This is a genomic window from Acidisoma sp. L85 (assembly GCF_009765865.1).
Lineage (GTDB): Bacteria > Pseudomonadota > Alphaproteobacteria > Acetobacterales > Acetobacteraceae > Acidisoma.
The window spans coordinates 328,752-373,711 of record NZ_LMUQ01000061.1; the positions used below are offsets into that span (position 1 = coordinate 328,752).

At 61.3% G+C, this 44,960-nt stretch carries 46 protein-coding genes, 1 tRNA gene and 2 pseudogenes; 15 read left to right on the top strand and 34 right to left on the bottom strand.

All coding sequences use genetic code 11. The features are described 5' to 3' along the window. Positions 1-161: 161 nt before the first annotated feature. Positions 162-812: a class I SAM-dependent methyltransferase gene (locus GSQ83_RS19930; protein ID WP_158804618.1), complete on the top strand. Its 651-nt coding sequence runs from the start codon at positions 162-164 to the stop codon at positions 810-812. 13 nt (positions 813-825) lie between these two features. On the opposite strand, the gene GSQ83_RS30650 is transcribed toward GSQ83_RS19930, so the two are convergent. From GSQ83_RS30650 to GSQ83_RS19960, 9 genes and pseudogenes are all read right to left on the bottom strand, one after another. Next, positions 826-1,443, bottom strand: coding sequence for a 3'-5' exonuclease (locus GSQ83_RS30650; protein WP_254065798.1), 618 nt, complete (start codon positions 1,441-1,443; stop codon positions 826-828). A 12-nt stretch (positions 1,444-1,455) separates the two neighbouring features. Further along, complete coding sequence (locus GSQ83_RS31435; RefSeq protein WP_371418044.1) at positions 1,456-1,587, bottom strand: hypothetical protein; 132 nt, start codon at positions 1,585-1,587, stop codon at positions 1,456-1,458. Positions 1,588-1,658: 71 nt separating this feature from the next. Beyond that, a pseudogene (locus GSQ83_RS30660) lies at positions 1,659-2,117 on the bottom strand (hypothetical protein); the annotation flags it as partial. Beyond that, positions 2,066-2,899 (bottom strand): hypothetical protein, encoded by an 834-nt coding sequence (locus GSQ83_RS30665; protein WP_254065799.1) that lies wholly within the window; start codon positions 2,897-2,899, stop codon positions 2,066-2,068. The pseudogene GSQ83_RS30660 and the gene GSQ83_RS30665, both read right to left, overlap by 52 nt. Positions 2,900-3,025: 126 nt before the next feature. Next, positions 3,026-3,388 (bottom strand): hypothetical protein, encoded by a 363-nt coding sequence (locus GSQ83_RS19940; protein ID WP_254065800.1) that lies wholly within the window; start codon positions 3,386-3,388, stop codon positions 3,026-3,028. An 82-nt stretch (positions 3,389-3,470) separates the two neighbouring features. Further along, positions 3,471-3,794: pseudogene (locus tag GSQ83_RS31440) on the bottom strand (AAA domain-containing protein); the annotation flags it as partial. A gap of 167 nt (positions 3,795-3,961) precedes the next feature. Beyond that, positions 3,962-4,714 carry a hypothetical protein gene (locus GSQ83_RS19950; protein ID WP_158804619.1) on the bottom strand — a complete coding sequence of 251 codons (753 nt, stop codon included), beginning with the start codon at positions 4,712-4,714 and terminating at the stop codon, positions 3,962-3,964. A gap of 606 nt (positions 4,715-5,320) precedes the next feature. Beyond that, a complete protein-coding gene (locus tag GSQ83_RS19955; RefSeq protein WP_158804620.1) occupies positions 5,321-5,629 on the bottom strand; it encodes a hypothetical protein in 309 nt (102 codons plus the stop codon). Positions 5,630-5,671: 42 nt separating this feature from the next. Further along, positions 5,672-5,745: transfer RNA gene (locus GSQ83_RS19960), tRNA-Gly, on the bottom strand. Positions 5,746-5,972: 227 nt separating this feature from the next. Between GSQ83_RS19960 and GSQ83_RS19965 the strand changes: the two genes are divergently transcribed. Then, on the top strand, positions 5,973-6,512 hold the full coding sequence (locus GSQ83_RS19965) for a gamma carbonic anhydrase family protein (protein ID WP_158804621.1): 540 nt from the start codon (positions 5,973-5,975) through the stop codon (positions 6,510-6,512). Positions 6,513-6,541: 29 nt separating this feature from the next. Here the strand turns inward: GSQ83_RS19965 and GSQ83_RS19970 are convergent, their stop codons facing one another. The 9 genes from GSQ83_RS19970 to GSQ83_RS20010 all read right to left on the bottom strand — a co-directional run bounded on the left by GSQ83_RS19970 (position 6,542) and on the right by GSQ83_RS20010 (position 16,854). Continuing rightward, positions 6,542-7,525, bottom strand: coding sequence for an aldo/keto reductase (locus GSQ83_RS19970; protein WP_158804622.1), 984 nt, complete (start codon positions 7,523-7,525; stop codon positions 6,542-6,544). A 103-nt stretch (positions 7,526-7,628) separates the two neighbouring features. Then, positions 7,629-8,714, bottom strand: a complete 1,086-nt coding sequence (locus GSQ83_RS19975) for an N-acetylglucosamine-6-phosphate deacetylase (RefSeq protein ID WP_216850369.1) — start codon at positions 8,712-8,714, stop codon at positions 7,629-7,631. Positions 8,715-8,800: 86 nt separating this feature from the next. Further along, positions 8,801-9,895 carry a Gfo/Idh/MocA family protein gene (locus GSQ83_RS19980; protein ID WP_158804624.1) on the bottom strand — a complete coding sequence of 365 codons (1,095 nt, stop codon included), beginning with the start codon at positions 9,893-9,895 and terminating at the stop codon, positions 8,801-8,803. Between the two features lie 61 nt (positions 9,896-9,956). Then, positions 9,957-10,886 carry an ABC transporter permease gene (locus GSQ83_RS19985; RefSeq protein ID WP_216850371.1) on the bottom strand — a complete coding sequence of 310 codons (930 nt, stop codon included), beginning with the start codon at positions 10,884-10,886 and terminating at the stop codon, positions 9,957-9,959. A 65-nt stretch (positions 10,887-10,951) separates the two neighbouring features. Further along, positions 10,952-11,974, bottom strand: coding sequence for an ABC transporter permease (locus tag GSQ83_RS19990; protein WP_158804626.1), 1,023 nt, complete (start codon positions 11,972-11,974; stop codon positions 10,952-10,954). Further along, positions 11,974-13,476, bottom strand: a complete 1,503-nt coding sequence (locus GSQ83_RS19995; RefSeq protein WP_158804627.1) for a sugar ABC transporter ATP-binding protein — start codon at positions 13,474-13,476, stop codon at positions 11,974-11,976. Before GSQ83_RS19995 ends, GSQ83_RS19990 begins: the two co-directional genes overlap by 1 nt. A gap of 27 nt (positions 13,477-13,503) precedes the next feature. Next, positions 13,504-14,544 (bottom strand): ABC transporter substrate-binding protein, encoded by a 1,041-nt coding sequence (locus GSQ83_RS20000; RefSeq protein ID WP_158804628.1) that lies wholly within the window; start codon positions 14,542-14,544, stop codon positions 13,504-13,506. Between the two features lie 51 nt (positions 14,545-14,595). Next, positions 14,596-15,789 (bottom strand): Gfo/Idh/MocA family protein, encoded by a 1,194-nt coding sequence (locus GSQ83_RS20005; protein WP_158804629.1) that lies wholly within the window; start codon positions 15,787-15,789, stop codon positions 14,596-14,598. Positions 15,790-15,795: 6 nt separating this feature from the next. Further along, the gene (locus GSQ83_RS20010; protein WP_158804630.1) at positions 15,796-16,854 is read right to left on the bottom strand and encodes a sugar phosphate isomerase/epimerase; all 1,059 of its coding nucleotides are present in this window, start codon (positions 16,852-16,854) and stop codon (positions 15,796-15,798) included. 120 nt (positions 16,855-16,974) lie between these two features. Between GSQ83_RS20010 and GSQ83_RS20015 the strand changes: the two genes are divergently transcribed. After that, positions 16,975-17,877: a MurR/RpiR family transcriptional regulator gene (locus GSQ83_RS20015; protein WP_158804631.1), complete on the top strand. Its 903-nt coding sequence runs from the start codon at positions 16,975-16,977 to the stop codon at positions 17,875-17,877. 11 nt (positions 17,878-17,888) lie between these two features. Here the strand turns inward: GSQ83_RS20015 and GSQ83_RS20020 are convergent, their stop codons facing one another. From GSQ83_RS20020 to GSQ83_RS20030, 3 genes are all read right to left on the bottom strand, one after another. Beyond that, the gene (locus GSQ83_RS20020; RefSeq protein WP_158804632.1) at positions 17,889-19,139 is read right to left on the bottom strand and encodes a YbiU family protein; all 1,251 of its coding nucleotides are present in this window, start codon (positions 19,137-19,139) and stop codon (positions 17,889-17,891) included. Positions 19,140-19,268: 129 nt separating this feature from the next. Continuing rightward, complete coding sequence (locus GSQ83_RS20025; protein ID WP_158804633.1) at positions 19,269-20,198, bottom strand: prohibitin family protein; 930 nt, start codon at positions 20,196-20,198, stop codon at positions 19,269-19,271. A 152-nt stretch (positions 20,199-20,350) separates the two neighbouring features. Continuing rightward, positions 20,351-21,739, bottom strand: a complete 1,389-nt coding sequence (locus GSQ83_RS20030; RefSeq protein ID WP_158804634.1) for a DHA2 family efflux MFS transporter permease subunit — start codon at positions 21,737-21,739, stop codon at positions 20,351-20,353. Between the two features lie 324 nt (positions 21,740-22,063). Between GSQ83_RS20030 and GSQ83_RS20035 the strand changes: the two genes are divergently transcribed. Both GSQ83_RS20035 and GSQ83_RS20040 read left to right on the top strand, forming a co-directional pair. Next, positions 22,064-22,441, top strand: coding sequence for a hypothetical protein (locus tag GSQ83_RS20035; protein ID WP_158804635.1), 378 nt, complete (start codon positions 22,064-22,066; stop codon positions 22,439-22,441). 98 nt (positions 22,442-22,539) lie between these two features. After that, on the top strand, positions 22,540-23,250 hold the full coding sequence (locus GSQ83_RS20040; RefSeq protein WP_216850373.1) for a DUF4239 domain-containing protein: 711 nt from the start codon (positions 22,540-22,542) through the stop codon (positions 23,248-23,250). Here GSQ83_RS20040 and GSQ83_RS20045 read toward each other — a convergent pair. Beyond that, on the bottom strand, positions 23,180-24,520 hold the full coding sequence (locus GSQ83_RS20045) for a DUF763 domain-containing protein (protein ID WP_158804637.1): 1,341 nt from the start codon (positions 24,518-24,520) through the stop codon (positions 23,180-23,182). The genes GSQ83_RS20040 and GSQ83_RS20045 overlap by 71 nt on opposite strands. A gap of 207 nt (positions 24,521-24,727) precedes the next feature. Here GSQ83_RS20045 and GSQ83_RS20050 point away from each other — a divergent pair, with 207 nt between their 5' ends. Both GSQ83_RS20050 and GSQ83_RS20055 read left to right on the top strand, forming a co-directional pair. Then, positions 24,728-25,021, top strand: a complete 294-nt coding sequence (locus GSQ83_RS20050; protein WP_158804638.1) for a hypothetical protein — start codon at positions 24,728-24,730, stop codon at positions 25,019-25,021. A 102-nt stretch (positions 25,022-25,123) separates the two neighbouring features. Continuing rightward, positions 25,124-25,408 (top strand): hypothetical protein, encoded by a 285-nt coding sequence (locus tag GSQ83_RS20055; protein WP_158804639.1) that lies wholly within the window; start codon positions 25,124-25,126, stop codon positions 25,406-25,408. Positions 25,409-25,434: 26 nt separating this feature from the next. Here the strand turns inward: GSQ83_RS20055 and GSQ83_RS20060 are convergent, their stop codons facing one another. From GSQ83_RS20060 to GSQ83_RS20070, 3 genes are read right to left on the bottom strand one after another with little or no spacing between them, the layout of a single operon-like run. Next, a complete protein-coding gene (locus GSQ83_RS20060) occupies positions 25,435-27,873 on the bottom strand; it encodes a two-component system VirA-like sensor kinase (protein ID WP_158804640.1) in 2,439 nt (812 codons plus the stop codon). Then, positions 27,870-28,883, bottom strand: a complete 1,014-nt coding sequence (locus tag GSQ83_RS20065) for a cytochrome-c peroxidase (RefSeq protein WP_216850375.1) — start codon at positions 28,881-28,883, stop codon at positions 27,870-27,872. Before GSQ83_RS20065 ends, GSQ83_RS20060 begins: the two co-directional genes overlap by 4 nt. Positions 28,884-28,921: 38 nt before the next feature. Further along, positions 28,922-29,674, bottom strand: a complete 753-nt coding sequence (locus GSQ83_RS20070; protein WP_158804641.1) for a response regulator — start codon at positions 29,672-29,674, stop codon at positions 28,922-28,924. Between the two features lie 604 nt (positions 29,675-30,278). Here GSQ83_RS20070 and GSQ83_RS20075 point away from each other — a divergent pair. Next, positions 30,279-31,670, top strand: coding sequence for a glycosyltransferase (locus GSQ83_RS20075; protein WP_158804642.1), 1,392 nt, complete (start codon positions 30,279-30,281; stop codon positions 31,668-31,670). Positions 31,671-31,774: 104 nt separating this feature from the next. Here GSQ83_RS20075 and GSQ83_RS20080 read toward each other — a convergent pair whose 3' ends face one another. Together GSQ83_RS20080 and GSQ83_RS20085 are read right to left on the bottom strand one after the other, a co-directional pair. After that, a complete protein-coding gene (locus tag GSQ83_RS20080; protein WP_158804643.1) occupies positions 31,775-32,071 on the bottom strand; it encodes a chorismate mutase in 297 nt (98 codons plus the stop codon). Between the two features lie 133 nt (positions 32,072-32,204). Next, positions 32,205-33,194: a cytochrome-c peroxidase gene (locus GSQ83_RS20085; protein WP_216850377.1), complete on the bottom strand. Its 990-nt coding sequence runs from the start codon at positions 33,192-33,194 to the stop codon at positions 32,205-32,207. A gap of 478 nt (positions 33,195-33,672) precedes the next feature. Between GSQ83_RS20085 and GSQ83_RS31445 the strand changes: the two genes are divergently transcribed. Continuing rightward, on the top strand, positions 33,673-33,792 hold the full coding sequence (locus tag GSQ83_RS31445; RefSeq protein WP_216850379.1) for a DUF1127 domain-containing protein: 120 nt from the start codon (positions 33,673-33,675) through the stop codon (positions 33,790-33,792). A gap of 374 nt (positions 33,793-34,166) precedes the next feature. Here GSQ83_RS31445 and GSQ83_RS20095 read toward each other — a convergent pair whose 3' ends face one another. Beyond that, a complete protein-coding gene (locus tag GSQ83_RS20095) occupies positions 34,167-34,379 on the bottom strand; it encodes a hypothetical protein (protein ID WP_158804644.1) in 213 nt (70 codons plus the stop codon). A gap of 170 nt (positions 34,380-34,549) precedes the next feature. Between GSQ83_RS20095 and GSQ83_RS20100 the strand changes: the two genes are divergently transcribed. The 4 genes from GSQ83_RS20100 to GSQ83_RS20115 all read left to right on the top strand — a co-directional run bounded on the left by GSQ83_RS20100 (position 34,550) and on the right by GSQ83_RS20115 (position 38,700). Then, positions 34,550-35,035 (top strand): GNAT family N-acetyltransferase, encoded by a 486-nt coding sequence (locus tag GSQ83_RS20100; RefSeq protein ID WP_158804645.1) that lies wholly within the window; start codon positions 34,550-34,552, stop codon positions 35,033-35,035. 681 nt (positions 35,036-35,716) lie between these two features. Continuing rightward, positions 35,717-36,064, top strand: coding sequence for a hypothetical protein (locus tag GSQ83_RS20105; protein ID WP_158804646.1), 348 nt, complete (start codon positions 35,717-35,719; stop codon positions 36,062-36,064). A 161-nt stretch (positions 36,065-36,225) separates the two neighbouring features. Beyond that, on the top strand, positions 36,226-37,032 hold the full coding sequence (locus tag GSQ83_RS20110; RefSeq protein WP_158804647.1) for a hypothetical protein: 807 nt from the start codon (positions 36,226-36,228) through the stop codon (positions 37,030-37,032). A 123-nt stretch (positions 37,033-37,155) separates the two neighbouring features. After that, positions 37,156-38,700, top strand: a complete 1,545-nt coding sequence (locus tag GSQ83_RS20115) for an MDR family MFS transporter (protein ID WP_158804648.1) — start codon at positions 37,156-37,158, stop codon at positions 38,698-38,700. Positions 38,701-38,705: 5 nt separating this feature from the next. On the opposite strand, the gene GSQ83_RS20120 is transcribed toward GSQ83_RS20115, so the two are convergent. Next, positions 38,706-39,074, bottom strand: a complete 369-nt coding sequence (locus tag GSQ83_RS20120) for a VOC family protein (protein ID WP_158804649.1) — start codon at positions 39,072-39,074, stop codon at positions 38,706-38,708. Between the two features lie 102 nt (positions 39,075-39,176). Between GSQ83_RS20120 and GSQ83_RS20125 the strand changes: the two genes are divergently transcribed. Then, positions 39,177-39,923: a dienelactone hydrolase family protein gene (locus tag GSQ83_RS20125; protein WP_158804650.1), complete on the top strand. Its 747-nt coding sequence runs from the start codon at positions 39,177-39,179 to the stop codon at positions 39,921-39,923. A 7-nt stretch (positions 39,924-39,930) separates the two neighbouring features. Here the strand turns inward: GSQ83_RS20125 and GSQ83_RS20130 are convergent, their stop codons facing one another. The 4 genes from GSQ83_RS20130 to GSQ83_RS20145 form a co-directional block, all read right to left on the bottom strand. Next, entirely contained in the window at positions 39,931-40,773 is an 843-nt protein-coding gene (locus GSQ83_RS20130; protein WP_158804651.1) for a class I SAM-dependent methyltransferase, read from the bottom strand. After that, the gene (locus GSQ83_RS20135; protein ID WP_158804652.1) at positions 40,770-41,492 is read right to left on the bottom strand and encodes a methyltransferase domain-containing protein; all 723 of its coding nucleotides are present in this window, start codon (positions 41,490-41,492) and stop codon (positions 40,770-40,772) included. Before GSQ83_RS20135 ends, GSQ83_RS20130 begins: the two co-directional genes overlap by 4 nt. A gap of 86 nt (positions 41,493-41,578) precedes the next feature. Next, positions 41,579-42,373 carry an ABC transporter permease gene (locus GSQ83_RS20140; RefSeq protein ID WP_158804653.1) on the bottom strand — a complete coding sequence of 265 codons (795 nt, stop codon included), beginning with the start codon at positions 42,371-42,373 and terminating at the stop codon, positions 41,579-41,581. After that, positions 42,370-42,915 carry an ATP-binding cassette domain-containing protein gene (locus GSQ83_RS20145; protein WP_254065803.1) on the bottom strand — a complete coding sequence of 182 codons (546 nt, stop codon included), beginning with the start codon at positions 42,913-42,915 and terminating at the stop codon, positions 42,370-42,372. Before GSQ83_RS20145 ends, GSQ83_RS20140 begins: the two co-directional genes overlap by 4 nt. A 533-nt stretch (positions 42,916-43,448) precedes the next feature. On the opposite strand from GSQ83_RS20145, the gene GSQ83_RS20150 reads away from it, so the two are divergent. Further along, positions 43,449-44,612, top strand: a complete 1,164-nt coding sequence (locus tag GSQ83_RS20150) for a hypothetical protein (protein ID WP_158804655.1) — start codon at positions 43,449-43,451, stop codon at positions 44,610-44,612. A 44-nt stretch (positions 44,613-44,656) separates the two neighbouring features. Here GSQ83_RS20150 and GSQ83_RS20155 read toward each other — a convergent pair. Further along, a partial coding sequence (locus GSQ83_RS20155; protein ID WP_371418045.1) for an ABC transporter permease occupies positions 44,657-44,960 on the bottom strand: 304 nt, incomplete at its 5' end.

A 44,960-nucleotide genomic window follows, 5' to 3' on the forward strand; every position in this document is an offset into this window, starting at 1 on the left:
GTCCTGCAGTGTCCATTTGGCCACTCGCGCACCAGAGCCTCTTAAGACATAAGTGACCACCTTCGGCCGAAAAGGTGGCCGACGAGTTGAGTCGTGTCGCCGGTCATCGCCATTTCGCAGCGATGAAGGGCTAGCTCCGTCAGAACGAAGGCGGGGGCTTCATGAGCGAGCACTACGGGATCCTCCACAAGTCCCGTCTCGCTGACCGGGAGTTTCGCATCCTCAATGCGAGAAAATGCCTCCAGGCGATCAAGCGGCACGTTCCATTCGACTCCGTTGTGGATTTCGGATGCGGCATCGGCGGCTGGCTACACGCCGCCAAGATGCTCGGAGCGAGCAGGGTTCTGGGGATCGAGGGAGACTGGATCAAGCAGAGCGAAATGCTGATCGAAGAGTCCGAATTGCGGATCGCGGATCTCGGCAACGAACGTTTCGAGTTTTACCGGTCGTTCGATCTCGCGCTCTCGGTCGAGGTAGGGGAGCATCTTCCCGCAACTTCCTCCGACAGCTTGTGCGACAGCATGGTGAATGCGGCCAACGTGTTGGTGTTCTCGGCGGCTATTCCGGGTCAGGGTGGAGTCGATCACGTCAATGAGCAGAAACCGAGGTATTGGGTCGATAAATTCTGGCAGCGAAATTTTGTCCCGCTGGAGATCATTCGGCCAGCCATCGCCAACGAGCCGAAAATGTACCCGTGGCTACAACAGAATCTAATGATGTTTCTGAACTACGACTTGCTTTCGGCGCAACCCCAACTAGCGCGGTTCGCATTGCCACGTCGACACTTCTACGCGAAGTATTGGCCGATGTGACATTGCGGAACCGTCAGTTTGCCGCGAGATCGCCGAAGAATTCAGATACCGGGCCGACGCCACAGGTGAAGAGGCGATCCCGCGCCCACGTGCAGGCAACATAGAACAAATGCCGCTCTGTCTCGTAAACTTCATCCAATTCGACCTCGTCGGTCACCCCCTCCAGACGTGCGCGTAGCCGCAGCACATCATCGTCGCAGGCCATCACCACGACCGCCTTGAACTCCAGCCCTTTGGCGAAATGCATCGTCGCCGCCGTTATGCGCGGTGATGTCGTCTCCTCGAGATCCGCGAGTTCTCCCGGTGTCGCGCCCGCGTTCAGGATCGCGGCTCGCGCGCGGTCCAACTCACCACGGCTGCGGACGAAAACGCCGATTTCGAATGAGGCGATGCCCGATGCCATGGCATCGCGTAACCAAGCACCGACGCCCCCGATCTCCGCCTCGCGCGACAAAAACACGCACACTTCCGGTGCCGGGCCGTCGAAGAGAGACACCGTGCGGTCCCGCTGGTCGATGACGCCGTCAACGTCCTGCACCGTCGAGGGCAATAGCCGATCCGCCATGCGCCGGATCTGGTGCGAGGTGCGGTAATTCACGGTCAGCGTGGAGGAGCGTCCGTGGACATCCACGCCCAGCGCCGATCAGGAGAAGGGCTGCTGGGAGATCCGCTGGCCGCCGTCGCCGGCGAAGAACAGCGCGTCCGGCCCGGTGGGCGCGATGGCCGCCAGCAATCGCAACTCTGGAACACCCAGATCCTGCGCCTCGTCCACCACCACATGATCGAAGGGCTTGTCGGCCCGGGCAGCATAATAGGCGGTCGCCCGGCTGAAGATCTCCGCCCAGGTCAGCAGCCCGCGCTTTGCCAGGGAGGCGCGCGTCGCCGCGAAGACCGGCCACAGCCGCTCTCCCTCTGTCCGGCGCTCATCCGGCTCTTGCGGCCAAGACGGGGCACGGTGGCATAGGCCGTGACATCCTCGATCTGCCAGGCATCCACCACATACCGCCATTCCGAGAGGATGAAGCGCAGCGGATAACCGCTGTCGCCCACGGACGACGCCGCCTTCGTCACCGCATCGCGCATCTGCTCGTCCGATGCGGGAACCGCACGGCGGCCGAAGGCGAGCTGGAACAGCTCATCCGCCACCGCGCGGATCGGCGAGACCGTGATGCGCGCGGCAATGCCGGGCGAGGCCACGGCCAGAGCCGTCAGGCGTCGCTCCAAGGCGGCGGCGAACTGCGCCGAGAAGGTGGTCAGCAGCACGCGACTGCTCGGCGAGGTTCGTGCCAGCCGTGCGGCGCGGTGGAGGGCGACGACCGTCTTCCCCGTGCCCGCGGAGCCAGTGACGCGTGCCGGGCCGTTGAAGCCGCGCTCGTCGACGCCTTGCTAGCTGGGGTGGAGAAAGACGATCCATCGCTCCCAGGGCGCGTCCAGCGCCGCCGCGAGTTCCGCCTCATTGCCGATCGTGCGGAAGCGGCGCTGTGCATCAGGATGAGCGAAGGGATCGGCGGCGACAGCGGTTTCGTGATGGGTCGCTGCCACTGGCCCGACGCGACATATTCCAGCAAGGCCTCGGTCGCCTCGGCAGGGAGATGCTCGGCGAGGGTGAAGAAGCCCTCTTCCGTCGCGGCTTGCACGTCGGCGATCCAGTCTGGCGGCACGCCGATGCCGAGTAGCTGTTCCGCCGAAAGCAGGGCGAATAGAGGTGGCACGGCCGCCGGCGGCGGTACCACCGGCACGGCCGCGAGTTCCTCCACCCTTTCCCGCACCTCGACGATCTGGATGGCGCCGGTGTTGGTATGCGCCTCGATCCGGCGGCGTTCGGCCCAGGCATAGGCGGCGTCGTGGTGATCGACATAAGCGAGCAGGAAGCTCGCCTGTGTCTTGTGGATGATGCTGCGGATATCGGCATTGGCGCGGACCGACCAGAAATCCGGGTCGCGCGAGGCCTCGATCCGGTGGAAGCGCGGCCCCGGAGCGGCGGGATTTACCTGCAGGTCGAAGGCCGTGGTTTTGGCGGCCTTCTGCGCTTGCCCATCCAGCCGCGCGAGCGCGGCAGTGAAGGTCTCGGCGATGCGGAATTCCATGCGCGACTCTGCTTTCAGATTCAACGGTGGGGACTGAATTCATCCGTCATTCGCCGCGAAGGCGGGGGATGACGGTGATGTTGCGTCGCCCTCGCCCACTCGGCGTTGTTCTGTCGGACACGAAATTTACACCGCGAACACCTTCATCACCTCGTCGCCGAAGTGATTGATCACCTTCACCGCGATCCGTCCCGTTTCCGGCCTTGGGAAGGGGCGCGAGGTATCGCGATAGAGCGTGGCCCAGGCTTCCTCGTCGATCTCCGCCCTGAGCGCGGTCTTGAGCGATTTGTAGGGGTCGTTGGCGCCGAGGAAATAGGCGTGGCGGACGCGAAAACTTTCCTCGTCATACAGCGTGTCGATAAACCACGCGGCGATGCTCTCCGTGCCGCCTGACCGGATCTCGCCGGTCCGCCAGCGCGCGAACGCCGCGATCAGCGAATTCGAGGAAATGCTTGAAGTCGCGCACCGCGCGCGACCCGGTGCGGCCAAGATCAATCTGCTCCGGTCGCAACGATGCAAAGACAACTAGCTCCAACCGAGCGCGCGTGATCGCGACGTTGAGACGACGATGTCCACCCTCTTTGTTCAGCGAGGAGACGGTGGTCGAGACGCGCTCCGCGGCATCCGGCCCGACCGCAACCGAGAAAATGATAACATCCCGCTCATCGCCTTGGACATTTTCCAGGTTCTTGACGAAGACGGGTTCGTGCCACCGCTCTTTGTCGAAGAAGGTTTCGAGATCCGGATAGGCGCGCCGCTGTTCCTCGAGCAGGTTTTCGATGAGGCGCTGCTGATCAGCATTGAACGTTATTACGGCGGCCGGCTCGTCACTTTCCCATCGCCGGTCACAACGGATCGGGCGGTTCGTCTCGTTCGGGTTGCTGACGGCCTCTATGAGCGTGGCTCCTCCAACCGCATCAACCGGCCTGAGGCGCGGGTGGTCGTGGCCGAAGTTGTGCGGCGATTGTAATGCGCGTTAGAGAACGCGATGAGGCTCTCGTGACGCGAGCGGTAATGCCAATCGAGCGCGCGGTGCGGGATATTCGCCGCCAAACAGCCCGATTAGTGCGGCAAGGTGCCGCGCCTGCCTCGCCCATTCTGTCGCCGCCAGCAAGCAGGCCACTGCATCATCGGGATCCGTCCGGGGCCTGCCGAAGCGCGCGAGGATCGCATCAGCGGAACAACCCGCGCGGAGGTGCCGACCGACTGAGTGAGGGCCGTCAGATCAGGCCCCAAATATTCGGGAAGCTCACCCTCGGCGTGGAGGCCGAGTTGCAGACGCACACGCCGCGTCTTAGCACCCCGGGTAAGAAAGTTAGCGCTCTGCGCCTCCAACCAACTGGCCAGAACCGCCTGTAGATCAAGGTCGTGGACAGCATGTCGGTAGCGTCCCGTCAGGCCGGCTTCACGACGTTGCTGCTCCTGCCGAAATGCCTCGCGCTCCGCCAATGCGGCTTTCAATGTTTCCGCTTCGGATCCGAGGAGAGGCAGGCCTTGCGCCGCCTCGTCGCGGATCAGATGGCGCCCAAGGGCGAGGAGAGCCTCTGCGCCAGCATAGCCTCCGGCAAGGGCTTCCAAGCCCAGGACAGCGGCAAAGCGCCGGCTCGCTTCCCCCAGAGCTTGCAGCACCGAGATATCGCGATCCAGCACGCCAACCATCTCGGCCTGCCAGCGCGGCGACCATTCGACGGTCTCGATCCCCGCGAGAGGATGCTCAGGGATGTCACCCACGGCTTCGAGCACCGGGCGGAGATCGCGGAACAGACCGCGCAGGCGGGCGAGCGCCTGGGGCGACGCCGCCCTATCGTCTTCCAATCGAGTGCGAAGACGATCCCTGTTGCCTCGCCCGCCACTACCCGCCCGAAGGCTTCATAGGTAGAGAGGCCGTTCGCGCGCGGGCGATGTAGCGCCGCGACTAGGGCGTTCAGCTCGTCCTTGAGCACGCTGAGATCCGATGTCGCCCCCGCCCAGCCGGCGGACGATGCGACTTGCCGTTCGTACCAGGCAGACTTGAGCCGAGCCAGCACATTGGACTTCTGCGCCTTGGTGGAATGGATTTCGAGGCAGTAGCCTCCAAGCCCGATCTCCTCGAGGCGACGTTGCACGACCTCAAGCGCCGCGGTCTTCTGCGAGACGAAGAGGACGCTGCGTCCGATGGCCAGGCATTGGGCGATCATATTGCCGATCGTCTAGCTTAAGCCCCTTCCGATTGAGAAAGCATGTCTTTAATGGGAATGTTTCGGGTACGAAGTTGATGTCGGGGCTATTCACGGCACACCTCGAGCGACATCAGGCATGAGACGCCACACCGCTCTTGGCTCGGGGCGAGGGAACGGCACAGTTCGCGAAGTCGGCGCCCGTTCTTTCCCTTGCGACCGTCCCTGTCCGGTCGTCGATCAGATAATTGGTATTGAGCGGCCACTAAAGGCCCGCGGATCTCGGTAAAAAGCCGGCGTGGGTTCGCGCTTCACCGTGGTCGCTGCGTTTCGGGCTGGATCGCAGGCTTTTCGGCCAACCGACCAAAGCCCGCATACGTTCCCGCCAGAAGCCACCTCGGCCCGCGGCCACAGCGAACCAGCCATCCTGCCACTGCCAATAGGGCTCGCTGTATGCGGGATAGGGATTGCTGTCGATGTGTCGCCCTTCGGTCTTTGCCGCCTCGCCCTCAGCGAAAAACGGATTGTCCGAACGCTTTTGCTCGGGATTGGCAAGCTGAATGACAGGCTTCATGGATTGTCTAGCCACGCTCGCTGCAACTCGTCTTCAAGGTATTGGAGCGGGCCACCGGAATCGAACCGATACCTTTGGCCTGGAAGACCACCGCAATGCCACTTTGCTAAGCCCGCTCAGTGACGGGACATTACCCGATCCGATGGCATCGAAAAGCTGTGCTTCGGGATATTGTCCCTAATGACAGGCCCCCAAGCGAAGTAGCATTCCATCGCGAGCAAGCCGCCGGGCACCGCGCCCCGGGGCCTACGTCTGCATTGACGGGACTCAGTGTCGTTCATACTCTGCCGTCTAGATGCTGTAGCCTTCGCGTCCGGCCGATACGCATATCGATAGGTGGAAAATGCGCTTTTCCTTGGGCGACGCTCGAATCGAAACGGAGAATGCGGATCATTGGATCGCGCCAACCGCCGTCGTGCTCGGACGGGTGCGGTTGCTCGCGGATGCGTCGGTGTGGTGGGGTGCCGTGTTGCGCGGTGATAACGAACTCATCACGGTGGGGCGCGGCAGCAATGTCCAAGATAACGCTGTGCTGCACACGGATATGGGCTTTCCGCTCGAAATTGGCGCGGAGGTGACGATCGGCCACCTCGCCATGCTGCACGGCTGCACGATCGGTGAGGGATCGCTCATTGGCATCGGGGCCGTCATTCTCAACGGAGCGCAGATCGGCCGAAATTGTTTGATCGGGGCCAAGGCTTTTGTCGGGGAAGGCAAGATCATCCCCGACAATTCCATCGTAAAGGGTGTGCCCGGCAAAGTGGTCGGCGAAATCTCCGCCGAGCAATCGGACAAGATAAAGGCCGGCACCGCGAGTTACGTGCGTAACTGGAGGCGTTATCAGCGGGATCTCAGACTGGACGAAGCAAGCGCCGGTCCCTGACGAGCCGCAGGGCCGGACGCTCCGCCGGCTCAGACGAAACCGGCAACAGGATGTGGCACGTAGGGCTCTTCCAACGCGGCGATCTCGTCGGGCGTCAACACGAGGCTGAACGCTGCAATGGCGTCGTCAAGATGATGCGGTTTGGAAGCCCCCACGATCGGCGCTGTCACGCCAGGACGCGATAGCAACCACGCCAGCGCCACCTGTGCCTGCGGGACGCCGCGAGCGGCGGCAAGCTTGGCGACAGCCGCCACCACATTTTTGTCGGAATCGTTGACCGGGTAAAATCGCTTTGTAGCCTGGTCTGTTTCAGCACGCTTCGTGCTCGGCTTGTCTTCCCAGGGCCGGGTCAATTTTCCTCGTGCCAGCGGGCTCCAGGGGATGACGCCGATGCCTTCTTCCAGACAAAGCCCGATCATCTCCCGCTCCTCTTCCCGATAGAGCAGATTGTAGTGGTTCTGCATCGAGACGAAGCGAGACCAGCCGTTCTGATCGGCGAGATAGAGCGCCTTGCAGAATTGCCAGGCATGCATCGATGACGCGCCGATATACAGAGCCTTGCCGGCCTTCACGACATCATGCAGGGCTTCCAGTGTCTCCTCGATCGGCGTGTGATCGTCGAAACGATGTATCTGGTAGAGATCGATGAAGTCGGTCCCGAGGCGTCGCAGGCTGGCGTCGATCTCGGCCATGATCGCCTTGCGCGAGAGGCCGCGCCCGTTGCTGTCCTTGCGCATTGGGCCATGGACTTTCGTCGCCAGCACGACCTCGTTCCGTGGCACATAGTCCAGCAAGGCACGGCCCACAATTTCCTCGCTGGAGCCATCGGAATAGACATTCGCCGTATCGAAGAAATTGATGCCGCCATCAAGCGCGCGCTTGATGAACGGACGGCTCTCGGTTTCGTTCAAAGTCCAGAGATGATTTCCCCGCTCCGGCTCGCCGTAAGTCATGCATCCCAGACAGATGCGAGAAACGCTCAACCCCGTCTTGCCAAGCTTGACGTAATCCATCTTCGGCCACCTTTCCTGTGTCCTACCCCAGCCAGTTTGGACAAGAGAGCCTCAACCGCAACTCTCAGGTGCTCGCGGCGCGCCTATATCAGCTATTGCCGCGCTACCTTGTCACTGATTCATAGCTCGGTAGCCCATCCGACCCAGCAAGAATCGATTTGCCGTCGATCCATGTTTCAATCAGATGAAGATCATCGTCCAACACTACCATGCAGGCGCGCGCCTGGGGCTCGATCGCGCCAAGATCCGTGAGCCCAAGATATTTCGCCGGTCTCGCGGATACCATATCGGAAGCCTGTTCAAGCGTCAGGCCGACCTCGACCAGGTTCCTCAGCGCATCTAGCTGCGTGATCGCGCTGCCGGCAAGGGTTTTCCCGTCCTCCAGCGTCACGCGGATCCCGCTCTTGTCAATCGCGTGTCCTCCCCACTGGTGCCGTCCATCCGCAAGCCCGGCGAGGGTGGAATCCGAGACCGAATAGAGATACGGAATAGCTCGGTAAGCGGCGAGCAACACGGTTCGGTCGACATGCAGCAGGTCGCAAATGATCTCCGCGTACTGGCCATGCGCCAGCGCATAGGCCGCGACGCCGGGGCGGCGATGGTCGACGCCACTCATGGCGTTGAATAAATGGCTGAAACCAGAGCAGCCGGAACGGAAACCTTCTGCAGTCTCCTCCGCCGTTGCAAGGCTATGAGCGATCTGCACACGCACGCCGGAGTCACACAAAATCCGAATGACATCCAAACCTCGTGGAATTTCCGGCGCAACCGTCGCAACCCGAATCGAAAAGCGCTCGGCCCAGTCGCGTGCAAGAAGCGGATCCCCCGGTAGCGTGGCTGCTTCCTGCGCGCCGAGCTTCTTCGGGCTTATAAAAGGTCCTTCGAGATGAGAACCCAACACGATAGCTTCGGTCGGTCTTCGATTTTCCATGACCGCGTCAATCGTGGCCAATGCATCTTCGATAACCGGAATACTTGCGGTCGCGGTCGTCGGAGCCATCGCCACCGTGCCGCGCGAAGCATGAAACCGGGCGAGGCCACGCACAGCGTCTTCACCGCCCCGCCAGTCATAGCCACCGCCGCCATGAACATGAAGATCGATGAAGCCTGGAAGAATGTGCGGTGCTGGCGGCCGCTCCCCCTTCGCAAGTGCACAGCCGACGATATGGAAGATTCGGAGGTCACTCATCTCGACGACACCGGCCACCCAACCGGATGGAGTCAGGATCGATCCACTGAGCCGCGACGACACAATCTGTCTTTCGATCGGTGGCTCTACAACTCCACCACGCGCCGCTCCCGAATGCTCTGATCCGCCGCCAGCACGATCCGCAAGCTTTCGACCGCCGACTGCATATGTTCCGTCAAATCCTCATCATTCCGGATGGCTTGAAGCAGATAGATTTGCTCCCGCTCGCAGATTTCGTCGTGGCTCGGTTCGTCGGTGGTCGAGATTATCTCGTCGCCTTTCGACAGTGACTGGTCCGCGTTAAGCGCGGAGTGATGCCAGCGAATGGCGTTCGTCTTGCCATGGGTATCCATGTCTGAGGACGAGGTCGTCGAGGCGCCGGCGGCTGCCCCGCCCCCATGCTCGGGCATGACGATGGAGACAGCGCCTTTAGGTCCGATAACATCTTTGACGAAAAAGGCTGTTTCGCTGACCATGGGACCCCAGGCCGCTTCGTACCAGCCGATGGAGCCGTCGTCGAAGAAGACCTGCAGCTGACCATAGTTGTACATGTCCTGAGCGATCTCGTTCGACAGACGCGCGCCCATCCCGTGTACGCGGACGGGCTTGGCGCCCGTCATCTGACACATCACGTCGACATAATGGACACCGCAATCCACGATGGGCGAGCAGGATTTGAGGAGGTTCTTGTGCCAAGTCCAAGCGTCGCCAATCGACTGCTGGTTGAGATTCATCCGCATAACGAGTGGTTTCCCTAGACCACGGGCGATTTCAACAAGCTTTATCCAACTCGGATGATGACGCAGCGAATAGCCGATGACGAGCTTGCGGTGCAGGCGCCGGGCCGCATCCACCACCCACCGCGCATCGTCGACCGTTTCCGCGAGAGGCTTTTCGATAAAAACATGCGCGCCGCTTTCAAATGCGCGAACCGCGAAGTCGGCATGGGTATCCGGCCAGGTATTGATTGAGACCACATCGGGCTTGAGGATCGCCAGCGCCTCGCCGTAATCTGAAAAGCGCGGCAATTCCGCCCAACTCTCGGGGAGGTCATGTCGCTTGGCGATGCCGCGAGCGCAGAGCCCCACGATTTGGAAGCCGTCGAGCTTCTCATAGGCTCGACCGTGGCTCATCCCCATATGACCGAGCCCAACGAGAAGAACGCGCAAAACCTGGCTCATAACCCCTCCGAATTCCACTACTCTCGCCGATTTTCGCCGAACGGGTCCGGCTGTCCCTAAATCACCCGGTAAGGCGCGCATAGGCCGCAGCCAAAACAAGAATAATCGCGCCATAGAGAATCTGCTTTATCGGCTCGGGCACGTCCAAGAGCGTGAGGAGGCTCGTGAGCACCGTCAGGATAACAGCACCGACGATACTGCCTCCATAGCCACCACGCCCGCCGAAGATCGACGTTCCACCAATAATTACAGCGGCAACGGACGGCAGGAGATAAACATCCGCGAGCCCAAGGTCGGCCGCGTTCGTGCTGCCCACCAAAACCAAACCGCCCACTGCGGCCACAACGGAGCAGAGAATATAATTGACCAGCAGGATCCGCCACACACGAATGCCGGTCAGATGGCAAGCCAGTCGATTGTCTCCGATCGCGTAAAGCAACCGACCGAAGCCCGTTCGGCTTAGCCCGAAGATCAACAGGGCGGCTAGAGGCACCCAAAGAAATAGGTCGAGCGGCGCCACTCCCCAAAGCTTGCCCGATCCCAATGCCTGGATAAAGCCTGGCACACGCGCTTGGCTCGCCAGCATCTTCTGGCTATAGACGATCATTACTCCGCCAGACATCAAACCGGTGCCAAGCGTCATCACCAAAGGCTGCACCTGCAAAAGTGCTACACCAATTCCGTTCAGCGCCCCGACGATGACGCCGAAAGCCAGCGCGATCAGCACCGCCGCGAACCCGCCCAACGAGACATTCGTGGTAAGCAGGTAAGCCGCGCCGGTAGCGACGCTCGCTACTGAAAGATCAATGCCCCCGGTGAGCATCACCAATGTCTGTCCCGCCGCCAGAATCCCCAGAGGGGCTGCGAATTGCAGCGAGTTGGAAAGCCAGGTCGGTGTGACCGTACCGGGCCGTATAAGCTCGATCCCAAACACGAAGATACAAAGAAGCAACACGAGGGCGACAATGGTATGATCGCGGAGGAAGACCAACAGATCGCGCGATCTTTTTCCGAGTACGGAGGGCGGGCGCCGACCCGTGGAAGGAATCCGCGCGCTCATTTGCGGTTTCGCAGAACGGTGACAAATCCGCCCAGCATGACCACCAAAACAATGAGCGTGCCCTGGATCACCTGCCCGTAATTGGGATCGATGTTCAGGAAGATGAGGTCGGTCGGAATGAGCGTCAAGACAAAAGCGGCCAATACCGGTCCCGAAATTCCACCTCTGCCTCCCGTCAAACTTACCCCGCCGATCACCAGCGCTGCGAGACCGCTGAGCGTGTAATAAACACCTGCAAGTGGAGCACCGATCGCGGTCGTCATTGTCAAAGCAAGGCCACCCATGGCGCTGAAAAGTCCAGAAAGCGTATAGGCCAGGATGCGGGTAGTTTCGACACCGACGCCGCTTCGGAAGGCCGCGACCCTATCGCTGCCGACGGCGTAAACGAGCAGTCCAGCACGGCCGAGCTTCAGCGGGATCCAAACAACCGCGACCGCCGCGATCAGCAGGATCACGGCATTGGGCAGCCACGGCGCGAGCGTCGTTCCAGCGGCGAGATCGAGAAACTGCTGCGGCGCGCCACCGCCGGGTTTCTCCATGATCAGCAAAGCCACACCGCCCCAGATGAATCCGGTCGTCAAGGTGACGACCACATCGGGTATCCGGGACAAAACCACGATCGCGCCATTGATCGCTCCGCTGATCGCTCCTGCGATCAGTATGCCGGCAGCGAGCAGGAGCGCCTGCCGAAAGTCTGCATGTTGCATCGTGCTGGCCGCGAGCACATTGGCGACCGCGATGAGCGAACCCACCGAGAGGTCTATGCCGCCCGATATGACGACACAGGTTTGAGCAGCGGCGGCGAAGGCCAGAGGCAAAGCGCCTAGAGCCAGAGACTGAATGTCGAAGGCGCCGAAACTTGGATGAATCCAGGTCGTAAACAATAAAGCCACAGCAAGCAGAAGCGGCATGCCTATGACGGGCAGATAACGTCCCGCCCAGCGCATCGACGCCACACGCGCGCCGCCGCTCGGCAAGAAACCGGTGGCGCCCTTTTCCGAGGGATCGTTCCGCACCATCACGCTTCGGCCGCGACGCGGGGAACCAACCCATGAGCGGAGAGTAGCAATGTGGCCTCATCCGCTTCCCTGGCTGGCATTTCATTGACGATACGGCCCGCGAACATGACGATCGCCCGGTCGCAAGCCAACCGGATCTCTGGCAATTCGGAAGTAAAGAGCAAAATCGAGGAGCCCGCCGCGGCAAGCTCGCGGATCAAGGAATATATCTGGCGTTTCGTGCCGACATCGATTCCGCGTGTGGGATCAAAGCACAGCAAAGTCTTGAAGCCATGCGAGATCCAGCGTGCCAGCACGACTTTCTGCTGATTGCCGCCGCTCAACCGTCGCAATTCCGCTTCGGCGCGTGTATCGATCTGCAGCCGGGTCACCGCAGACTGCACGCGTTCGCGTTCTCTTGCCATGGAAAGTGGTCCCCAGGACCGCGGGCTGCGGAACATCGGCAACGCGACATTTTCGCGAATGGCTCGCTGCTGCAGCAAGGCCTGAAGCCGATTGGCTGGCACGAAAACCAGCCCAGCCTTAATCGCGTCGCCGGGGTGGCGAAAGTGAACTTCCTTTCCCTCGACCAGGATCGTCCCGCTGTCGAAGCGTCGCACGCCCGCGAGACAATCGAACAATTCGTCCTGACCCTGCCCTTCCAGCGCCGCGACACCCAGCACTTCGCCAGGGCGAAGGCTGAAGGACAGATCATGGAGCAGATTCCGGAGCCCCATGCCACGAACCTCCAACGTCGGCGGCTCGTCTTTCGGAATGCTCTGCCCAACGCCAGGCTGCGCGACGCTTTGCGCAGCTTTCGCGATGTCCGTTCCGAGCATGAGCGAAACGATCTGCTCCTGGCTGCCGCTTGCCGTCTCGGTTACGCCGACCGTCGCACCGTCTCGTAGAACCGTCGTCCGATCACATATTGCCGAAACCTCCGCCATGCGATGCGAGATAAAGATGACGGCGTGGCCTCGCTCTCGCCAACGCCGCATCATCTCGAACACTTTCCCCGCCATATCGGAGGGCAGCGCGGCCGTGATTTCGTCGAGCAGAAGGACCTTCGGCTCTGAGGCAAGGGCTCGCGCAAGATCGATGAGACGTAGGATTGGTTGTGGAAGATCTCGGACATAGGCGCTGAGATCGACTTTCCCGATGCCCATCTCCGCCAGGTAGCCTGTGACGCTTTCGAGCGGGACTCGCGCGAGACGCATATTCTGCGACAACGTCAAATCCGGCACGAGCGCGGGGTCCTGATACACCGACACGATTCCGGCGCGCCGGGCTTCGGCGGGCGAGCGAAAGTTCCTAGCGACGCCGGCGAGAACAATCGAACCCGCATCGCATGGGAAAACCCCGGTTATAATCTTAACCAGGGTACTCTTGCCTGCGCCATTGGCTCCCATCAATGCGTGGATCTCGCCGGCTCGCACCCTCAGCTCGGCCGAGCGAAGCGCTTTGACGGAGCCAAAGCGCTTCGCAACGTTCTTTATTTCGAGGAGAGTGGCAGCCTCAGTCATCCAAGCTCCAGCGTTTGTCTCCGGGACCTATGGACCCTTACAGGCGAGCAACTGATCCTTTGTATAGGTCGTGTAAGGCGCTACCGTGTAGTCCATGCTGTAATACGGATCGAGTTTTGGATCGTAATTGCGCTTGAGGGTAGCGAGCCCGACATCGCTCGTATTGTCCCAAACCTCAGGTGTTATCTTGATGACCTTCGGATGATCGCCCTTCTTCTGTAGAACGTCGAGCGCCACCGCAAGGCCCGCGCCCCCGACGGATGGCGGATTGGTCACTGCGGCGCCGGCAAAGCCTTTGTCCTTGAGAGTTATGAGCTGACCTACGAAACCGTTATTGTCGGCACCGATCACCGGCATCAGGGGCTTGCCGGAAGTCTGAATGGCATCGACCACGACAGCATCGAGGCCGGATGTCCAAATTCCGTCGATCTGTTTGCCTGAGGCCAATAGATCCTTCGCCTGCTGCGCCGATTTGTTCAACGCCCATCCTGTAAAGGGCATAGCCACGACTTTGATGTTCGGGTAATTGGCCAAGGCCTCTGTAAATCCCTTGTGACGATCGGCATCCGCCGGAACGCCGTCTATGCCTCGCATCTCGACCACGTTGCCCTTGCCGTTCAGATGCTTGAACAGCCACTCCGCACCGGCTTTTCCGTAATCCACCTGATCGTTCGACAAGACATAGGCTTCGGGAGCGGATACCGCCTGATCCACCGCGACCACGACTATCCCGCGTGCTGCGGCTTGCTTGATCACCGGATTAAGTGCTTCACGATCGGACGGGTTGAGAACAATCACATTGACGCCGGCGGAGATCAGATTGCGCAGATCCGAGATCTGCTCGGCCGGCCCGGCATTCCGATTTGCCACGATCACCTTTGAAACCACGCCGGAAGCCAAGGCTTGCGCTTTGATCGAACAAATCATCTCCTCGCGCCAGCCATTGCCGATCAGCGTGTTGGACACACCGACCACATACTTGTCCGCCGCCCGCGCCGAGTATGCTCCTGCCACACTAAGCAGGATGGTGAATAGTGACGCATAGAGCAGTTTGCTAGAAGTCCGCAATTTGTCCTCCCCTTGATCGCTTCTACGACTCACCGACGTCTTCGCCTCGGATTATCCCCCACCCGAAGCCACCGTTGCCCAGTTCCCGTTGGCTCGGCTGGATGCAACGGCGGCCTCGATGAAACGGATTCCTCTAGCGCCCTCATGCACAGTCGGAACCGAAGCCAATGCTGAGGGGTCAGGCGGCAATCCCGCGCGGCGTGACCTTATCAACGAAACCGCATCCCGATAGAGATTGGCGAAGCCTTCGATATACCCCTCAGGGTGCCCCGCCGGCATGCGAGTGACACGCATCGCGGCGGAGGTATTTCCCGGACCGCCGCGAACGAGCGTGCGTGACGGCTCACCATATGGCGTGAAGCGCAGCAGTTCGGGAGTTTCGCCAAACCACTCGAGACCGCCCTTTTCCCCATAGATTTTCAGCGACAGCGCATTCGCGTTTCCGGGAGCGACCTGACTCGCCAAAAGCACACCTTTGGCGCCCCCGTGATAGCGAAGCAGAACATGGGCATTGTCGTCCAGTCTGCGGCCGGGCACGAAGGTCGTGAGATCAGCCGCGACTTCCGCGAGATCCAGACTCGTCACGAATCCCGCGAGACTGTGCGCGTGAACCCCGATATCGGCGAGACATGCAGATGACCCGGCACGCGCCGGGTCGGTACGCCATTCGGCTTGCTTCTGCCCGTCCCTTTCGATCGGCAGCGTGAGCCAGTCCTGAATGTAAGTCGCATGCACGACGCGAAGCTTACCGAGTTCGCCGGCGGCAACCATCTCTTTGGCCTGACGCACCATGGCGTAGCCCGTATTGTTGAGCGTCACGGCAAAAACGAGGCCGGTCTTTCGCGTAAGACCGACAAGCTCCTCAGCGTCCGCACCGGTGGCCGACAAGGGCTTGTCGCAGATGATGTCGATGCCGGCCTGCAGGAAAGCTTTGGCGACCGGGGCGTGAAGATGGTTTGGCGTTACGATCACGACAGCCTCGATTCCATCCGGCCTAGCGGCTTCGCGCTTTGCCATCTCCTCGAAACTCGCATAGCTCCGATCGGGTGCAAGCCCCAGCTCGGCACCAGACGCTTGCGCATTCTCCTCGCTCGCCGAAAGTGCGCCAGCCACGAGTTCCATGTGATCATCGAGGCGCGTCGCAAATCGGTGAACAGCCCCGATGAAGGCCCCTCGTCCACCTCCGACCATTCCAAAGCGCAGACGCCGTGGTCGCTCAGCAGCACTGTCTGTCGCGTAGACCATCGGCCGCTACCCTTTTACCCCGAGCAGCGCTCGGTTGCTCGCCGCGTCAGCGTGAGTGGCGGCGAAATCGTCGAAAACGCGATCGGTTACCTCTATGATGTGGTCGGCGATGAATTTCGCGCCGTTTCTGGCCGCGACTTCGGGATGTTCCAGGCAGCATTCCCATTCATAGACCGCCCAGCCCGCGAAATCATATGCCGCGAGCTTGGAGAATACACCGCCGAAATCAACCTGGCCGTGGCCGAGTGAGCGGTCGCGTGCGGCGCGCTCCAGCCAATTCTTGTACCCGCCGAAGACGCCCTGCTTTGCCGTCGGATTGAACTCCGCATCCTTGACATGAAACATCTTGATCCGCTCGTGATAGGCGTCGATGAAACCAAGATAGTCCATGCCCTGCTTGATGTAGTGGCTGGCGTCGTAATTGATGTTGCACCGCGGATGGTTACCCACCGCTTCGAGGAACATCTCGAAAGTATCACCGTCGAACATGTCCTCCGTGGGATGGATTTCGTAGCAGAGATCGACGCCAGCGGAATCGAAAGCGTCAAGGATTGGCCTCCAGCGGCGGCCCTGTTCGGCAAAGCACTCCTCGATCAAGCCAGCGGGACGCTGCGGATAGGGGTAAAAGTAAGGCCAGGCCAGGGAACCACAAAACGTCACGTGTTCCGTCAATCCAAAACGCTGCGACACGATGGCGGCCTTGGTCACCTGATCGGCGGCCCACAACCGACGTTTCTCGGGATTCCCACGCACATGACTGGGAGCCTGGCCATCGAACATCATGTCGTAAGCCGGGTGAACCGACACCATCTGGCCCTGGAAATGCGTAGAGAATTCGGAGATTGTGATGCCGATATCGGCCATCTTTCCCTTGATCTCGTCGCAGTAGGTCTCGCTATCGGCTGCCTTGTCGAGATCGAAAAGTCTTCTGTCCCAGCTTGGGATTTGGATGCTTTTATAGCCATAGCCCTTGGCCCAGCGCGCTATGCTCTCAAGCGAATTGTGAGGCGCCGTGTCTCGCACAAACTGTGCCAGAAAGAGACCCGGCCCTTTGATTGTTCGCATGACCGAATTCCCCGATCGCGCCTTTTGGCTTGATTTTCTGGCGTCTTTGCAAGAAAAACATAGACCCGTTCCAAATGTCAATATTTGAAAAGATTTTTCCATGCGAACGAGTCGGATCAGATGCCAAAGCTAGCTCTGGCCACCTTCACCGATGCGACTATGCCCAACGGGCTTGCCGGCGATGTTGAGGGCACGCTCGGCTACAGCCGGCCGCGGACCTATGAAGAGTTGCGGGCACTACTGTCGTCCGTGACGGTTCGGTTGCCACGGCAGCTTCGCCAGGTCGCGATCTTTATAGTGCGCAGTCCGAGCGAATTCGCGGTCGGCAACTCCGTCGACATTTCGAAGAAGGCCGGTGTGCAACCCTCGACGCTCGTGCGGTTCGCACAGAGTCTCGGCTTTCCAGGATTTACGGAGCTGCAAGAAGTTTTCAAGGACTACGTTAAAATCAATTGGAGCGAATATCACGGACGCGCCAATCCCGTAGCCGAGGCCGCGGCGGCCGATGATCCTGATCTTCGGATTATTGCCGGGCTGATCCAGGCCTCGGCCGCTTCATTGTCGCGCCTGCCGAGCAGCATAGACCTCCGCATGTATGCCAAAATGGCGAATCTGCTGGCGGAGGCCGAGACCATTTACCTTGTCGGCAGCAAGCGCGCGTTTCCAGTGACGCTTTATATGGCCCTGGCCTTGTCACAGTTGGGAATAAGAAACTGCCTGATCGACAACGTGGGCTCGCTCGGCTTTGAGCAGCTTGGCTTTGTGACTTCGCGGGATGTCGTCGTGGCGGTCAATTTCAGCCCTTACAACTCTATCACGCCAGCCCTCGCCGAACGAGCCTCGCAAGCCGGGGCAGCCGTGGTTGCCATAACGGACAGCGCGTTCAGCCCGCTCATTCCGCTCGCAAAAGCCTGGACCGAAGTCGACGAGCCCGACTTCGGCGGATTCCGCTCCCTTGCGGCAACGATCGCGATTGGCATGTCACTCGTGTTGAGCGTCGCGCGGCGGCGGGAGGCGCTTTGATTCTGACCTGATCACCAAGATTCAAATCCCATTTGCTTACGGCCGAGCGGCGACAGATCGGCTTCCGCCGCGCGGCCCTCGAATTCCACCTCGTAATCCTCGGCCGCGAAGTCGGGCGCCGATCGGCCATTTAGAAACGCCTCGCGTTGGTTCGGAAGGTATTTTCGGTTCTTCGCGCAATCGGGCGCCGAGCCAATGTAAATCACGCTGCTATAGCCGGACCCACGATGCTCGTTTTCCACAGCATGAATAACGTCCGGATGCCACCAAACGGTATCGCCTGGCTGAACGACCGGAATCGGGATAAGCGCCTTAAGCAACGGGCCATGCCACTTCTCGCTGGCGAGCAGCGCGCGACCAGCCTCGGCTCCGCAAAGATCATCATCCGGCGTGTCATCCTGGATAGCCCGCAGCAGCATATAGGTCATCGCGTTGATCATCGGCACAAGCCGCAAGGTTCCGTCACCCGGCCCCTGCTGGGTCAGCGCGGTCCAACCCTGGTAGGTGCGGAACATCTGGCAGACGGCGGGCGACGGAATTTCGTGGGTTTCCGTGCGCCCCTCACCAGCCCAGGGATTGTGCTTGCGCCATTCGCCGGAGAAGACGTGGCGATAGACATGCCGATAGCCTTCATCAATCCAACGTTCGATTGTGCCGCCATCGACATGCGGCGAAAGACCGAGCGTGTTGTCACCGGGCTCGCGCTGACGGATGCGATCGGCATAAGTGCAATCGCGGTTTGGCACGAAGTAGGGTCCGTCCGCACCGTCCCACTCCCAAAGGGTGTTGAGCCAAGTCCGAGTGGTCGCGATGCTCGCGGCTTGGCGCGCCTCGATCTGAGGCTGCGACCAGTAGATGCCGTAGATTTGGGGGCGCCCGCTTTTCAGCTTGGAGAAGTAATTGTCGAGGCCGCTCTTGGCTTTGGCCTTCTCGACATAGTTGTTGCGCGTAACATAGTCGAGGAGTTCGCGATCCCATGCGGTCACCTGCTCGCGCGGGAAAACACTCCGGACGATAGCGCAACCGTGCCGCCGTATGGCCGCTGCGATCCCAGGCGAGACCCGGCCGTCAACGATATCCTGGTAGACGACGGAGGGCACGATCGGGTCTCCCGCACCGAAACGTGCGGCAATTTCCTCCGCCTCCTGCTCGATTTCGCGAGAGACCTCCGCGAAGACCTCTCTGTAATTTGGCAGCTGCCTGCGCAAGAGAGCCTTCGTTTCCGCAATCTTGCTCGGCATGTCGGCTAAATCTTGCAGCATGCAACTCCCCCTCGCCTGGCCCCGCGTTGGGAGCAGCTTACAGCCCGCCGCTGCCGGGGCCAACATGCCATGCGAGCGGTCGAGCGGGTGCCCTAGCGCTCGACTTCCTCGGCAAGAGTCAACTGACCGTCAATTGTGACCCGTCGGAAGAGTCACAAAAGGCAAAGTGGAGCCCGGCACCATCGTGGTGGGCAAATGCCCGTCCCAGCGTTCGGCCGCTGTCAGTTCGACGAGGTTTGGATTGTCCCGCAAAGCATCGCCACGGGCGCGGATCGCCGCCGCTGTCGCGTTGCCTGCAAGAGTCGTGGCTTTTGCTTGCGCGGTGGCCTGCGCGACATTGGCATCGGCCTGAGCCTGCGCCTGAATGACAGTGATCTGCGCTTGAACCTGCTGCTGATCCCGATCCTGTTCCATCTTCTGAACCTGCACCTGGGCGAGCATGCGCTGCTCGACACCGTTCTCATAGGCATCCGAGAATTTGATGTCTTCGAGCTGCACGCCTTCGATAACCACCGGGCCCTGAATGGCCGTTACCACAGAGGATGCGACAGCGGCGTTCATCTTGCCACGGTCGGCGATCGCCGTCACCGCCGTATATTGACCGAAGGCTGTCTTGACCTGCTGCGGCACAATGCGGTCGAGCAGCTTAGCGACCATCGAGTCCTCGGTGCCGTACTGCGTGTAGACATCTTCGACGTCGCCAGGCGAGACATGGTAGCGCAGCGAAACCTTGAAGTATGCGGGCTGCTGATCGAGGCTATAGGATTGCATCTGGTCGTAGACGACGGCTTGCGACTGGACCGAGAACTTATGCACGGAGGATATGAAGGGCACCATCCAACCGAGTCCGGATCCCGCACTAGTGACGGTCGCGATGCGGCCGTTGCGCGTGATCACCGCGACGTAACCGACATTCACGGTGTAATAGGAATTGGTGACAATGATGAACAGAACGAGCAATGAGGCGAGGAAGACGGCTACCCATCTGATCAGCTTTGTCGGCAATGGATATCCTTGAGGAGGCGAGGCGGGCGTTTGGTAGTCGATCAGACGGGGCATTGTTTGGTCCGTTAGGTTGGCGTTGATCGCGGCGAGAAAGCGAGCTGCCTAGCAGGCCAATACTCCGCGCGAGACAGAAATAATGCGCCGCCTCAAGGCAATCCGCAAAGGACAGGACGCGCGCCCGGGAGCGAGCCCGTAAGCTCAGCGCCTTACGCGCGCTTTCCCGCCTTGCGATCGGTCAGGATCGCACTGGCGCTCGCGGCCAAACTCGCGCAGGCGATCGCGATGACGGCCGCATGAAACGCGCCGATCAGCGAAGCGCCTCGGGCCGCTAACACGCCTCCCAAAAGGGCTGTGGCGATGAGGCCGCCGGTGCGGGCAATCGCGCTGTTGAACCCGGAAGCGGAGCCCGTATGCCTCGGGTCCGCCGAGGCGAGCACCGCGGTTGTCAGCGGTGCGACGGCGCAGGCCAAGCCGAGCGAAATGACGATGAGTGAGGGCAGCAACACGGTCCAATAGTGCGTCTTGGCTTCCATGCGCAGCATAAGCAGGAAGCCGATGGTGACCACGAAAGGGCCAAGAATGAGGAGCGGGCGGGAGCCGATGCGGCCCGCCAAGCCGCCCAGGAACGGCGAGGTTACCGCAAGCACCAGCGGCAGCGGCAGAAGGGCGGCGCCGGCCATGGCGCTCGAATATCCGCCGGCCTCGATCAGGACATAGGGCAACAAAACCATCAGCCCTCCCAGCGCGCCGTAGAGCAGCAACGTCAGAAGTGTCAGGCCAATGAAACTTTTGGATCCAAAAAGAGCGAGCGGCATCATCGCACGCTCCGCTTTCTTGCCTTCCCATAGAACGAAGCCGGCCAGAAACACGATACCTGCGGCCAATCCGGCGGCCGACACGAGCGACCATCCCGCGGCGCCAGTGCCAGCGATAAGGCCCCATGTCAGCCCGCCGAGACCGACGGTCGCCAGGAACGCGCCAAGAAGATCAAGCGGTGACTTGTCACCTTCCGCGTCTTTCGGGAGGTAGCGAATCGCCATGCCGATCGCGCCGGCGGCAATCGGGAGGTTGATGAAGAAAATCATGCGCCAGTTGAAGAGGTCGATCAGCCACCCCGCCAGCACCGGCCCCGCCGCCCCTGTCGCGGCGCCCGCTGCCGCCCAGATACCGATGGCCCGGCCGCGTGCCTCGCCCTCAAAGGTCACGCCCAGGATCGCCAGACTGCTTGGCATCAACAGTGCCGCCCCCACGCCTTGGATGAAGCGCGCCGTAATCAGCAGCCGCAGATCCGGCGCGAAGCCACAGGCGGCCGAGGCCAACCCGAATAGCAGCACGCCCCCGATGAGCAGCCGGCGGCGGCCAATCCTATCGCCCAGAGCCCCGCCGAGAAGGAGAAGCGCGCTCAGCGGTATAAGGTATCCGCTGATCAACCATTGCAGCCCGGCAGCTCCCCCACCAAGCCCCCGCCCGATCGCGGGCAGACCGACATTCACGGCCGATCCATCGACAAAGGCCAGGCTGGAGGCAAGAACACAGGTCACGAGGATGAGGGCGGAGCGAGCGTGGTGGGCCGCCTCCTTACCCGGTCCAGACATGATGAGAATTCCTCCAGGGTGATCTGTATCCCAGGCAGGCTGAGCAGAGATCCTCCGCATGAGATAGTCTGCCGGCGCGGACCGGACCTCGCGCCGCAGTCGAACCTCGTCTAGCTAGCGACTGAGATGCCTCCTTAAATGCTCTGAGTCGCCTGCCCGCTTGCTTCCTGCTCGGAGTTTGCAACGGAGCCCAAGGCAAGGCTATGTTCGCAAAGCTGATGCCTTCAATGAAGCACCTTGCGGGGTCATTACCATGACCCGTCGAACCGCTGAATCGATGATGTGCCAGGTCGATGAATTTTGAAACGTGACGAGGATCGAGCAATGGAAAGACGACGTTCGGTGGCCTTTTCGCTGCTGGGAGCCGGGTTACTTCTGGCGTCGGTCCAGGTTGGACATGCCCAAATGAGCCCCTTTTGGAATAAGGCCCATGTAACCTTGAGTTCGGAAGACTACGACATGCTCTTCCGGAGCGCGACGAAGGTTAACGAGGACCCCAACGCGAAAGTTGGCACGGCCGCGACCTGGGAAAATCCCAAGTCAACCAATTCCGGAATAACGACAATCATGCGGATTTATACATCCGACAAAAGAACCTGCCATACGGTGCAGTATAAGGTCACCGTGACCAGGAGAAACATAACCCCGGACTACAACGTGAACTGGTGCCTCACCAAGTCCGGATGGCGAATTGCAAGCTAGCTAGAGCGCGAAAGGAAGATTTCGTGATTCTTTGGCTAGCCAGTCTACCACCTTGGCAATGTGCGTTCCTGGTGGTGGGCCTCACTACGGCTGGGTCAATGATCCTCACCGTCCTGGTTCGTCGCATCGTCGGGTTCGAACGTCTCGTCAGCAACAACGAGGTGGCGGGCTTCAAATTTGCCGTGCTTGGCGTGGTCTACGCCGTGCTGCTTGGATTCGCCGTAATCACCGTCTGGGAAAAGTTCAAGGCCGCCCAGGAGGCCGTTACCACGGAGTCCGCCGCCGCCGGTGCCATCTATCGCCTTACGGGCGGGATGGAAGTGGCCGATAGACCCGCGATTCAGGCTGGCATTCGGCGTTACCTGAATGCGGTGGTAACGCGCGAAGCGGATACCATGGCGGTCGGCCAGACCGATGTCTCAACCACTCTGGCACTTAACAACCTGTACAAAGCAACCTTGGCGGCGAAACCTGTCGACCTCGAGGATTCCGACGTATTTCAAGCCATGCTCGGTGAATTACGCGCGCTGGCCGAAGCGCGGCGAGAGAGGCTCGAACTCAGCCGTGGCGCTGTTCCTGACATCATGTGGTCTATCTTGTTCGGCGGAGCAGTTCTGAACATCGCCTTCGCTCTTTTCTTTGGCACAAAGAACGTCACGGCACAGGTCATCATGGCCGGAATGCTTGCGGCCGTGATCTTCATGGCGCTTTTCGTCATCATCAATATCAATTTTCCCTTCACTGGCGATGTGAAGGTCGCCTTGGAACCGCTGCAATACACGCTCGATAACTTTTCGTCGCAGGATTAGCACGCGGCGGAAGAGAGAAAGGACGCACTATCGCTTCGGGCACAGGTTCCCAGCCAAAGACGCTACGCCCACCATATTCGTGCGAATGCTGTCGTTCGGTCGCAATGAAATCGGGCAGCGATGGTCCGGTCACGTGATGCTCAAGTCTGCGGGCTTGCGCGTCGAGACGGCCGATTGCGTCGAGCCGCTCGCTGTCTCCGAGTTTCGCTTTGGTCAACGCCGATTTCAACACCGCGATCGTCCGGTCATAGACCAGGGTGGGCACCGGATACGGCTGCCGGTCCTTGCCCCCGTGAGCGAGCGAGAACCGGGCCGGATCGGCGAAACGGCACGGAGCGCCGTGTACAACCTCGGCGACCATAGCGAGCGAGCGCACGGTTCGCGCGCCGACGCCCGGCACAAGCAACAGCGACGAAAACTCGGCAGGTTCGCAATCGGCCGCCGCAGCCAGAGCGCCGTGCAGTCGCCGCATCATCACGTCTTTCGGGCGGACGTCGTGATGGGCAGGCATAACGAGGTGCGGGAGAAACGGCTCGCCCTGCGCTGCCGGTGATGAGTTCTTCCCTTCCATCGCCACGATCTCACGGATGATCCGATCCGGCCCAAGATCGCGAAGCAAGGCGAGCTGGCCACGCCGTGAGTCGTCCGCTCGACGGTCGGTGAGGTTGACGATCTGCCCCTGATTCTCGCCGTCGATCGCCGCATGCGGCGCCTCGATGAAACTTTTGAGATCCTCGGAGAGCCAGTGGTAGCGGCGGGCGAGCCGGCTCTCCCCGTTCATGCCTTGCTGAACGACGACCCATTTGGCGTCATCCGCCACGATGAAGCCGTGCAGATAGAGGTCGAACCCATCCTGCACGGCGGCGCTATCGACCTTGGCAACGAGCCGGCTCGCCTTGGCTAGAGCCGTCCCGTCGAAGCCGACACGATCTCCGATAGCGACAAGTTCCTGCGGTGTCTGGCGCGAATGCCGCCCTCGCCCACCGCAAACATGGATGCCGAGTTCCCCGGAAAGTGGCCCGAGGCCGTGCTTCAGCGCACCAATGACCGAGGTAGTGATCCCGGAGGAATGCCAATCCATTCCCATCACGGCCCCGAAGGACTGGAACCAGAAGGGGTGGGCGAGCCGGCGCAGGAACTCATCCCGCCCATAATGATGAATGATGGCCTCGGCGATCACCGCGCCAAGCCGAGCCATGCGTTGGCCGAGCCAAGCCGGCACCCGCCCGTGATGAAGTGGCAGATCCGCGCTCCCTGCCCGTCGACCCATAAAGCCTCCTGGAACGAATAGGGAACATCCTCTATCAGACCGGCTAGACTTTGGCGACGGCGGCTCGACTCGCTCCGCGGAACAAAGCCACGATTGTGCCAAGGGATGACTTGCCGTCGTCCGGCTTCTGGTTTGTATACTGATCCGCATCAACGTACCGGCGGGCGACCCTGGCGGATTGGCTTCGCTGGCTGACCGAGAACGATCATGTCACCATTTTCAGCCTATATGGCCGTCACCTCCGACTATCTCTACAGCGCGACCGATCTTCACATCGTGGTCGGAGGCTCTAGGGGCAGTTGGCACCCCAAGGTGAGGGGCAGCGACCCGAAAGACGGCGGTATCGTCGGTGTCGCCTATTACGACAACGATTACGACACAAAGGCCGAGGCAGGGCGCCGGGCCGATCAACTCATGAGCTACGTCATGAAGTTGCGCCAGGCATCTGATCGGGTTGCCGAGATGGGCCCTGCAGGCATCCGTGTCGGCGCCGCGGAATGATCGCGCCGGTATTGCAGGCGTAGCCTGACTATTCGGGGCTGAAACAGCTCCGTAAGGACGGCGGGACATCTTCCCTGGGCCATCAAGCTCAAGGAGATAGCGATGACCCCGCCCGCAGAGCCCATCGATGATTCAATCGTCAAACAACCGTCCTCCCGCATTGTTCGAGCGCTTACACGCATGGATGAAGCGGTTGTCGCGACAGCCCGTGCGGTTTGGCGTGTGATCAGCGAAGGAAGTGCCGCCTACGGAATGGCGGAATACGCGTATTTCATGGATCCTCATTTTCGTGAAGACGCCGCGCATGATACTGAAGCCGATCAGATAGCCGACTACCCACACAATCTCCGGGTTCGCGGCGACACAGGGTTCAGTGGTGAATTTTAGCCTGATTTCTCGAGGCGACTAAGGACTCAACTCGGCAGCCACCGGGACAACGCTGCCGCCAGTTCGGCGGAAACAAGGGGTTTGCTGACGACTTCGCAAACCCCGGCGCCCGCCAGCTCATCGGCACCAAGCTCGCCTGCTGAGCAAGCCAATAGAATCGGCAGGTCCGGTGCCATACCATGCAGCTTTTTCGTGACCGCAAGAGCCTGAGCAATCGGCATGAGATGGCTGATCAGGGCTGCATCGAACCGCCGCGGCGTTAAACGGCATGCGCTGAGAGCCTGATCCGGATCAGCGAATCCGATGGGCTCATAGCCGAGGGCGGCGACGATCTCCTCGTCATGCAGTAGCCGTGCATGATCATCGTCAATGACCAGGATGGCCTCGCCGCTGCCCTGCATCGTCCCAGCCTCATGCAAAATCCGGCTCGTTCCAGCAATCTGCGGCAGCCAAACCTCGAAAAGACTGCCCTCGCCCAACTGGCTCCGAACGTCGATCGCTCCGCCATGGTCCCGCACGATCTCCCGGACTGTCGCGAGACCAAGCCCATTTCCGCCCAGGCGGGTCGTGAAGAATGGCTCGAACAATCGATCGAGCGTCTCGGCATCCATGCCGCGACCGGTATCTCGCACACTGATGCGAACATAACTCCCAGGGACAAGACAGCCATGGCTCAACTGTCGAGTGACCAACACCCGATGGATCTCCGTCGTTACTTCCGCCGTGCAAGGGCAATCCATGGCCTGGGCCGCGTTGTTGCACAGATTCATGATGACCTGCTGCAGTTGCACGGGATCGCCGGACACGATCGCGGCCTCCGGTGTCGCGCCGATTACCAACCGAACATCCGGCTGAAGGGATGCCTGCAACAGCGATTGCGTTTCAGCCATGAGCGATCGCAGAGCGATCGTCCGGTGCGGCATGTTCTTGCGGCGGCCGAAGTTCAGGATCTGGTCGATCAGATCGCGCGCGCGCTCGGCCGCGTGGCGGATGCCCTCAAGATTGCGCGCCAAACGGCTTTTCGGAAAGGCATGCGATTCCTCCATTTCGGTATAGCCGAGGATGGCGCCGATGATGTTGTTGAAGTTGTGGGCAACACCGCTCGCCAGCGCACCAATCGTCTCCATTCGCCGAGCCTGTTGCAGACTCGACTCAAGCCGCGTCCGATCACGTTCGAGCACCGCGTGTTCCACCGCATTCGCGATCGGCTCGACCGCCATCCGCAGCAGGCCAGAGTCACTGGCGGGCCAGGTCATGGGCTTTCCAATGGCATCAAAACCGAGGGCGCCGCGGCTGCCATCGAGCCCGTTAGCCGGAATGCAAATCCAGCCGCGCAGCCCAGCGCCCTTGAGCGCAGATTTCTCCGCCCCCTCCGGCATTCGCTCGACGGAGGGAATGTAGATCACGCCTTCGGCCCGCGCGTCCCATTTGGCCACAGCCAAGCCTTGCATCGGCCACTCGGGCGGCCGCGCACGGCCGTCCCGGCACCACCAATAGGGTCGCAATTGTTCCGACGATCCAATGAAATAGGCCCGGTCCGCTCCAACCCATTCCGCAAGCGTCGCAAGCGCGGAGGTAACACGCCTGTCGATCTCATCGGCCCTGCTATCGACGAAACCGATCGAGATAGCCGCAATCGCATGCTCGAACGTCGCCCTGCGCTGCAGCGCCCGGAAATGACGCCGGAGCTGTGAGCCGAGATAGACCAGCCAGGCAAGCAAAAGCATCGACGTCACATAGAGAAGTAGCTCGTAACGCCGGGCATTCGCTCGGGACGCCTGCTGGTGAGCAAGAACGCTGCTACGAACGGCCTCCAATCTTGCCGATCGCGGCAAGTCGTAGAGCGATCTCAACACTTGGTCTGTCGCCGGCAACAGGTCGTGAAGCAGCCGGCCATGCGCCAGAATACCGTCGACGAGGTCGTTGTCGGGGTCCACGGGTGCTTGCTGGGCAAGCCGGTTCAAAGCGGCCTCAACTTCTCCGGCCGATGCTACCGACGTATCGAGCGTCAGATGAAGCATGGAAGTCGCCAAAACGGTCATCGCGGAAGCGAGCGGCCCTTCCTGCACGGCACTTCCGAATTTGCCACTCAGCAAACCAAAATAGGCGAGCGAATTCTGTAGCAGGGCATTGTCGCTTTTGAACTGTTCGGTCAGTTCATCTTGCTCCCCGACCATTTCCTCGAGTGGCCCAAGAACCTTCGGATCCACGCCCTGCTGGCGGAGTTGGCCGAGGAAGCCGTGTAGTGCTGTCATCCTCCGATTCACCGGATCATAGTCGCGCAGCAGGCCGGCGCGCGCATTAAGGATGTCCTGGCGCAGCGCGCTCTCCGTCACCGAGAATTTGGAGACCACCGAGAGCATTCCGTCGTATCGCGATGCTTGAGGATCCATGCCGAGCAGCGACAGCCCTGACAGAACCAGCAGAAGCAGGGTGACAAAGGCGATGCTCGGAATCGTCTTCATCGAGGTGCCGTCAATGGTCTGCCGTGATAGACTCCGGTCAGACTGTCGAGAAATGCGGTGATCGCCTTGACTTGCTCATCAGAGAGGACACGATCGAGCTGGGCGTACCCCATCTTGCGCACGGCAACCGCCAGTGTTGGAGCGCCTCCGTCGTGGAAATACGGCGCCGTTGTCGCGACATTGCGCAGGCTTGGTACCCGCAGGATTACCGGCCGACCCGCAAGGGGATTGTTGAAAATGCCGCTCTGCTCGATCAGGTTGCCTCCGACATTGACGCCTTGATGGCAGGCGACGCAGCCGAACGACTTGAAGAGATGATAACCCTCGACAGCCTCCTTCGAGAGCGCACCGCTATCGCCGCGAAGCCAATGGTCGAACGGGCTGTCCGGCGTGAGCAGTGACCGCTCGTAGGCGGCGATGGCATCGATCAGACTCTGCCTATCCGGGCCGTGCCCATACACTGCTTCGAATTGCTGGTCGACGCCCTTTTCTTGCGTCAGCACCCGAACATCGGCGTCGACGCTCATCGCCATGCCGCGCCGATCAGTGAGCGCCCCCCCAGCCTGATCCTCCAGGGTGCGAATATTGCCCTCCCAGTTCAGCCGGTAGTTGAGCGCGGCATTGAAGACTGTCGGCGTATTGAACGTTACCGCAGCGCCGCCCGGCACTGTCTCGACCTTTTGGTCACTGGCCCCGTTGCTGTGGATGTCATGGCAGGACGAGCATGAAACCTTGCCGTCGCGGGAAAGTCGCGGATCACTGAACAGATCTTCGCCAAGCGCGATTTTGAGCGGATCAGCAACGGGAGGTTGCGGGACTGGGGAAATGGGCTCGTTGCCCACGAAGAAGCCGGGGGTTGGGGCGCTGGGTGGAACCTGGGCTAGCGCATCGCCGGAGACCAACAACAACACGAGGGCAAGACCAGCCCCGCGCCACCTACTGCCTGTCGCGTCTCCGCCGATAGACTGATGTTCTGGTTTCATGGTCAGCACGCCGCGAGCGCGGCGCATGACGTCTCCATCCAGCGACGGCATCGTTGCGGCGGTGCCTAATATTGCTGAACCGGCAAGCTGAAGCGATAGCCGACGCCGCGCTCAGTTTGAATCGCGCGCGGCGCACTCGGATCAGCCTCCAGCTTTCGCCGCAGCCGCAAAACCTGCACGTCGATGCTGCGATCGAAGACATCCTCATGCACACGCGTCGCCTGCAGCAGATGCTCGCGCGTCAGAGGCCGCCCCGGCGCATTCAGGAAGGCGACCAGCAGGGCATATTCGCCCTTGGTCAGAGGCACCGTCGCACCTTCGGGATTGAGAAGGCGGTGCGCCCGCAGGTCCAGTTCCCAGCCTTCGAACCTGAAACCACCTGAGGCAGGCTCATGCTCCGATGCCGCTCGACCGAAATCGTGGCGCCGGAGCACCGCGCGAACCCGCGCCAGCAACTCGCGCAGCCCAAACGGCTTCGTGACGTAATCGTCCGCGCCGAGCTCCAATCCGACAACCCGGTCGATCTCGTCGCGGCGATGGCCCGTCATGATGATCACCGGCACATCCGAGCGCGACCGGATGTCACGCAGCACATCGAGCCCGTCATCCTTGTCGAGCCTGAGATCAAGAAGCACCAGGTTCGGCTCCCGCGCCGCAAATTGCCGCGACATTTCCTCGCGGTTGCTGGCCGACAGAACCCGCATGCTCTGCCCCTCTAAATAATTCACCAGCATCCGGCGAAGCTCCGCATCATCGTCCACCACGAGGATACGGGGCTGTGACAAGTCAGCGGCGCCGGAATTGCCAAGTTTCAGCATTTGATAAGCACTCCCGCGCCTGCAACGCGCAAATCCCGATGGGATCTTAAATAGAACCGAGCCGCCTCAACGCCACCGATCGCCCCTTTCGAGCAGAGTAGCCATATGGCCACTCGTCTCGCAGATCCATCGTCCGCCACACACGACTCCCGATTTCCCGAGCCTGAGCATGCACATATTAAGGAGATAGCACCATAGTCATGATCGCAACTGCGCTCTTCTCTGGGCGCACGGTCCTAGGGAAATTCATGACCCCGCGACGCTTTCCTTGTATTAACTTGAGTTAACTTCGCGGAGATGGCTGCCTGGACTCAACCGCTCGTTGTCGGCGCCTGAAATTTTCTGCCTGCATCTTCTCAACAACGCGTTTTCTTCTCAGTATCAGAGCTCCAGGCACATATCTGTCTATCATGGAAAAATGGAATGATTATTTAGAAGCGACAAGCCTTGCGCAACCCACTCGCAGACGAAGAAAATGATTGGGGAGCAGAAGGCATTCGCGACATTTCAACCGTAACTTGTCTGGGCCTATCGGACGCCGAGCCGTAACCGGGCGCATCTAGGTCTCCACTCGGACCACCAACCGAGATGGAGCTACTTCTTCGTGAAGATAATTCTCGCTTCGAACCCATTCATGGGACACCTCAACCCGCTTCTGGCAATCGGACGTATCTTGATTGCCGAGGGTCATCAGGTTGCGGGCCTCACAGCTACCATTATGCGGAAGCGCATAGAGGCAATCGGCGCGACTTTCTATCCGTTCCCCGGCCGCGCCGATCAGGATCTGAGCGATTTGACGGCTATATATCCGGAATTCGGCCTCATGCCCCCCGGACTGGAGAAGGCCCGCTTCAGTGTGGAGCGCCTGTTTATCGATATGATTCCCGGGCAGTACGAGGGCCTCATGCAGGTTCTGAGCGAATTTCCGGCGGATCTTATCATCGCCGAAAATCTCTTCATGGGTGCCCTTCCCATGTTGCTCGGTCCACGCGCGAAGCGTCCTCCCATCATTCTGTGTGGCACGACCTACCTTTTCTGGCATCGCAACGATGGCGTGCCCATTCTCGGTGGCTTTCCTATGGCGGCCGAGAATGCCCGGCGCGAGCAATTCGAAGCGGCATCCGAGGAGTTCGAAGCGGTCTTCATGGAGCCTGCCAACCGCTCAGCGAATGAATGCCTGAGGGGAATAGGTTGCGGACCACTTCCCACGAATATCTTCGATTCGCTCGTTACCCTGCCCGATGCGTATCTACAGCTTACGACGCCAAACTTCGAATTTCCCCGTGCAGACCTACCGGACTCCGTGCGGTTCATCGGGCCGCTGCCGATCATGGCAAAGCAAGCGCCCCTCCCCCCATGGGCCGATGAGCTGGATGGCTCTCGCAAAGTCGTTCTCGTCACACAGGGAACAGTCGCGAACTATGATTTCAGCCATCTGGTGGCGCCGGCGCTGGCGGCACTCGCCGATGACCCGGAGTTGCTTGTGGTTGTCACGACCGGCGGCCGGCCGACCGACGCGGTTCCCGGTCGGATCCCCGCCAATGCGCGGCTGGCGTCATATCTGCCGTTTGAGTGGTTGCTCCCGAAAATAGATGTGTTTGTCACAAACGGTGGCTACGGAAGCGTCAATCAGGCGCTGAGTTTTGGCGTCCCCCTCGTCACCGCCGGGATGACCGAGGACAAGGCAGATGTGAATGCGCGTGTCGCCTGGTCGGGCGTCGGCATCAATCTCGAGACCAACGAACCGACGGCAGAGGCGCTACGTCGGGCCGTGCGAATCGTTCTGGGCGACCCCGAATACCAGAGGCGGGCTTCGCATATTGCCAACGAGATGCGACAGATCGATACGAAGTCGAAGTTTTTGCAGATTGTCGACGAGGTTTCGCGACCAACGGCTGAAACTCGCTTCCCCTTGGGCATGACGGGGCGCGGTGCATTCGCGGACCGGCACAGAGCCACGTTCAGCCGGGACAAGAGCATCGTCCAACTTCGCTGACTTTTGCAGAGCGCGCCTACGAAGGAAGCCGGTGAAGTCGCCGGCTCCGAGAGCGGAGATGCGACGACCTCGGCGAGATCGGATTCGAGCTCGGTGCGAACTGCTCAGCGCGGCAAAGCCTCGTGATGCCGGATGACCTCGCGCACGATAAAGCCAAAAAACTTCTCGGCGAATTCGGGGTCGAGTTTTGCGTCGAGGGCGAGCTGCCTTAAGCGGGCGACCTGATGCGCTTCACGCTCGGGGTCTGCCGGCGGCAGATTGTGCTCCGCCTTCAGGAGGCCAATCTTCTGGGTGCAGCGAAATCGTTCGGCCAACATATGGATGAGAGCTGCATCGATATTATCGATGCTTTCGCGGATCTCCAGAAGTTTTGAGATGGCCGGCGAATCGGTGTGCGTCATGAGCTGATCATGCCCTCGAAGGTGTGTGGACAGGGGTTCGACGCTGGTCGCGCGTCGGGGTCTTTGTGAGCAATCGGATAGAGCAGATGTCGGCTGTACCGGAATGTCAACAATTCGGCCAAAACACCCGATCTCACGAGGGAGCCTTCAAAGATTTGCCTTGATACGAGCCGGTAAGGCTGCCGAGAAATGCGACGATTGCCTTGATTTGCCCGGCCGATAGCGTCCGGCCTAGCTGGGCGTATCCCATCCGGCTCACCGCTCTATCCAGGGTAGCGGCGCTCCCGTTGTGGAAATAGGGAGCGGTGACCGCAACGTTCCGCAAACTCGGCACCCGCAGGTCTATCGCCTGCTTATGAAGCAGTCCTTCAAAAATGCCCGTCCGCTCGAACAGATTGCCGCCAACGTTGACCCCCTGATGACAAGACGCGCAGCCCAGCGACTTGAAGAGCCCATAGCCGACCTGTTCCTCGTCGGAAAGGGCCTCCTTGTCGCCCAGCAGCCAGCGATCGAAGCGGCTGCCCGGTGTCAGCAAAGACCGCTCATAGGTGGCAATCGCATCCAAAAGATTTGCGCGGTTAGGCCCCTCTCCATACACCAGCTCGAATTGAATTCTCAGTGCCTTGTCATCCGCTATGCGTTCAAGGGCATTATCCGGACTCGATGCCATGATGCGCGGATCGCTCAGGGATTGGGCAGCCTGATCCTCTAGCGAAGCGGCATTGCCCTCCCAGTTCTGCCGAAAGCTCAGCGCTGCATTGAAAACGGTATTTGTATTGAGCGGAATGAACGACCCGTCCGGCGCTCGATCGAACCGAGTTGCGCCAGCACCGTTCGTCGTCACGTCATGGCAGGATGAACAGGCACGAGTTCCATCGCCGGAGAGGCGCGGATCACTGAAGAGTTCCGCCCCGAGCTTGACCGTGCGCGAATCAACGGAGAGCGTTTGCGGAATCGGGGTAATGGGCTCGTGATCCGCGGGAATATCGACGTTTGGGTGCGTTGACCGGGCATGCGCATGGGCTTCGCTCGCAACCAGCGACAGTCCCAGCAGCAGCCAGGTACGCCAGCGGCACGAGCCCTCTCTGCGTCGGCCGACACCGGCCGTCTCACCTATTTCCACGTTCCCCCAATCTGTTCAACGCGTGTCTTCCCCTGGTTCGAGATCCTCACAAGCACGTCGCCCGAGCCATGCGAATTACCGCTGAAAAAGCCATGCACTCATTGTGCTTCGATGTCAGTATCGGGCAATCCGGTTACAGATGTAATGTTCCTCGCAAAATGGGTCGGTCGTTCGGACGCCCGGCATCTATCCGCCGGCCCGTCTACGCTACGGGTGTAGCAATATTGGCGGGGCCTGACATCCTCCGGCAACGGACAGGCGGCAATCTCTCCTGCAGCAACGGCCAAACCAACAGGAGAATCCGATGCCAACTCAACCTCTCAATCTAACCTCTTTCGCGCGGTCCGAGGTCTCTCGGGGCGAGCCGCCTCGTGGATCATATAGCAAGACAAGCTCGACAGGCACGCCTCACGATCGCAGGGCTTTGGCGACGGCCTGGGCTTTTGTTTGCATGTGCGCGAGGAAATATCATTGTTTCATGCGGATGAGGCGAGCGGCTGCGGAGCTCAACGGTCTCAGCGATCACGCGTTGAAGGACATCGGGGTTGCGCGCAACGAGATCGAGTTTCGTGTGAGACAGGCTGCACGCCGCGAATAGCAGCGGCGAGATTCGCGGTTGACTGGCGGCTCGGAGGCGGTCTGAGGAAGTCTGCTGGCCAACCGGCCGTTCGACGACCGCCATTCATCAAATACAACACAGACACGAGGACGTAGGCTGTGATGATCTTTGGCCGCCGCAGGTGCTCGAGCGAGGCGCCTCAAACTGTGCCGCAATTCGAGAACGACTGGGCGATTTCGCTGGCTGCCGCCGATGCGGCTTACGAATACGTTTATGGCCGCCGCGAGTTGAAAGCTGCGCCGGGCGCGTCTTGGCTGGGCTCGACGGATCAGGGGAATCTTTCGCCGTCGGATCCGCGGCTAGACTCCGGGATGAGATCTTCGCCCCCGCGCCTGAGCGGAAGCCTGGTTGCGTCAGGCTCTTGCGGCGGCGATACGCTCTTCGATCTCAGGCCAGGACAGACCATACCGCTGGGCCAGAGCCATGCGTAGCACGTCCTCGGTGTAGCCCTTCCCGCTGCTGCCGGCGTCCGGCTCGCGCTTTGGCTCACCAAAGGGTGGCTCGACCAGCAGGATCATGAAGCGGCGATCCGCGACAGGGAGAACAGCCACAGTCAATTCAGGCATACTCGCTCCATCAGGATGATTCTTGGGAGATCCTGCGCCGCGAATGTGACTGGCTGATTGCGGTCCTCTGCCGCGACGCCGCGACGCCGCGACCTGCGAAAAATTCATAGCCGCCGGCCTGTCGAGGCGCGGTATGCGTGCTCGCCGGCTAATTTCCGAGCGAGACCCCCATGATTGACAGCACGCCCCCTGCCGTCCTGGTCCGCCCGGCGCAGTCAGCCGATGATGACCTGATCGCCAGCCATTTCCTGCGGATGTGGATCGACCTCGGGACTTCTGCCGAGGCTCTCGAACCCGATGGTCATGGGCGCGTGCTCGCCTTCATGGCGCAAGCTCGCGAGCAATTGGCCTTTGCCGCCTTTGTGGCGGAAGCCGAGGGCGCGATAGTGGCCTCGGCCTCATGCCAAATCCATCGGCCATCCTACCCCAACGTCTTCACGCCGGAGTTTCGGCGCGACGGCTACATCTGGGGTGTGTTTGTGGAGCCGGCTTGGCGCACGCGCGGGCTGGCCCGCCGCTTGACGGAGGCCACATTGTTCCACCTTCGCGGGCTGGGCTGCGGCCGCGCAATCCTGAACGCCTCGCCAAAGGGCCGATCTCTATACGATCGGATGGGCTTCCAGCAGTCCAACGAGATGCGGCTTGAACTGAGATAGCCCGGCCTCTCAGGATGCCCCAGGCACCGGAAGAACGGCTTCTTCGTCCCTTCCGCCATAGCCGGATCGCTGACCCAGGGATCGGCACTGCGGCTTGTGGCGATAACCGGGCGTTTTGTAGCAAGTTGTAACTTGGACAGTATCTCACCTTGACCTTACCGCCAAAGTGGTCAGGTTCGCCCGCGCCTCGAAAGTGCTTACGTGCCGCAAGGCTTTCAAAGGTGCCGCAACATAAATAGACAAGAGTGATCATAGTGAAATCGAAGTCTAAATTTCTGGTAGCCGCCGTTCTCTCAGTTGCGTTTGCTGGTGGTCTGTTCGGCTCGATCGAAACGGCGAGCGCGCAGTATTACTATCACGGTCATCATTACCACCATCGGCACTGGGTAAAGGATCACTCCCACCCCCATGGCTACTGGGGCTACTACTAAGCCCGGCATTCCACCGGCCGCACTAGGCGTTACGCCTGGCGATGAAGCCCCGTCCTCACCAGGCGGGGCTTCCGCGCTCAAACACGATGCGCCTTGTCAGGGCGAAGTGAGAGATGCCGACCTCCGTTTCGCCGCCGTTGAACTACCGGCTCGCGGGTTTGTGATTTCGGCTCAGTTTAAGGCTTAAGTCCAAGCTGCGCCGCACAGTGAGACTTCGTATGGCTTCCGCTTATTAGTTGGAGTTCTCCCGATGAGCCGCCGTCTCGTCCCTGGCGTCTTACGTTTCTTCGCCGGTCTTGCGCTCGGAATCTTCCTGGTGGCACGCCCTCCTTACCAAATTGCCGCCTATGCCCAGTCGGATGCACAATCGACATCGGATCCCCAAGCACCGGATGCGCAGTCGCCAGATACCGATGACGGGCCGGGGCTCAGCGGGGCGCTGGACCAACGGGTCGATGAGGACGGCAACCACCTTTCCGCCTCGGCGCCGAGCATTCCCACCTACGACCCGAATGCAGCCTCGGACGTTCCGGGAACCAGCGAGTCACCGACCACCTCCGATCCTGGCAGCAATGGCAGTGCGGATAGCTCAGACTAAGGGTTCCGCGCTGGTATCGAGCGCGGTACTGCGCGGCCGCCAGATTCGTTACGAGACCCGCGTGATGACCGGCGGAGTTCTGCGGTGCGACCAAAATACTTCCACGTCAGCATGAATAGCCGCTAATTGATCCACATGATGCGCCGCACTAAATCCCCGCCATGACCCGTCTCCGCGGCGCCACATCGCAGGCTCCCCTTGACCTGATTCTCTCGGCCTATCTTGAGAATCATCCCAACACACCGGATCCGGCGCGCCTCAGGCAAGCCGTCGCCCAGACACTCGCGGAGCTTGCGCCCGGCTCCCGTGCACTGGCTGAAGCTTTGGCGCAGGCTGCCCACAGGCTCCGCGACACGACGCCGGCAATCGGGCAGCGAAACTCCGTAGCCAAGACACTGCAAGGTGCTGTGGCGAGCGTTGAGAGCGTCGAAGAAATCGAATCGAGTGAGACCGTCGCACCCCCGCAGACGAGGCGGCGGGTGCGACGGACTGCTAGCCCGCAAGACCGCACGGTGGCCCAATCCGAGCTCGCATTCGAGTTCGAGCCCGAAGAGCGGCCAGCCGCTGGGTCGGACGAACCAGCCTCGCCCGTTGTGGCGCAACAAGCGGGCGCCAAGGCTGATGACCCACCCGATGCCGTCGCCTCGACCATCCTCGAGCCTGTTCCGGCAACCGAAGCCGAGACGGCCGAAAGCGCGCCTCGCAAGCGCAAGCGCCCATCGCGCCCGGCGTCTCGGCGGCGCAAGGGCAGCGTGGATGCCACAAGCGCCGAGGAGCCTGACATCGACCGGGCCGCCGCGACTGGTGGCGACAGTCACGAGCCCGAGTCGCAGGCCGAACCCGATAGTGACAGCGAGACTCAGCCTCTACGGCACACCGCCGAGAGTGTGTTTCAAAACTTCCCTCAGAGCGAAAACGCTCAACCCGCACCCATCGACCGCACAGGTGGCGGGTCGGGCCGTCGGTAAGGAGACGAGTGACTTACCAGAAGCTGCTGGCCGCGCGATCCGCGAATGCCTTCATTCCACTGTCACGGCCACATGTGCCCGCGATGGGCTGACGTGCCGGGTCTGACAGCGTAGCCTCGCCGAATGGATGCACGCAGCCAGCCTGGAGAACCCTCTCACCCGACGTACAGCCATCCCCAGATACTGCGAGTCGTCGTCGGCATCATGCTGTGCATGCTGCTCGCGGCGCTTGATCAGACCGTTATCATCCCAGCCGTCCCGGCCATCGCGCGCGATTTGCACAGCTACGGGCATCTGGCCTGGATTGTTACCGCCTATCTGCTGACCTCGACCGCGGCGACGCCGATCTTCGGCAAGCTCTCCGACACCTATGGCCGGCGCGCGCTGATTATCCCGGCCATCGCCATCTTCATTGTCGCGTCCGGGCTGTGCGCCATCTCCACGTCGCTGCCGGAGCTGATCCTGTTTCGCGGCCTGCAGGGTATCGGCGGCGGCGGCCTGTTCGCCATGGCGCAGGCGGCGATCGCGGATGTCGTCTCGCCAAGGGAGCGAGGCCGCTATCAGGGCTATCTCGCTGGCACCTGGGCCTTCGCCTCGATCGCGGGGCCGGTGATCGGGGGATATGTCACGGATAATCTGAGCTGGCGCTGGGTCTTCTGGGTCAACCTGCCGCTCGGCCTGCTCGCAATCTTTCTTTGTGACCGCGCGCTCCGCCTGCTCGTTGTGGTTCCACGTCGCAACCGGATCGACGTGGTCGGCGCCGTGCTGTTGACCTGCGGCATCAGTGCGCTGCTGCTGATGTTGAGCTGGGGTGGCACCGCCTATAGCTGGACGTCGGCGCCGGTCCTGGTGCTGGGTCTGCTCGGGCTCTGTTTGCTTGGCGCACTTGCGGTCCAGGAAAATCGCGCCGCCGATCCACTTATGCCGCCGAGGCTATTTGCCAATGACATCTTCCTGGGCGGCGTGGCGGTCGCCTTCTTCGCCTCGCTCGGCCTCTTCGTCGGAACCTTCCTGCTGCCGCTCGATTTCCAGCTTCTGCACGGCTACGACGCGGAGACCTCGGGCCTGCTGGTGATGCCTTTCCTCGTGTCGAGCACCGCTGGCGCTTACCTGGCGGGTTCGCTCACGCGCCGCCTCGGCAAGTCCAAGATGATCATCGTTGCCGGTCTCTTCGGCGCGGCGCTGGGCTTCTTCCTGCTGGCGACGGGGGGCGCCAAGACCGGCGCGATCCTGATCATGGCCGAGAGCATTGTACTCGGCACTGGCATCGGCGCTTGCATGCCGACAACCATCGTGGTCGTGCAAAACGCTGTGGAACGGCGCGATGTCGGCTCGGCGACCGGCGCGCTGCTCCTGCTGCGCTCGATGGGGGGCGCCTTCGGCAGCACCATCGCCGGTTCTCTGCTCACTCTTAGTTTCGGCAACGCGCTACGGGAATCTGGTATTCACCGCGCGATCGATCTCGGCTCGCTTAGCCAGGGCGCAGCCGCCTTTGCCGGCCTGCCTGGAGATGCGCGCAAGGTGGCGGTACGCGGCCTCGTATCAGGCTTCGGCCTCGCCTATCTGGTGAGCGGAGCGCTGCTGCTGGTCGCGCTCGTGATCGGCTTACGTCTCCGCGACCTGGCACTGCGCAGCGCTCCTCGCGCCGCTGATACCATTGGGCACTGACGGCCTCAGGCCCGTCCAGCCACTTCGCTGTGCTGGAGGATATTGACGAGACGGTTGAAGGGATCGCGGACGTAGAAGCGGCGTACGCCCCATGGCTCATTCACGGGCCCATATTCCACCGCAAGACCCGCCGCGAGGACGCGCTGGTGAATCTCGTCCAGATTGTCGACCTCGATCGAGAGGTCCGGCACGGCTGTCCCGGACCCGCCTTCCGACGCGATGGAGATTTGCGGCGCGCTACGGCCTTCGCCGGCGAAGGTCATGATCCAACCGAAATCCATGACGATCTCTAACCCCAGAATCGCGCCGTAGAAGCCCCGCGCGCCTTCAAGGCGGTCGCTGGCGATATTCGTAACAATACGTTTGACCGTCATTTGCCCTCCAACCAGACCTCTGTCCTATTCGCGCGTAGCTCGCCCCGTTGCGGAGAGCCGTGACCAAAGGCCAGATTGCCTCCGAACCGCACGAGGCCGACGATGATCATCCGCAGCGACGAGACCGCCGATATCCCTGTGGGCACCACCGGGCCGATGCGCCTGCATCTGTTTCGGCCAGCGGTACCGGGCCGCTTTCCCGGCGTGGTGTTCTTCTCCGAGATCTACCAGGTGACCGATCCGATCCGGCGCCTTGCCGCGCTGGTCGCGGGTCAAGGCTATGTCGTGGCGGTGCCCGAGGTCTATCATGAATACGAGCCGCTCGGCACGGTGCTGCGCTACGACGCGCCCGGAACCGATCGCGGCAACGCACTCAAAACCACCAAGCCGATCGCTGCCTTTGACGCCGACGCCGCGGCCGCCCTCGCGTACTTGCGCCAACACGAGGCCTCCACGGGCCGGCTTGCGACGCTTGGCGTATGTCTCGGCGGCCATCTCGCCTATCGCGCCGCCTTGAATCCGGCTGTCTCCGCCGCTGCCTGTTTCTATGCCACCGACATCCATAGCGGAACGCTGGGCTCGGGCGCGGGCGACGACAGCCTCGCCCGCATGGACGAACTCAAGGCGGAGGCGATGTTCGTCTGGGGCCGTCAAGATCCACACGTGCCCTTCGCCGGCCGTCAGGCGATCCGGGAGCGGCTGGAGGCAGTGGGCGCACGTTACGAGTGGCACGAGGTCAACGCCGCTCATGCGTTCCTGCGCGACGAGGGGCCGCGCTATGACCCGGCCTTATTCCTCCAGGCAATGAGCTGGATGCTTGCCTTGTTCCAGAGGACCCTGCAGGGCTGAGCGACCCTCAGTCGGGCTTGCGCAGCACCAAGAGGCAGTATCGCATAGACCCGGTGCGGTAGGCTGCCAGCAAGCGCACCAGAGTCAGAGCAAAGACCCTGTTTGAGGCGGAGCGTTCGGTGAGAAAGCGGCGATAGCTGGGATCGCGCGCCAGCTTCCCAGCCACGCGCTTGAGGCAAATCCACCAGGTCCGGCGAACTTGCCGGCTGATATCGCTCACAAGCTCGACGCGGAAACCCGCGCCCTCCGCAAGCGCACGATAATCGCTTTCGTCGCCCATGCTCGGCAGGCGGCCTTCGCGGCAAATGGGCTCCAACAGATGCCGTACCTCCCAAGTCTTGGGGTTGGGGCAGGCGAGCCAGGCGTAGATCGCGAAAACGCCGCCGGGCTTCAGGGTGCGGAACGCCTCTTCGAAAAAGCGCTGCTTGTCCGGCATGTGCTCGGAACTCTCGATCGCGTAGGCGCGGTCGAAGGCTGCGTCGGGCAGATCATTCGCGAGCCAGTCCATCACCCGGATTGTGACGCCGGTAGCCGGCTCAGTTGCCCCGTAGTCTGCCTGAGCGGCGGAGACTGTCACGCCCGTCACAGTGACGCCGCGCATTGCGGCCAGCCGCCGCGCTGTCGCGCCATAGCCGCAGCCGATGTCGATGAGAGACAGGCCCGGCGTCAATTCCAGCCGGTCGGCGAGACGATCGACCAGCGCCTCTGCCGCCTCGCGCGGCGTCTCGCGCCCGGTTTCCCAATAGCCATGATGCACATGGTCGCCCCAGATCTCCCGATAGAAGCGGTCGAGATCGTTGTAGTGAGCGGCGACGGCGGCCGTGGTCTGCAGCGTCTTCGGGAAGATCACGGGCGTGCCTGTGCGGGAGGCTTAATCCGGCCGACACAAAGCCGGAACGCCATATGCCAATGCACCTCGGCCGGAACGCCAGCGGCGGCAATCAAGCGCTGCCAATCCGCGCGCCGGAAGCTGCGCGCGATCGAGACGGTTCCGTCATAGCGCACAATGCGGTGCCATCCGGCGAGCCGTGCGAGCAAGCGAAAGCCGTAATAGGGAATGGCATGACGGTGCAGATCCGCCACGTACCACCCGCGCATGGCATGGCCTTCCAGCCAGCGCAGGAAAGCGACGACCTGATCGTCGTCGAGATGATGGGTGAACTGTGAACTCACGATGAAATCGGGCCTGGGCTGCGGCTCATAGTCGAAGACATTCCCTTGCACCCAGGCGATCTCGACATCAGCCGGCGTCGCCGCGGCCGCCGCGACCCCGCTGCGGCGGTTCAGATCGATCCCCGTCAGTCGCGGCCGCAACCCCCGCCGCTTAGCCCAGCGATCGATTGCCCGAAGCAGATCCCCGTGGCCAGAGGCGATGTCGAGCACGGAAACAACGGCGCCAGCCGGAATACCCCGCGTCGCCGCGTCCAACCAGCGCAAGGTAGGCCGATGCGTCAAGGTGAGGCGATTGAGGGTTTCGAGATCAGCCAGGCAGCGCGCGTAGTCCTCCGGGTTGGTCGTCTCGTCATCCATGACCTCGGCTTGGGTGCTTCGACGTGAGAGGTCCTGCATGGCCGCGCTCGTTCCTGGCCGGCTGACCGCCGACGACTGCCTCAGTTGCACAAGCTCTGCGACCGCTGGCAAGACACGAGCCCGGATCAGCCGGAAAGCCTGTCGAGCCTGAGGCGCTGACGGCTGTCGGTCAGCCGCCACGCGGCCAGGAAGGCGACGCCGACCGAGGTCAGACCGCTACTACCAGCGAGCAGGAACATCAGGAGGATTTGGTATTTGACCGCCTCCACCGGGTCCATCCCCGCCAGGATCTGGCCTGTCATGATCCCTGGCAAAGTGATGATCCCCGCCGCCGACATCTGGTTGATTATCGGCACCAAGCCCCGCCGGGCTGAGCTGCGAATGAGCGGACGCAGCGCCTCGCGATAGGTGGCCCCAAGAGCAAGCTGCGCCTCGATCGAAACCCGCTCATGCGCGGCACCCTCCAGCATGCTGTCGAGCGAAAGGCTTCCGGCGTTCAGCACGCTGCCCAGGATGATCCCGACAAGCGGGATAGCGTAACGCGGGTTCCACCAGGGATGCGGTTGGATCGCCGTGGTCAGCGCCAGCGCCGCCGTCACGCCCGTCGCCACGGTCACGACGGCCGCCGCGATCGCGTAGTTGCCGAAACGCGCGAGGCGCCGCTCGGTCCGGGCACCCACCTCGCGGGAGGCGACCAGCGTCATGAGCAATACGATCAGCAACGTGACTACGGGCGAACCAAGCGAGAAGACCGCGCGCAGAACGTAGCCCACGAGCAGGAGTTGCACGACCAGCCGCACCGAGGCCACGGTGATCTGGCGATGCAGCCGCAACCCAAGAATGACCGACAGCGCGCCGTCCAACAGGATCAGCAAGGCCGCCACGGCAAGGTCGCCCGGCGTGAGGAGGATGGGGGTCATGCCGGGATCAACCGCCCGTCACGCATGACCAACCGCTGATCCGCCAGGCGCTCGGCCTGGGCCGCGTCATGCGTCACGATGATGATCGACGTGCCGCCATTCAGCCGCTCGCGCAGAACCTCCTCTACCATGCCAGTGCTTTCCGGATCGAGCGGGCCGGTCGGCTCGTCCAACAGCAGCACCGGCGGCTCCAACACGAGAGCGCGCAGCAGCGACAGCCGTTGTCGCTCGCCTGTCGAACACAGCCGCACCGCCTGTGCGAAAATGCCGGATCCCAGACCAAGCCGCGCCGCCAAGGCCAAAGGCGGTGCTGGCGAGAAATGCGCACCAACGCTGTCGTGCCACCAACCCGAATCAGCCGCGCAATACATCACCTGCCGCCGCCACTGAGGTCCCGTCGAGCGCGAGCGCGCGACGCAATCGAGCCACGCTTCCCCCTCATGAGGATCGAGATCTGCAATCATTCGCAGCAGCAGACTTTTCCCCACCCCGGACCGGCCGCTGATCGCAAGGCATTTGCCGGTTCCCACGGCAATATCCAAGGGACCAAGCCCCTCTCGGCGGAGTCCGGAAACCCGAAGCCGATCTTGAGGAACGTCCACGTTAGTTCGACACCCTGCTGATAACCGGCACCTTCTCCACGCACTTGGCCACCCTTAGGTCGCCGAGAGATACGTATCCGCCTGTGCCCCAAAATTTAAGTTTTCGTTAATCGCTAACATTCGAGGGTCTAATGCTGGACCGATACTTCCCAGAACTACCAAAACAACTGCCATGTGAGCATCCTAAACCACTCCTGCCACGCTGGAAATGCACCCGGAACATCGTGATCTCGTCGCTCTAACAGACAGCCCTCTGCACAGACTTCTAGCCAATTGATTAACGCTAGGCATCCGCGCTACGAATTTTTCTTCCGACACAGCAATGATTTGATCATTCCCGCCGACACTCACCACAAAGAGGCTCAGTCACCGATGATCGCTCCGACGACATGTACCTTCTCAAAGCTGCGAGCTCCCAGGATGACTCAAAGCAAACATGATCGCAAAGCACATTTTGGAAAAAGAGATATTCCATGGACGGGTCCTCCGGATCGTTTCCAGAATTCCAATTCACAAATAACAGTACGGTTCCCGGCGCCGATGCTCAACCAATCTTTGGCAGCGTCTTCGGCAGCGGTGCCTCCGTCGGCGCATCGAGCGCCGTAAGCTCAGGGAGCGATGCTGTCCCGGCCGACTCTACATCCACCAACAATTCGCTCATCGTGACTGGTGGCAGTTCGGAAACTCCGTCGGAAACCGAAGTTCCCACCTTCAGCATCTCGGCTTTTTCGGATCCCTATAGCGCGCTCGCTAGCGCGGTGGCGAACCTGCCGGTGCCCGGAGAGGTGACGCCGCCCTTCGAGACTCAGACCGAGTCCGCAACATCCTCCGATGGCTATAGCGCCATCTACGATCTCTCGAACAACGATACCCTGACCGGTGGTTCGGGCGACGTCTCCGCTTTCCTGCAAAACAATACGCAGTTCATTGCGGGCAGCGGAAACGACACGATCTACGCGGGAGGCGCCGATACGATCAACGCGGCAACAGGTGCCAGCACCATCTTCAGCGGCACTGATGGGAGCACAGTTCAAGGCGGCTCAGGCTCGCTTCTGTTCGTCGGCGGGGATGGCGCGGTGTCGGCGCAAGGCGGTTCGGGCAATACCGTGCTCATTGGTGGCACCGGCTCGAACGTCAGTAACCTCGTGGCTGGCACCGGTAACAGCACGCTGATCGGTGGCAGCGGCGACGGATCAACGACATTGAGCGGCGGCGTGGGTGATCCCGCCGGCGCCACCAGTATGCTCGCGTTCGCGAACGGAAGCGGCGCCACAACGATGGTCGGGCCACAATCCGGCGACGCGATCATGAACGGAACCACGGGTTCCGGCCAGGAAGTGATGGTCGCGCCAGTCTCCGGCCTCGCCGTTCTCGCTCTCAACAACGCGGCCGACACCGTCGTAGCCGGGGGCGGCGATACGACGGTGATCGGCGGCGGCGCCCCGGATTTGTACGCTTTTCTGTACGGGCTTTCGGGGTCGGAGATAATCCTGGGATTCAAGGCCGAGGATCAAATCGGCTTCACTGGCTCATCTTCAATCTTGAGCGAGCAAGTCATCGATGGCAGTGACATCATTCAGACGAGCGACGGCGCTCAGATCACACTGATCGGCTACGATCACAAACTATTCTCATGATCGCGATTTGCCTGGTATGGCCTCCCTCGGCCGAATGGTGGCCGCTACTTGATGAACGCGTATTTCGAACGGTCGATCGTCAGGGACACAGCCAGGATGATCACCACACCCTTCACGATATCCTGCGTGAAGGAATTCACCTGCGTCACATCCATGCCGTTGGTCAGGATTGCGATCACCAGCACGCCGAGGAAGGTACGATGAGGGCCACCGACACCGCCCGACAAAGCCGTGCCGCCCATCACCACAGCAGCAATCGCATTGAGCAGCAGCCCGCTTCCCGCCGTTGGCGTTCCAGCGCCGACCTGCCCCGTCAGCATGACTCCCGCCAAACCGCAAACCCCGCCG

What these genes read in the sequence shown, in the direction of transcription:
- GSQ83_RS19930 (WP_158804618.1), top strand. Translation starts at nt 162, where the DNA reads ATGAGCGAGCACTACGGGATCCTCCACAAGTCCCGTCTCGCTGACCGG.
- GSQ83_RS30665 (WP_254065799.1), bottom strand. Translation starts at nt 2,899, where the DNA reads ATGGAATTCCGCATCGCCGAGACCTTCACTGCCGCGCTCGCGCGGCTG.
- GSQ83_RS19955 (WP_158804620.1), bottom strand. Translation starts at nt 5,629, where the DNA reads ATGAAGCCTGTCATTCAGCTTGCCAATCCCGAGCAAAAGCGTTCGGAC.
- GSQ83_RS19965 (WP_158804621.1), top strand. Translation starts at nt 5,973, where the DNA reads ATGCGCTTTTCCTTGGGCGACGCTCGAATCGAAACGGAGAATGCGGAT.
- GSQ83_RS19970 (WP_158804622.1), bottom strand. Translation starts at nt 7,525, where the DNA reads ATGGATTACGTCAAGCTTGGCAAGACGGGGTTGAGCGTTTCTCGCATC.
- GSQ83_RS19975 (WP_216850369.1), bottom strand. Translation starts at nt 8,714, where the DNA reads ATGAGTGACCTCCGAATCTTCCATATCGTCGGCTGTGCACTTGCGAAG.
- GSQ83_RS19980 (WP_158804624.1), bottom strand. Translation starts at nt 9,895, where the DNA reads ATGAGCCAGGTTTTGCGCGTTCTTCTCGTTGGGCTCGGTCATATGGGG.
- GSQ83_RS19990 (WP_158804626.1), bottom strand. Translation starts at nt 11,974, where the DNA reads ATGGTGCGGAACGATCCCTCGGAAAAGGGCGCCACCGGTTTCTTGCCG.
- GSQ83_RS19995 (WP_158804627.1), bottom strand. Translation starts at nt 13,476, where the DNA reads ATGACTGAGGCTGCCACTCTCCTCGAAATAAAGAACGTTGCGAAGCGC.
- GSQ83_RS20005 (WP_158804629.1), bottom strand. Translation starts at nt 15,789, where the DNA reads ATGGTCTACGCGACAGACAGTGCTGCTGAGCGACCACGGCGTCTGCGC.
- GSQ83_RS20010 (WP_158804630.1), bottom strand. Translation starts at nt 16,854, where the DNA reads ATGCGAACAATCAAAGGGCCGGGTCTCTTTCTGGCACAGTTTGTGCGA.
- GSQ83_RS20015 (WP_158804631.1), top strand. Translation starts at nt 16,975, where the DNA reads ATGCCAAAGCTAGCTCTGGCCACCTTCACCGATGCGACTATGCCCAAC.
- GSQ83_RS20020 (WP_158804632.1), bottom strand. Translation starts at nt 19,139, where the DNA reads ATGCTGCAAGATTTAGCCGACATGCCGAGCAAGATTGCGGAAACGAAG.
- GSQ83_RS20025 (WP_158804633.1), bottom strand. Translation starts at nt 20,198, where the DNA reads ATGCCCCGTCTGATCGACTACCAAACGCCCGCCTCGCCTCCTCAAGGA.
- GSQ83_RS20030 (WP_158804634.1), bottom strand. Translation starts at nt 21,739, where the DNA reads ATGTCTGGACCGGGTAAGGAGGCGGCCCACCACGCTCGCTCCGCCCTC.
- GSQ83_RS20035 (WP_158804635.1), top strand. Translation starts at nt 22,064, where the DNA reads ATGGAAAGACGACGTTCGGTGGCCTTTTCGCTGCTGGGAGCCGGGTTA.
- GSQ83_RS20040 (WP_216850373.1), top strand. Translation starts at nt 22,540, where the DNA reads ATGATCCTCACCGTCCTGGTTCGTCGCATCGTCGGGTTCGAACGTCTC.
- GSQ83_RS20045 (WP_158804637.1), bottom strand. Translation starts at nt 24,520, where the DNA reads ATGGGTCGACGGGCAGGGAGCGCGGATCTGCCACTTCATCACGGGCGG.
- GSQ83_RS20050 (WP_158804638.1), top strand. Translation starts at nt 24,728, where the DNA reads ATGTCACCATTTTCAGCCTATATGGCCGTCACCTCCGACTATCTCTAC.
- GSQ83_RS20055 (WP_158804639.1), top strand. Translation starts at nt 25,124, where the DNA reads ATGACCCCGCCCGCAGAGCCCATCGATGATTCAATCGTCAAACAACCG.
- GSQ83_RS20060 (WP_158804640.1), bottom strand. Translation starts at nt 27,873, where the DNA reads ATGAAGACGATTCCGAGCATCGCCTTTGTCACCCTGCTTCTGCTGGTT.
- GSQ83_RS20065 (WP_216850375.1), bottom strand. Translation starts at nt 28,883, where the DNA reads ATGCGCCGCGCTCGCGGCGTGCTGACCATGAAACCAGAACATCAGTCT.
- GSQ83_RS20070 (WP_158804641.1), bottom strand. Translation starts at nt 29,674, where the DNA reads ATGCTGAAACTTGGCAATTCCGGCGCCGCTGACTTGTCACAGCCCCGT.
- GSQ83_RS20080 (WP_158804643.1), bottom strand. Translation starts at nt 32,071, where the DNA reads ATGACGCACACCGATTCGCCGGCCATCTCAAAACTTCTGGAGATCCGC.
- GSQ83_RS31445 (WP_216850379.1), top strand. Translation starts at nt 33,673, where the DNA reads ATGCGGATGAGGCGAGCGGCTGCGGAGCTCAACGGTCTCAGCGATCAC.
- GSQ83_RS20095 (WP_158804644.1), bottom strand. Translation starts at nt 34,379, where the DNA reads ATGCCTGAATTGACTGTGGCTGTTCTCCCTGTCGCGGATCGCCGCTTC.
- GSQ83_RS20100 (WP_158804645.1), top strand. Translation starts at nt 34,550, where the DNA reads ATGATTGACAGCACGCCCCCTGCCGTCCTGGTCCGCCCGGCGCAGTCA.
- GSQ83_RS20105 (WP_158804646.1), top strand. Translation starts at nt 35,717, where the DNA reads ATGAGCCGCCGTCTCGTCCCTGGCGTCTTACGTTTCTTCGCCGGTCTT.
- GSQ83_RS20110 (WP_158804647.1), top strand. Translation starts at nt 36,226, where the DNA reads ATGACCCGTCTCCGCGGCGCCACATCGCAGGCTCCCCTTGACCTGATT.
- GSQ83_RS20115 (WP_158804648.1), top strand. Translation starts at nt 37,156, where the DNA reads ATGGATGCACGCAGCCAGCCTGGAGAACCCTCTCACCCGACGTACAGC.
- GSQ83_RS20120 (WP_158804649.1), bottom strand. Translation starts at nt 39,074, where the DNA reads ATGACGGTCAAACGTATTGTTACGAATATCGCCAGCGACCGCCTTGAA.
- GSQ83_RS20125 (WP_158804650.1), top strand. Translation starts at nt 39,177, where the DNA reads ATGATCATCCGCAGCGACGAGACCGCCGATATCCCTGTGGGCACCACC.
- GSQ83_RS20135 (WP_158804652.1), bottom strand. Translation starts at nt 41,492, where the DNA reads ATGCAGGACCTCTCACGTCGAAGCACCCAAGCCGAGGTCATGGATGAC.
- GSQ83_RS20140 (WP_158804653.1), bottom strand. Translation starts at nt 42,373, where the DNA reads ATGACCCCCATCCTCCTCACGCCGGGCGACCTTGCCGTGGCGGCCTTG.
- GSQ83_RS20150 (WP_158804655.1), top strand. Translation starts at nt 43,449, where the DNA reads ATGGACGGGTCCTCCGGATCGTTTCCAGAATTCCAATTCACAAATAAC.